The 56,987-nt window shown below is 60.4% G+C and carries 52 protein-coding genes and 2 tRNA genes (1 of these 54 running past the window's edge); 16 read left to right on the top strand and 38 right to left on the bottom strand.

Annotation, left to right across the window (positions count from 1 at the left end; genetic code table 11):
* Positions 1-279: the start of a DUF2207 family protein gene (locus tag ACTQXI_RS00270; protein WP_441548117.1), read on the bottom strand. Its footprint begins 1,665 nt before the window's first position; only the first 279 of its 1,944 coding nucleotides appear in the window; the start codon lies at positions 277-279; the stop codon falls past the left edge of the window.
* Positions 280-803: 524 nt separating this feature from the next.
* Here ACTQXI_RS00270 and gluQRS point away from each other — a divergent pair.
* A complete protein-coding gene (gene gluQRS, locus ACTQXI_RS00265; RefSeq protein ID WP_441548116.1) occupies positions 804-1,814 on the top strand; it encodes a tRNA glutamyl-Q(34) synthetase GluQRS in 1,011 nt (336 codons plus the stop codon).
* Positions 1,815-1,829: 15 nt separating this feature from the next.
* Here the strand turns inward: gluQRS and ACTQXI_RS00260 are convergent, their stop codons facing one another.
* Together ACTQXI_RS00260 and ACTQXI_RS00255 are read right to left on the bottom strand one after the other, a co-directional pair.
* Positions 1,830-2,555, bottom strand: coding sequence for a metallophosphoesterase (locus tag ACTQXI_RS00260; protein ID WP_441048715.1), 726 nt, complete (start codon positions 2,553-2,555; stop codon positions 1,830-1,832).
* A gap of 85 nt (positions 2,556-2,640) precedes the next feature.
* Positions 2,641-2,880, bottom strand: a complete 240-nt coding sequence (locus ACTQXI_RS00255) for a hypothetical protein (protein WP_441048716.1) — start codon at positions 2,878-2,880, stop codon at positions 2,641-2,643.
* Between ACTQXI_RS00255 and ACTQXI_RS00250 the strand changes: the two genes are divergently transcribed.
* Positions 2,853-5,969, top strand: a complete 3,117-nt coding sequence (locus ACTQXI_RS00250; RefSeq protein WP_441548115.1) for a DUF3427 domain-containing protein — start codon at positions 2,853-2,855, stop codon at positions 5,967-5,969. The genes ACTQXI_RS00255 and ACTQXI_RS00250 overlap by 28 nt on opposite strands.
* A 36-nt stretch (positions 5,970-6,005) precedes the next feature.
* Here ACTQXI_RS00250 and ACTQXI_RS00245 read toward each other — a convergent pair whose 3' ends face one another.
* On the bottom strand, positions 6,006-6,401 hold the full coding sequence (locus tag ACTQXI_RS00245) for a (deoxy)nucleoside triphosphate pyrophosphohydrolase (RefSeq protein ID WP_441048718.1): 396 nt from the start codon (positions 6,399-6,401) through the stop codon (positions 6,006-6,008).
* A gap of 563 nt (positions 6,402-6,964) precedes the next feature.
* On the opposite strand from ACTQXI_RS00245, the gene ACTQXI_RS00240 reads away from it, so the two are divergent.
* Genes ACTQXI_RS00240 through ACTQXI_RS00230 form a run of 3 tightly spaced genes read left to right on the top strand, consistent with a single transcriptional unit; the run spans position 6,965 to position 9,590 of the window.
* Positions 6,965-7,507 carry a DUF4342 domain-containing protein gene (locus ACTQXI_RS00240; RefSeq protein WP_441548114.1) on the top strand — a complete coding sequence of 181 codons (543 nt, stop codon included), beginning with the start codon at positions 6,965-6,967 and terminating at the stop codon, positions 7,505-7,507.
* A gap of 18 nt (positions 7,508-7,525) precedes the next feature.
* Positions 7,526-8,311 carry a response regulator transcription factor gene (locus tag ACTQXI_RS00235; protein ID WP_441548113.1) on the top strand — a complete coding sequence of 262 codons (786 nt, stop codon included), beginning with the start codon at positions 7,526-7,528 and terminating at the stop codon, positions 8,309-8,311.
* A complete protein-coding gene (locus tag ACTQXI_RS00230) occupies positions 8,295-9,590 on the top strand; it encodes a sensor histidine kinase (protein WP_441548112.1) in 1,296 nt (431 codons plus the stop codon). Before ACTQXI_RS00235 ends, ACTQXI_RS00230 begins: the two co-directional genes overlap by 17 nt.
* A 292-nt stretch (positions 9,591-9,882) precedes the next feature.
* On the opposite strand, the gene ACTQXI_RS00225 is transcribed toward ACTQXI_RS00230, so the two are convergent.
* Both ACTQXI_RS00225 and ACTQXI_RS00220 read right to left on the bottom strand, forming a co-directional pair.
* Entirely contained in the window at positions 9,883-10,257 is a 375-nt protein-coding gene (locus ACTQXI_RS00225; protein WP_427718886.1) for a VOC family protein, read from the bottom strand.
* Positions 10,258-10,268: 11 nt separating this feature from the next.
* A complete protein-coding gene (locus tag ACTQXI_RS00220; protein ID WP_055252380.1) occupies positions 10,269-10,556 on the bottom strand; it encodes a PTS sugar transporter subunit IIB in 288 nt (95 codons plus the stop codon).
* A 163-nt stretch (positions 10,557-10,719) separates the two neighbouring features.
* Here ACTQXI_RS00220 and ACTQXI_RS00215 point away from each other — a divergent pair, with 163 nt between their 5' ends.
* Together ACTQXI_RS00215 and ACTQXI_RS00210 are read left to right on the top strand one after the other, a co-directional pair.
* The gene (locus ACTQXI_RS00215; RefSeq protein WP_427718884.1) at positions 10,720-11,343 is read left to right on the top strand and encodes a hypothetical protein; all 624 of its coding nucleotides are present in this window, start codon (positions 10,720-10,722) and stop codon (positions 11,341-11,343) included.
* Between the two features lie 31 nt (positions 11,344-11,374).
* A tRNA-Leu gene (locus ACTQXI_RS00210) sits at positions 11,375-11,459 on the top strand.
* Positions 11,460-11,608: 149 nt separating this feature from the next.
* Here the strand turns inward: ACTQXI_RS00210 and ACTQXI_RS00205 are convergent.
* From ACTQXI_RS00205 to larC, 5 genes are all read right to left on the bottom strand, one after another.
* Positions 11,609-12,610: a Ppx/GppA phosphatase family protein gene (locus ACTQXI_RS00205; protein ID WP_441548111.1), complete on the bottom strand. Its 1,002-nt coding sequence runs from the start codon at positions 12,608-12,610 to the stop codon at positions 11,609-11,611.
* 19 nt (positions 12,611-12,629) lie between these two features.
* The gene (locus ACTQXI_RS00200; RefSeq protein WP_229770594.1) at positions 12,630-13,391 is read right to left on the bottom strand and encodes a hypothetical protein; all 762 of its coding nucleotides are present in this window, start codon (positions 13,389-13,391) and stop codon (positions 12,630-12,632) included.
* 168 nt (positions 13,392-13,559) lie between these two features.
* Positions 13,560-14,420 carry a nucleoside triphosphate pyrophosphohydrolase gene (mazG, locus tag ACTQXI_RS00195; RefSeq protein WP_441031361.1) on the bottom strand — a complete coding sequence of 287 codons (861 nt, stop codon included), beginning with the start codon at positions 14,418-14,420 and terminating at the stop codon, positions 13,560-13,562.
* A 2-nt stretch (positions 14,421-14,422) separates the two neighbouring features.
* A complete protein-coding gene (gene yfcE / locus ACTQXI_RS00190; protein ID WP_427728491.1) occupies positions 14,423-14,971 on the bottom strand; it encodes a phosphodiesterase in 549 nt (182 codons plus the stop codon).
* Between the two features lie 59 nt (positions 14,972-15,030).
* Complete coding sequence (larC, locus tag ACTQXI_RS00185; RefSeq protein WP_441054196.1) at positions 15,031-15,516, bottom strand: nickel insertion protein; 486 nt, start codon at positions 15,514-15,516, stop codon at positions 15,031-15,033.
* A gap of 338 nt (positions 15,517-15,854) precedes the next feature.
* On the opposite strand from larC, the gene ACTQXI_RS00180 reads away from it, so the two are divergent.
* Entirely contained in the window at positions 15,855-16,766 is a 912-nt protein-coding gene (locus ACTQXI_RS00180) for a PHP domain-containing protein (protein ID WP_441548110.1), read from the top strand.
* Between the two features lie 110 nt (positions 16,767-16,876).
* Here ACTQXI_RS00180 and hisE read toward each other — a convergent pair whose 3' ends face one another.
* The 21 genes from hisE to ACTQXI_RS00075 form a co-directional block, all read right to left on the bottom strand.
* On the bottom strand, positions 16,877-17,194 hold the full coding sequence (hisE, locus tag ACTQXI_RS00175) for a phosphoribosyl-ATP diphosphatase (RefSeq protein WP_006235893.1): 318 nt from the start codon (positions 17,192-17,194) through the stop codon (positions 16,877-16,879).
* A 46-nt stretch (positions 17,195-17,240) separates the two neighbouring features.
* On the bottom strand, positions 17,241-17,570 hold the full coding sequence (gene hisI, locus ACTQXI_RS00170) for a phosphoribosyl-AMP cyclohydrolase (RefSeq protein WP_154515095.1): 330 nt from the start codon (positions 17,568-17,570) through the stop codon (positions 17,241-17,243).
* A 142-nt stretch (positions 17,571-17,712) separates the two neighbouring features.
* The gene (gene hisF, locus ACTQXI_RS00165) at positions 17,713-18,495 is read right to left on the bottom strand and encodes an imidazole glycerol phosphate synthase subunit HisF (protein ID WP_117769949.1); all 783 of its coding nucleotides are present in this window, start codon (positions 18,493-18,495) and stop codon (positions 17,713-17,715) included.
* A gap of 3 nt (positions 18,496-18,498) precedes the next feature.
* A complete protein-coding gene (locus tag ACTQXI_RS00160) occupies positions 18,499-19,242 on the bottom strand; it encodes a HisA/HisF-related TIM barrel protein (RefSeq protein ID WP_441548109.1) in 744 nt (247 codons plus the stop codon).
* The gene (locus tag ACTQXI_RS00155; RefSeq protein WP_441548108.1) at positions 19,239-19,940 is read right to left on the bottom strand and encodes an imidazole glycerol phosphate synthase subunit HisH; all 702 of its coding nucleotides are present in this window, start codon (positions 19,938-19,940) and stop codon (positions 19,239-19,241) included. Before ACTQXI_RS00155 ends, ACTQXI_RS00160 begins: the two co-directional genes overlap by 4 nt.
* A gap of 137 nt (positions 19,941-20,077) precedes the next feature.
* Entirely contained in the window at positions 20,078-20,665 is a 588-nt protein-coding gene (hisB, locus tag ACTQXI_RS00150; protein ID WP_427795451.1) for an imidazoleglycerol-phosphate dehydratase HisB, read from the bottom strand.
* Entirely contained in the window at positions 20,666-21,781 is a 1,116-nt protein-coding gene (hisC, locus tag ACTQXI_RS00145) for a histidinol-phosphate transaminase (protein ID WP_441548107.1), read from the bottom strand.
* Position 21,782: 1 nt separating this feature from the next.
* Entirely contained in the window at positions 21,783-23,219 is a 1,437-nt protein-coding gene (gene hisD / locus ACTQXI_RS00140) for a histidinol dehydrogenase (RefSeq protein WP_441548106.1), read from the bottom strand.
* A 105-nt stretch (positions 23,220-23,324) separates the two neighbouring features.
* Positions 23,325-25,040 carry an ATP phosphoribosyltransferase gene (hisG, locus tag ACTQXI_RS00135; protein ID WP_441068747.1) on the bottom strand — a complete coding sequence of 572 codons (1,716 nt, stop codon included), beginning with the start codon at positions 25,038-25,040 and terminating at the stop codon, positions 23,325-23,327.
* Positions 25,041-25,302: 262 nt separating this feature from the next.
* Positions 25,303-26,364 (bottom strand): SIS domain-containing protein, encoded by a 1,062-nt coding sequence (locus tag ACTQXI_RS00130; protein WP_441548105.1) that lies wholly within the window; start codon positions 26,362-26,364, stop codon positions 25,303-25,305.
* Positions 26,365-26,631: 267 nt separating this feature from the next.
* Positions 26,632-27,477, bottom strand: coding sequence for a sugar phosphate isomerase/epimerase family protein (locus tag ACTQXI_RS00125; protein ID WP_215675173.1), 846 nt, complete (start codon positions 27,475-27,477; stop codon positions 26,632-26,634).
* A 111-nt stretch (positions 27,478-27,588) separates the two neighbouring features.
* Positions 27,589-28,422, bottom strand: coding sequence for a PTS system mannose/fructose/sorbose family transporter subunit IID (locus ACTQXI_RS00120; RefSeq protein WP_441547540.1), 834 nt, complete (start codon positions 28,420-28,422; stop codon positions 27,589-27,591).
* Positions 28,403-29,176, bottom strand: coding sequence for a PTS mannose/fructose/sorbose/N-acetylgalactosamine transporter subunit IIC (locus ACTQXI_RS00115; protein WP_006235882.1), 774 nt, complete (start codon positions 29,174-29,176; stop codon positions 28,403-28,405). Before ACTQXI_RS00115 ends, ACTQXI_RS00120 begins: the two co-directional genes overlap by 20 nt.
* A 293-nt stretch (positions 29,177-29,469) precedes the next feature.
* A complete protein-coding gene (locus ACTQXI_RS00110) occupies positions 29,470-29,952 on the bottom strand; it encodes a PTS sugar transporter subunit IIB (protein WP_441049353.1) in 483 nt (160 codons plus the stop codon).
* A 57-nt stretch (positions 29,953-30,009) separates the two neighbouring features.
* Positions 30,010-30,429 carry a PTS sugar transporter subunit IIA gene (locus tag ACTQXI_RS00105; protein ID WP_154515120.1) on the bottom strand — a complete coding sequence of 140 codons (420 nt, stop codon included), beginning with the start codon at positions 30,427-30,429 and terminating at the stop codon, positions 30,010-30,012.
* 21 nt (positions 30,430-30,450) lie between these two features.
* Complete coding sequence (locus ACTQXI_RS00100; protein WP_441548104.1) at positions 30,451-31,512, bottom strand: SIS domain-containing protein; 1,062 nt, start codon at positions 31,510-31,512, stop codon at positions 30,451-30,453.
* A 275-nt stretch (positions 31,513-31,787) separates the two neighbouring features.
* On the bottom strand, positions 31,788-32,501 hold the full coding sequence (locus ACTQXI_RS00095; RefSeq protein ID WP_154515122.1) for a GntR family transcriptional regulator: 714 nt from the start codon (positions 32,499-32,501) through the stop codon (positions 31,788-31,790).
* Positions 32,486-33,253: a GntR family transcriptional regulator gene (locus tag ACTQXI_RS00090; RefSeq protein ID WP_154515124.1), complete on the bottom strand. Its 768-nt coding sequence runs from the start codon at positions 33,251-33,253 to the stop codon at positions 32,486-32,488. Before ACTQXI_RS00090 ends, ACTQXI_RS00095 begins: the two co-directional genes overlap by 16 nt.
* 35 nt (positions 33,254-33,288) lie before the next feature.
* Complete coding sequence (locus ACTQXI_RS00085; RefSeq protein ID WP_441015930.1) at positions 33,289-33,780, bottom strand: hypothetical protein; 492 nt, start codon at positions 33,778-33,780, stop codon at positions 33,289-33,291.
* Positions 33,781-34,209: 429 nt separating this feature from the next.
* Complete coding sequence (locus tag ACTQXI_RS00080; protein WP_441535987.1) at positions 34,210-36,738, bottom strand: phosphoketolase family protein; 2,529 nt, start codon at positions 36,736-36,738, stop codon at positions 34,210-34,212.
* 204 nt (positions 36,739-36,942) lie between these two features.
* Complete coding sequence (locus tag ACTQXI_RS00075) at positions 36,943-37,971, bottom strand: LacI family DNA-binding transcriptional regulator (RefSeq protein WP_441049278.1); 1,029 nt, start codon at positions 37,969-37,971, stop codon at positions 36,943-36,945.
* Positions 37,972-38,154: 183 nt separating this feature from the next.
* Between ACTQXI_RS00075 and murB the strand changes: the two genes are divergently transcribed.
* Positions 38,155-39,117: a UDP-N-acetylmuramate dehydrogenase gene (gene murB, locus ACTQXI_RS00070; RefSeq protein WP_441548103.1), complete on the top strand. Its 963-nt coding sequence runs from the start codon at positions 38,155-38,157 to the stop codon at positions 39,115-39,117.
* A gap of 217 nt (positions 39,118-39,334) precedes the next feature.
* Here murB and ACTQXI_RS00065 read toward each other — a convergent pair whose 3' ends face one another.
* Positions 39,335-40,540 carry a PcsB-like coiled-coil domain-containing protein gene (locus ACTQXI_RS00065; protein ID WP_427719726.1) on the bottom strand — a complete coding sequence of 402 codons (1,206 nt, stop codon included), beginning with the start codon at positions 40,538-40,540 and terminating at the stop codon, positions 39,335-39,337.
* 266 nt (positions 40,541-40,806) lie between these two features.
* Here ACTQXI_RS00065 and galE point away from each other — a divergent pair, with 266 nt between their 5' ends.
* From galE to ACTQXI_RS00050, 3 genes are all read left to right on the top strand, one after another.
* Positions 40,807-41,868: a UDP-glucose 4-epimerase GalE gene (galE, locus tag ACTQXI_RS00060; protein ID WP_154515134.1), complete on the top strand. Its 1,062-nt coding sequence runs from the start codon at positions 40,807-40,809 to the stop codon at positions 41,866-41,868.
* A gap of 207 nt (positions 41,869-42,075) precedes the next feature.
* Positions 42,076-43,593 (top strand): 4-alpha-glucanotransferase, encoded by a 1,518-nt coding sequence (gene malQ / locus ACTQXI_RS00055; protein WP_441548102.1) that lies wholly within the window; start codon positions 42,076-42,078, stop codon positions 43,591-43,593.
* A 128-nt stretch (positions 43,594-43,721) separates the two neighbouring features.
* Positions 43,722-45,989, top strand: a complete 2,268-nt coding sequence (locus tag ACTQXI_RS00050; RefSeq protein ID WP_441548101.1) for a glycogen/starch/alpha-glucan phosphorylase — start codon at positions 43,722-43,724, stop codon at positions 45,987-45,989.
* Between the two features lie 374 nt (positions 45,990-46,363).
* Here the strand turns inward: ACTQXI_RS00050 and ACTQXI_RS00045 are convergent, their stop codons facing one another.
* The 5 genes from ACTQXI_RS00045 to ACTQXI_RS00025 form a co-directional block, all read right to left on the bottom strand.
* Complete coding sequence (locus tag ACTQXI_RS00045) at positions 46,364-47,563, bottom strand: ABC transporter ATP-binding protein (RefSeq protein WP_154515138.1); 1,200 nt, start codon at positions 47,561-47,563, stop codon at positions 46,364-46,366.
* A 68-nt stretch (positions 47,564-47,631) separates the two neighbouring features.
* On the bottom strand, positions 47,632-48,471 hold the full coding sequence (locus ACTQXI_RS00040) for a carbohydrate ABC transporter permease (protein ID WP_154515140.1): 840 nt from the start codon (positions 48,469-48,471) through the stop codon (positions 47,632-47,634).
* Positions 48,471-49,325 carry a carbohydrate ABC transporter permease gene (locus ACTQXI_RS00035; protein ID WP_441548100.1) on the bottom strand — a complete coding sequence of 285 codons (855 nt, stop codon included), beginning with the start codon at positions 49,323-49,325 and terminating at the stop codon, positions 48,471-48,473. The genes ACTQXI_RS00040 and ACTQXI_RS00035 overlap by 1 nt, the downstream gene beginning before the upstream one ends.
* An 87-nt stretch (positions 49,326-49,412) precedes the next feature.
* On the bottom strand, positions 49,413-50,729 hold the full coding sequence (locus tag ACTQXI_RS00030; RefSeq protein ID WP_441062935.1) for an ABC transporter substrate-binding protein: 1,317 nt from the start codon (positions 50,727-50,729) through the stop codon (positions 49,413-49,415).
* Between the two features lie 276 nt (positions 50,730-51,005).
* A complete protein-coding gene (locus ACTQXI_RS00025; protein ID WP_441548099.1) occupies positions 51,006-51,725 on the bottom strand; it encodes a GntR family transcriptional regulator in 720 nt (239 codons plus the stop codon).
* A gap of 210 nt (positions 51,726-51,935) precedes the next feature.
* Between ACTQXI_RS00025 and ACTQXI_RS00020 the strand changes: the two genes are divergently transcribed.
* From ACTQXI_RS00020 to ACTQXI_RS00005, 4 genes are all read left to right on the top strand, one after another.
* The gene (locus ACTQXI_RS00020; protein ID WP_441548098.1) at positions 51,936-54,407 is read left to right on the top strand and encodes a PTS transporter subunit EIIC; all 2,472 of its coding nucleotides are present in this window, start codon (positions 51,936-51,938) and stop codon (positions 54,405-54,407) included.
* A gap of 128 nt (positions 54,408-54,535) precedes the next feature.
* A complete protein-coding gene (locus ACTQXI_RS00015) occupies positions 54,536-55,549 on the top strand; it encodes a polyprenyl synthetase family protein (protein WP_441049363.1) in 1,014 nt (337 codons plus the stop codon).
* A 138-nt stretch (positions 55,550-55,687) separates the two neighbouring features.
* A complete protein-coding gene (locus tag ACTQXI_RS00010) occupies positions 55,688-56,593 on the top strand; it encodes a peptidoglycan-binding domain-containing protein (protein ID WP_441055360.1) in 906 nt (301 codons plus the stop codon).
* Between the two features lie 38 nt (positions 56,594-56,631).
* A tRNA-Gln gene (locus ACTQXI_RS00005) sits at positions 56,632-56,706 on the top strand.
* The last annotated feature ends 281 nt before the right edge of the window (positions 56,707-56,987 follow it).

The raw sequence follows: 56,987 nt of genomic DNA, 5'->3' as shown, positions 1-56,987 counted from the left end.
ATCGACACCCGCCGTACCACCCTGTTGGTTGGTGCCCGTATTGATATCCCAATACACGCCGTTGATGTCGTCGTCGAAATCAAACTGGCGTCCCTCGACAACGGTCAGCGACCCATCGGCTTCAACCGTGGCACCGATATAGGTTTGGGTCATGGAATACCCGTCGGCACGTGCAACGGCGGGCAACAGCAGCAGCACGCACGCGACGAGTGCGCAAATGGAAGCAAATCGCGCAAACGGGCAGCGCTGCCGACAAGCATTGGCAACGGGGGCGTTCATAGGCACATCCTTTGTCTGTAAAACCAACAGCGCCATTGTCCCACGTTTGCGGGTACACATGACGAACATCTAGGCGACCGGAGCGCCAAACGGGATGAAAGTCATGCCTGCCGCCAGCAGCTAATCATTGGGTAGTCATTGGGGCGTTCTTAAATGACTAGTCATGAGGGACACCCTTGGCATGGCCCGCGCCAGCAATAGATACCACTTCACAGCTCCGTCACAGGTGTAGCAGCTTTGTGTGGGCGCGGCACGCGCTGATTGAGCCGTCAGCCGAGGGGCATAAAGCAGTTGAGCGAAACTGGTTTGCCCCTTTGCCGTTCGCTCGAGGATCATGTCCCCCTTTTCCGCGGAAACCCCGGCAGTTGCGAAGAGCTGCCGGGGTTTCTGTTGTCTAAGGTACTGAGCTGATCGACAGGAATCAAAGCACCGAGCCTGCGGCCCACCATACGCAATGCGGGGCCTCGACAACTTGCGGACCACAGTGACGCCTCCCCATCGCGCCCCGCGCTATACTCGTCCGCATGGATATCAACGCACGCAACATAGCAACGCCCGCCGCGAACGCGCCAACAACGCCGCCCGCCTCCGTTCCCGTACCTGTCGTAGGCCGTTTTGCCCCGTCGCCCTCGGGCCGCATGCACCTGGGCAACGTGTTCAGCTGCCTGTGCTCGTGGCTTTCGGCCCGCAGCCAAGGCGGCAGCATCGTGTTGCGCATCGAGGACCTGGACGATCGCTGCAAGCGCCCGGAACTTGCCGCTCAATTGATTGACGACCTGGCCTGGCTAGGGCTTGAGTGGGACGAAGGGCCCTACTACCAGCACGATCGTCTGGACCTGTACGAAAGCGCCTTGCGCCAGCTGAATGACGTCGACCTCACCTATCCCTGCTTTTGTACGCGTGCCGAGCTCCACGCCGCGAGCGCGCCGCATGCCAGCGACGGCACGCCCATCTACCGCGGCGCCTGCCGAGGCCTTTCTGCCGAGGAGGTTGCCCGCCGCAGTGCCCTGCGCGCTCCCGCCACGCGCCTGCGCGTGCCCGCCGTCGACGACCTCGCCGGCGACGTGATCGAATTCGTTGACCGCACGTACGGAGCCCAATGCGAGGCACTCGCCACCGAGTGCGGCGACTTTTTGGTGCGCCGCAGCGACGGCGTTTTTGCCTACCAGCTAGCCGTGGTGGTCGACGACGCTGCCATGGGCGTCACCGAGGTCGTGCGCGGATGCGATCTGCTGGGCTCTACGCCCCGCCAAATCTATCTGCAGCATCTGCTGGGACTTCCCACGCCGCACTACGCGCACATTCCGCTGCTCGTGTCGCCAGACGGCCGCCGCCTTTCCAAGCGCGACCGCGATCTGGACCTGGGCGAGCTACGCGCACGCTTTGGCACGCCCGAGGCACTGCTGGGATGGCTCGCCGGGCAAACGGGCATCGCGCCGGACACCACGCCGCGCTCTGCCGAGCAGCTGGTCGAGCACTTTAGCTGGAATGTCATCCGCGCGCACCGCAAGAACATCGCTGTAACGGACGAGTAGCCAAATACCTCGCCCCTACGCAACGTCCCAGGGCTGGAGTTCGTCGCCCAAGCGAACGATGCAGTCGTAGAGCACGGTATGGCGCTCGGCAGGGTTGGCATCCCGATGAAAATGCCCGTAGTACCAGCGCTTGTAGTCCAAGCGGTCTTCCAGCTCATCGAAAAATGCTGTAAGTCGGTCGACGTCGGGGCAATTCCAGCCGGGCGCAGGATAGAGCGTGGGCGAAAGCATGCGCGTAGAGCAGGTATGGGTGACCACGTAGTCAACCTTCCAGCCCACGCTGTCGAGCTTTGTCCGCGCCTCCTCAAAGTTGCGCTCGTCCGGCAGCTCCTGTGGCCACCAGCTGGAATAGGGAATGCGGTATTCCTTATCCACGCTCGTGGCGCCGCCCATGGTAAAGATCGTTGAGCCGTCGAGCTCAAAAACCTCGCCGCGCGTCAGGCGCCGTATGGGAGAGGTATCCGACAGGCGTTGCGTTAGCCCACCGTGCCACAGCTCCATGGGACGCTCCGCCCAGTGATCGAAACGCTCGTGATTGCCGTCGACGAACAGCACGGTATAGGGACGCGATTCCAGCCAAGCGATGTCGGCGCACTCCTCGGCAGAGAAATCCCACGGAAAGCCAAAGTCGCCCGCGACAATCAGATGGTCGTCGCTCGTCAGACTATCCCCAAGATCCCAGTCGCGCAGCTTTTGCATGTCGACGCCGCCGTGAATATCGCCCGTCACATAGACCGTCATCGGATCACCGCTTCCCCGTAAGTAGCTAGTCCACATTCTGCACGATCACTAAGCCAACCGTTCCAGCCCTTCCATCCCTTAGGGCTTACCCCTCGTTCTTCCATCCAAACGGATCAAGCACCCAAAAAATCAGATCGAGCACGCCGCCGGTCATCATAGCGCCGGCAAGAGCCATGCAAACGTGCAGAGAGTTGGCACTTCGGAGCACGTCGAATGGTCCCAGAACAGCCAACAGCGCGACCGCTGCGCCGACCACGCACAGCGCGAGGCACGGCCCCGCGTCCTTAACGCACTTCTTTGCGAGATGCTTGGTGTTATCACTCATCAATATCGGACTCCTTAGAGGGCCGTTGTTTGGGTACATGCCGCCGCGGCAGAGCAGGGCGGCAGGGTAAGTGTCACATGCCGTGCGGACATCAATGGAGAAACCGCGCCCCTCAGACCAAAGCCGGCAATCAATACCGTCATATGCCCAAAACACGAACGATCGATCTGTTATCCTGGCGCCAACATAGTCTTTCGAAAGGTTTGGCCGGGATGACTACGCAGCAGCAGATTGATATTGAATTCGACTCGCTTGCACGCGAGAACGATTCACCCAAGCTCATCGCCAACTCGAAGGCGACAGGCGGAACACTACTATCCGTTATCAAAGAGCAGCTCTCAACCTGCAGCTCCTTTGACTTTTGCGTAGCGTTTGTTGCAGACGGCGGTCTCCAAATCCTGGTCGAGGCGTTCCAGGAGCTCAAACAGCGTGGCATTAAGGGCAGGCTGCTCACGTCCACCTATCTCAACTTCAACTCACCCGATGCGTTTCGCAAGCTCCTGGAATACGACAACATGGAAGTTCGCGTATTCCAAGGTAATTTGCATGCCAAGGGATATATTTTTGATAAGGGCGAAACCAGCACGGTCATCATCGGCAGCTCGAACATGACGCAGACCGCCCTCACCTGTAATAAAGAATGGAACGTGCTGTATCAGACTGTCGATAACAGCCGCTTACTCGGCGAACTGAGGGGCGAGTTCAATTCGTTGTGGAACGACACCTCAACTGTTTTGCTTTCCCAAGACTGGATTGAGAACTATGCCGCATATCGATCGGCACGTCCGCCAAAGCCCAAATCGAAACCGACATTCAGATCTGCGGAAACGCCGGTGCAGAATGACCTCGAAGAAATCAAGCCCAATAAAATGCAGCAGCGCGCCCTTGAGGCGCTCGGCGTAATCCACCGCAAGGGCGAGACCCGCGCCCTGCTGGTCTCGGCAACCGGCACCGGCAAGACCTTCCTTTCGGCGTTCGACGTGCTCGCAACTAAACCCCGGCGCGTCCTCTTTCTTGCGCACCGCCGGCGCATTATCGACGCCTCCCGCGCAAGCTACGAACGCCTCTTAGGTAGTACCTATACGTTCGACACCTATCAAACTGGCAAGAATATAAGCAATGCTACCTGCGTGTTTGCCATGTGTTCTTCGGTCGCCAAACATCTGAGCGATTTCCGTCCCGATGAGTTCGACTACATCGTCATCGACGAGGCCCACCGCACGGGATCCCAGGGTTACCAATCCATCATGTCGCACTTTACGCCTCGGTTTTATCTGGGCATGACCGCTACACCCAATCGCACCGACGGCTATGACGTCTTCGCTCTTTTCAATCACATCATCGCGTTCCAGATCACGCTGCAGGACGCTTTGGCCGAGGAGATGCTTGCCCCCTTCCATTATTTTGGCATTCACGATCTGGAGATTGACGACGAAACGGTCGAAGATATCGCCCTGTTCGGGCGCTTGACGTCCGACGAGCGCGTGCGTCATATCACCGAGAAGATCGAAGAATATAGCGTCACCAAAAGCAATCGCAGGGGCTTAATTTTTTGCAATCGAAACGCCGAGGCCAAGGAACTGTCACGCAAATTCAACGCTCTCGGATATCGAACGGTTGCGATTAGCGGTCAAGATCCCGATGAGGTCCGCGATGCCGCGATCAGCCGACTTGAAGCCGGCGAGCTCGAGTACATTTTCTCGGTCGATATCATGAACGAAGGCGTCGACATCCCCTCGCTCAATCAAATCATCATGCTTCGACGCACCGACTCCGCAATCATCTTTATTCAGCAGCTCGGACGAGGTTTGCGCTTGAATGATGGTAAGGAATACGCACTGGTGCTCGACTTTATTGGCAACTACCAGAGCAACTTCCTGGTGCCCATCGCGCTTTCGGGTGACAAGACATATAACAAAGACCGCCTGCGCCGTCTTGTTCAAGAGGGCGATTCGGCGATCCCCGGATGCTCGACCGTGAGCTTCGATCGTATTTCCGAGGCACGCATTTACAAGGCCATCGACGGCGGCGATTTCACCTCCGTCAGGTTTTTGAAAAACGAATATCTCGACTTGCGCCAAAAACTCGGCAAGATTCCCTCGCTGCTCGAATTTGATCGTAACGGCTCCATCGATCCGCTGCTTATCTTCAAGAATAGCGGCCTGGGCTCCTACCACGTATTTCTTTCCAAATACGAGCCGGACTACACGGTTCAATTTTCCTCTGATCAAACCAAGATTCTCAAATTTATTTCTCAAAAACTTGCCGCGGGCAAGCGATTCGAAGACCTCTATTTACTTCAAACGCTCGTCGAAGCCGGACACGAGGGCTACCGGCATATGCGCGAGGCTGCGCTTAGGAACTACCGCGCACAGCTTAAGGACAGCGCCGTTAGGTCGGCAATCGCAGTCCTTAAGGGCGACTTTGCCACTCCTAAGGATTTCGTTTCCCTGCTCATTGACGATGGAACCGGACCTCGTCTGACCGAAGTGTTTGCGACCGCTCTGCGCAACGCAGAGTTCAAACGTCAGATTCTTGAGGTGCTGGATTTTGGTATCGCGCGCAACCGACTCGACTATGCCGAGACGTACGAAAACACAAATTTCGTTCTCAACGCCAAGTACACGTACGAAGAGGTTTGCCGCTTGATGAACTGGGAAAAGAACATCAACGGCCAAAATCTTGGCGGCTATTTTTACGACGAAAAGACCAATACATTCCCTGTGTTTATTAACTATGACAAGGCGCCCGACATTAGTGAGTCAATTCAGTATGAAGATCGCTTTGTTTCGCCGAGCAAGCTTATCGCAATCTCCAAGGGCAACCGTACGCTCAACTCTCCCGAGATTCTGCGACTGCAGGTATGGCCGGAAAACGGCCTGAAAACGTATTTGTTTATGCGAAAGAATAAGGACGATAAGGGTGGCAAGGAGTTCTATTTCTTAGGCGAAATGCATCCGACCGGTGAGTTCGAAGCTATTAAAACTAAGAGCGGCGACAACGCCGTTGAAATCGAATATGAGCTCAATGTGCCTGTACGACAGGACATCTACGAGTTTATGCTCAGCGATTTGAGCGAGGCCGAGTAAAAAAGAGCGGGCCGCCATGTGGCGCCCGCCCCTTTCTTACATAAGCCCGAGTTTCTTTTCGAGCTCCTTAACGACTTTAACGTCTGCCGGAAGCCAATCGACATCCCACAGGTTATTGGTATCAAGCCATTTCATATCCTCGTGAGCATGCTCTTTGAACTCCCCCGAAAGAATGGTAGCTAGGTAGCACTGCATCGACAGGTGGAACGTCTCGTAATCGTGTTCGACCGTGCAAAGATAGTCGAGGTTACCGATCGTGACCTCGAGCTCTTCTTGAATCTCGCGCACAATTGCCTGCTCGCCGGTCTCGCCCGGCTCGAGCTTGCCGCCCGGAAATTCCCAGCCGTCTTTAAACTCGCCATAGCCGCGCTGGCAGCTCAGAATTTTTCCGTCCTTCTGAATAACCGCTGCTGCAACATTGATTGATTTCATAACTAGTTATCACCTCTCCAGTTGAGCCCAACCAGTATAGGTGATCAACCGCCCGCCATGTCCCAGTCGCCTGAAAACCACCTGCTCGACCAACCCTTAACGCCGTTTTGCACCGGCACCCCATCCCCCGCTATCGAGGTCTAATACTTTTCCGCGAAGTGAACGTCTGTTTTTGGACCCCTGAAGCATCCACATTTTTCGTCGGCAAAATCGCAGGATTCCAGCACCGAAACCCCAGGAAACGGCACCTCTAAAGTGTCGATGCTTCGGGGGTCCGATTTAGCTCGTTCACTTCTCGGAAAAGTATTAGACCTCGTCGGCAGCAGTCCAAAAGGCGAGTCGTTTCTCCCCCGCGCAACCCAATGGACACATTCCGCTCCTCCCTCACACCACCCAAAAACTCATCCAACATTAATCTTGGCTCAAGAATCGCTTAATCTATAACCTGCACTATAAAGTTCGACCAAGGGCGGGGCGGCGCCGCGCAACGCAGATCGCCGAACGCAACGCTCGCGCCCGGGCAGATCGCCTGGCGTCGTGCCCATCGAACGAAAGGACAGGTCATGGACGACCTCGAAAAAGTTGAAACCATCCGCACCAAGTGCAACGTGAGCTACACCGATGCCAAGGCCGCGCTCGACGCCACCGACGGCAACGTTCTGGATGCCATCATTTGGCTCGAGTCGCAAGGCAAGACCCAGACCACATCGGCGCACGCCGCCACCGAATCCGAGCCGGCCGATGAACCCTCGGCCGAGATGGTCGCCGCGCAGGCAGCCTACGAGAAGTCGAGCGAAAAGACTGACTTTTCCAAGAAGATGGACAGCGTGTGGGAGTACCTCAAAAAGCTCTTCCGCCTGAGCCTGGACACCAAGTTTATCGCCACGCGCCGCGACGCCATCATCCTCAACATCCCCATCCTGATCCCCATCGTCGCCCTGTTTGCCTGGGGCGCCACGATATGGCTCATGCTGATTGGCCTGTTCTTTGGCATGCGCTACCGCATCGATAGCGACGGCGACGTGCCCGGCAGCATCAACAACCTTATGAATCACGCCGCCAACGCCGCGGACGACATCAAGCAAAACCTGAACGACGACAAGTAATCGCAGACGGGGGCACGCATGGCACGGATCCTGATCGTAGAGGACGAGGAGAAAATCGCCCGCTTTGTGACGCTCGAGCTGGAGCACGAGGGCTACCAGGTGGAGCACGCCGCCGACGGCCGCACCGCCGTGGACCTGGCGCTGGAGCACGACTACGATCTGATTCTGCTCGATGTGCTGTTACCGCAGCTCAACGGCATGGAGGTCCTGCGGCGTGTCCGCAAGCACAAGGATGTGCCGGTGATTATGGTCACCGCGCGCGATACCGTGATGGACAAGGTGGCCGGGCTCGATGCCGGTGCCGACGATTACCTGACCAAGCCGTTTGCGATTGAGGAGCTGTTCGCACGGATTCGCGTGGCGCTGAAGCGCGCGGAGGCCGTGAGGGCGGCTTCGGGCGTTGGCGGCGCCGGCGCTGGGGCGGGCATGGCGGGCGGCGCGGGCGGCGACGCCGCTGCGGTGCCCCTGGTCAGCGAGTCGACCAAGGCTTCCGTCGCGCCCTCCCCCGCCGCGCTCACCGTGGGCTCTGTCGTGCTCGACCCCGACCGCCGCGAAGTCGCGGTCGGCGGCTCGCCCATCGCGCTCACGGCCCGCGAGTTCGACGTTCTCGCCCTGCTTATGACACATGCCGAAACCGTGCTCACACGCGAGCGCATCGCGCACGAGGCGCTGGGCTACGAATACGTGGGCGACACCAACAACGTCGACGTGCACATCGCGCACCTGCGTGCCAAGATCGAGGACGCCGGCGGCGTCCGCATCATCCAGACCGTGCGCGGGGTGGGCTATGTCTGCCGTGCGTAACGCCGAGGCCAAGCGTGTCACCTCCATCGCCCGCGCCATCAACTGGAGCTATATATGGCGCCGCCTGATGAGCTACGTCTGGCTCGATCTGCTGCTGATGGTGATTGCGGCGGCGATCCTCGTCTATGGATACAACCAGACGCTGCCCGAAGGCGCGTTTACCGCAGGATGGATCCCCAGCGCCGCCGTTCACGGCATGTCGCTGAAGCCCGCGCGCGACTGGGACCTGACAACGCTCACCTATACCGTCGAACTTGCGCGTACCACCAAGACCTTCCCCCTCGCGCAGGACCTCGTCGCGCTATGGCCTCTCTACCTTGTCGTTGTGGGTTGGCAGGTCATCAGCGTGCTCAACATGCTCGGCGGCGCGAGGCACGTGCGTCGCACCATGGCACCGCTCAACGACTTGGCCCTGCGCGTGGACGAACTCGGCCGCATGCAACTCTCCGGCGGCAAGATGGAAACACTGGAGCAGGCCATCGAGCGCGCGAGTGTCGACTCGCCGAGCGTCACCACCGGCGACGCCGACCTGGCAAGCATCGAGGTCGCGCTCAACCGGCTGCTGCGCCAGATGCAAGAGGCCAAGCTGCAGCAGATGCGCTTTGTCAACGATGCAAGCCACGAGCTGCGAACGCCCATCGCGGTGATTCAGGGCTACGTAAACATGCTCGACCGCTGGGGCAAAGACGACCCGGACGTGCTGGCGGAATCCATCGCGTCCCTCAAGGCCGAAAGCGAGCATATGCAGGAACTCGTGGAGCAGCTGCTGTTTTTGGCACGCGGCGATGCCGGGCGCACGGTCCTGCGGCGTGCGCATACCAACCTGGCCGCACTGGTCGGCGAGGTGTGCGAGGAATCGCAGATGATCGACGCCGCGCACACGTATCGGCTGGCTTTTGACGCTGCATTTGCCAACGATCCGCGCTGCGACGCACCTGTCGACGTGGCGCTTGTGAAGCAGGCTCTGCGCGTGATCGTGCAGAACGCAGCCAAGTATTCGAACGCGGGAACGACCGTCACGTTTGCCATAACTCCCGATACGGGCACGGACGCGATCGACATAAGTGTTGAGGACGAGGGTATCGGTATGAACCAGGAGTCCGCAGCTCACGCGTTTGAACGGTTCTACCGCGCCGACAACGCACGCGATGCCGGCGCGCAGGGCTCGGGCCTGGGGCTTGCCATTGCTAAGTGGATTGTCGATAGCCATGGCGGCGCCATTGGCGTGACCTCGGTCGAGGGCGTCGGTAGCCGCTTTACGATTCGCCTGCCACGGTAGGAAGCCCCCTCGTGAATCGAGGTCTAATACTTTTCCAGAGAAGTGAACGAGCGTATTTGGACCCCTGAAGCATCCACATTTTTCGACGGGATAATCGCAGGATTCCAGCATCAAAACCGCAGGAAACGGTACCCTCAAAGTGTCGATGCTTCGGGGGTCCAATTCTGCTCGTTCACTTCTCGGGAAAAGTATTAGACCCCGATTTCATGTCCCCTCAAAAGGTCGCCCCCTCGGCAAAAAAGGGATAGGGCCATGCGGCCCTATCCCTTTTTTCGTTATAGCAGCTTGCGCGCTACTCGCGACACAGGTGCACGGCGAAGCCGGCGAACTCGCGCTTAAAGTACACAAGCTTGGTGCCGCCGTCGGGCAGCAGCACGCGCGACTCCTCGTTGACCTCGAGCCCGTGCTCGGCAAACCACTTCTCGGCAGCATCGATGTCGTTGACGGCAAAGCCTATGTGGCCCTTGGCGCCACGACCGTTCTGCTTCATGATCTCGACCAGCGAGTCGTTAAAGTACGAAATCGGGGTCTCGCTGACGGGCAGGCCCATCATCGTCGAGAACAGCTCCGCGATCTCCAGGGCGTCTGCCGGGTCGGTGGCGTTAATGCCCACATGGGCAACGCGCATGCCAAAGAGCTCGACCGGGTTGGCGTTCTGCTCGTTCATACAGGCAGCGCCTACTGAGCCATGACGTCGAGAACGGCCTTCTCGGCAGCGACGCGGTTCATGCCGGTCATAAAGGGCACGCCGCTCACGTACGGGCAGGTGAGGCCCTCGGGGGCAACGGTGGTGGCGATCAGCAGGTCGGCGCCCTCGTCGCAAGCGTCCTTGGCCTCGGAAATGGCGCACTGCACGATCTCATACTTGCCGGCGTAACCGTTGGCGTCGAGCATGGTGGCGACCTTCTGGGCAACGAGCGTGGAAGTAGCAGCGCCAGCACCGCAAGCCAAAACGATCTTCTTCATAGGTAATGTCTCCCTTCATGGTTTACTTTAGGTAAGTGTACCGCAGCGAGCGATGGCGCTCGGCCTCGATGCACTTTTGCGCCAGTTTGCTTGCACGCTGCGTATAATACATCTAGTACGTTTTGTCATACCGCTTGTTTTACGAGCGACCGAGGAGCTCAATATGCCCGATTCCCGCACACTCTGGACCGTCGTCGTTGTCATCTGTATCGCCGTGTCGTTGCTCTTTAGCATCAAAAAACGCACCACGTTTAAACGCCTGCAGCGGCTCATGGCCGCCAAACAGTGGGACGAGTTCGATCGTTTGCTCGACGGCAAACTCACCAGCATGCTGTACCCGCGCTACAACCGCGACTACCTGCGCCTGAACTCCTATCTGCTGCGCGAGGACCACGAGCGCGCCGACGAGATGTTTGACCTGCTGCTGGGGCTCAACCTGCCCAAGATGCAGCGCGTCGATCTAGTGATCAAGGCCTTTAACTACTACGTTGGCCAGGAGGACCGCAAAAAGTCCAAGGAGCTGCTGCACGAGATCAAGGGCTTTGAGGGTGGCCAAGCCGAGGCAGTCGCGCACGAATGCCAGCTGATGTACGACACGATGATCCTCAAGCGCCACAACGACATTCCCGAGCTGGAGCGCATGCTCGAGGATGTCGGCAACGACCCGGTCAAGCGCTGCCGACTGGAGTACCTGCTGGCCCTGCAGTACCAAAACAAGGGCGACGAGGCAAAGTTCCAAGAGTTCCTCGAAAAGTCGGGCCAACACTCGATGGCCGTCAACGCGTAACGGACGGCTTGTGCTAGACTTCTAGTCTTACGGGGGCGTGGCGGAATTGGCATACGCAGGAGACTTAAAATCTCTCGCCGCAAGGATTGTGGGTTCGAGTCCCACCGCCCCTACCACGTATTGTTTACGAGCCCGTGTCCCTTTGGAATGCGGGCTCGTTTCTTTTGGACACCGTCAAGCCTCTAAGTTGCGGTGGAATAGTTCCTGTTTTGGCAGTTTATCAGCCCATTTAGGAACTATTTCACCGCAACTTATGAGGGGATAGTTAAAGGACGCTGAGGCTGGGGGTCCAGGCGATGGTGGGGGTCGCGCCGTCGAGAACCTCGTTGATGGTGGCGGCCATTCCGGCGAGCAGGCTGTTCTCGCTTACAGTGAGCGCGTCGTAGCCGCCGGCTCGCATGAGCTCGCGAATCACCACAGCACCAGCCAGGATCACGCCCGCACGCTTGGGTTGCACGCCTGGCAACGCGGCGATGCCCGCGACATCCAGCGAGGACATGCGCTCGATAGCGGCCGAAACCTGGTCCAGCGAAAGCTCACGAAGGTGCACAAAACTCGAATCATACGGCTCCAGCTCGTGAACGAGCGCAACGAGCGTGGTGACGGTGCCACCCACCGCGACCAGGCGCTCGGCTCGCTCAAAGTCGACAGGCAAGCTCTTAAAGTAGCCCGCAAACTGCTCGTTTGCCCACGCGCCAGCGGCGGCAAGCTCGCTGCCCGTTGGCGGCAGCGCCGAGAAAAACCGCTCCGTCACGCGGCGACAACCGATGTCCAGCGAACGCGTTCCCTCCAGCGCAAAGACCCCACGCTCCGGCGCATAGACGCCCGTCGCGAGCTCCGTGGATCCGCCACCCGAATCGGTAACAATGATGCGCTCGCCGGTAAAGTCGTGCGCCACGCCAAAAAACGTCAGGCGTGCCTCGACCTCGCCCGGAATCACCTGAGGCTCGAGCCCCAGCTCGCGCAGGCCGTCCAGCAGCAGCGCGGCATTGGACGCATCGCGCGCGGCGCTCGTGCACGTGGTGCAGATGCACGCGGCCCCAAAGGCACGGGCCTCGTCCACAAACATTCGGCACGCAGCGAGCACGCGCCCAACGGCCGCCTCGCAAAAGCGCCCCGTTGCGTCCACGCCCTCGCCCAAGTCGGTAATCTCGGTATGCTTGGACGATTCCACGATCGCCCCGTCCTCGACCTGGGCCAGCACCAGTCGCGACGACACCGTTCCCAGGTCAATCGCCGCCACCTTATATCGTTTGCAATTCGTCATTGCGGCCCCCCTCCGGGCGCTACTCGCCATTGGACACGACTGCCTGGCCCTCGACGCCGTTAAATCCAAACAGCATGTCGAGCGTCTGGATGTACCACGGCGCGTCCTTGCCGACCTCTTCGATTTCCTTGGCAACTTCGCTGGCCTTCTTGGCGTTCGACGACTTCTGGCTCGACGAGGTATCGGAATCGTCGTCTAGGCCCTGCACTTCAATCCTCTTCTCGCCGGGCATCACCAGACCCAGGTCCTCGGTCGCCGCGTCCTTAATGCCCTCCTCCGAGAGCAGCTTGTCGACGCTTTTTTGCAGGTCGTCATTATATTGCTCGCGAATCTCGACCTGCTTGGCCAAGATGTCGCTCGAGCGTTTTGCCACATACAGGTCGCGCACCGGGAAGTACAGGCTCACGAGCGCCAGGGCGACGACAATGCCAACAAACAGCCCTCGCTGGGGACCGTGGGTAAAATCATAGATTGCCTTGACCACCGCGTTATCGTTGGCGTAGTGCATAAAGTCCGAGCCCGAAAGACGGCTTGAGGGACGGCGCGGCTTGTCGGACGCCTGGGTCGAAGGGCGCGACGCATGCTTGGAACGCGATGGGCGCACCGGACTGTCCGAGGAACTATTTGGCTGAGCATTGGGATGCGAAGTCGCCGGCGAGCTATACCTGGAGCGATCAGCGCCAGCATAACCAGACCCGCCAAGCTGCACCGAATGCGCACGGCGAGGTGACGGTTCGCGCGAACCGGCGGAATAGTGCCTGTTGTCGTAAATCTGATCCATGTGCGCCTTGTGCGGTTGAGGTTTGTTTGCGCTAAGTCCTTTAGTTATAGCACGCGGGCGGACCAGCCGGACGAGCCGTAGGACAAATCCATTACTCGAGCGCGCGTGGTCGCCAACGGGCAAGTCGACGGGGCGCCGCCCTTACGCCCCGCCGACCAACACCGCGTCCTACTCCTCTGCCTTTGCGGCATCCCACAGGTCGTTGAGCCCGTGGGTCGAAAGCTCGGCAAGATCAACATGGGCATCGGCCGCCATCTGCTCCATTGCGGCCCAACGGCGGCGGAACTTGGCCGTGCTGGCACGAAGGGCGCTCTCGGCGTCGATGCCCTCCTTGCGCGCAACGTTGACCAGGGCAAAGAGCAGGTCGCCAAACTCCATCTCGCGCTCGGGCGAGCCGGGTTCCTCGGCCTCAAACTCGGCACGTTCCTCGGCGACCTCGTCCCACACGTCCTGGACCGTATCCCACTCAAAGCCCACGGCAGCCGCCTTGCGCGAAACCTTCTGAGCCTGCATCAGCGCCGGCAGATGCGTGGGCACGCCGTCGAGCAGGCCCTCGGGCGCAGCCTCGCCCGCCGCCACGGCCTGGTCCTTGGCGGCCTTCTCGGCAAGCTTGACCTCGTCCCAAATCTTGAGCACCTCGTCGGAGCTGCCGGCATCCACATCGCCAAACACGTGCGGATGGCGGCGAATGAGCTTGGCGTCGATATCGCGCGCCACGTCGGCCAGCGTAAACTCGCCGGCGTCCGCCGCAATCTGTGCATGCAGCACGACTTGCATGAGCACATCACCCAGCTCCTCGCGAAGATGGGCCGCGTCATCCGCCTCGATGCAGTCGAGTGCCTCGTAGGCCTCCTCGATCATGTTCTTGCCAATGCTCTGGTGCGTCTGCTCGCGGTCCCACGGGCAGCCGTCGGGCTGACGCAGGCGCCAGATAGTCTGTACCAGATGTTGTAACTCGGCCGATGCATCGACCAGCGTGGACAGGTCGCGCGAACCTTCGGCATTTTGCTGAGCCATGTGCTCGGCCATGGTTAGTCCTCCTCCATGATCACATGGCGGAACGCGCCGCCCTCGTAGATACCATAGCTGTGCGTGCCGTCCTTGGGGATGCTCACGCTGCCGGGATTGAAGAGCCACAGACCCGGGTGCGCGGTGCTTTCCTCGTTGACCTTGACGTGCGTGTGGCCGTAGACGAGCGCGGAGCCCTCGGGCAGCGCGGGCGCGTGATCGACGCTGTTGTGCATGCCGGCGCCAAAGACGTGGCCGTGCGTCAGGAACAGCTCGCGGCCGACCTCGTCGAACAGTGCGGAGTAGTCGGCCATGACGGGAAAGTCGAGAACCATCTGGTCGACCTCGGCGTCGCAGTTGCCGCGCACCGCGATAATGCGGTCGGCCAGGGCGTTGAGCAGCGGAATCACGCGCTTGGGAGCGTAGTCGCGCGGCAGGTCGTTGCGCGGACCATGATAAAGCAGGTCGCCCAGCAGGACGATGCGGTCGGGCTGCTCGGCTTCGATGGCGGCGCAGAGGCGCTCGGTCCAATATGCCGAGCCGTGGATGTCAGAAGCGATGAGGTATTTCATGGAGGTCCTTTCGGGGTGGGGTTGACGTGGCCGGGCGCGGAATGTCGCCACCAGCCGCGTTATTCAAATCGCAGTGCCGCGCTCTGGGCCGCCTGCATCACGCGTTGGAGCGGCACATTGTGCTCACGGGCAAGGCGGGCGCAGTCTTCGTACTCGGGCGCCGCGCGCTCACTGCCGTCGGGCAAGGTGGCCACCTTGACGGACACCTCGCCCCACGGCGTCGTTACGCGCTCAAAGTAGCGCGGCAGGCAAACGCGCTCCATAACCTGGCGGCGGATGCCATTGGTCGTGGTTTCCAAAAAGATGATCGTCTGCAGGCGCTCGATATCCTCGTGGGTGCAGATTACCTGCAACTGCCAGCCAGGGCGGCCTTTCTTGCAATAGAGGGGCAGCCAGTGCACCTCGCGCGCGCCGGCCTCGCGCAGGCGGTCGGCGGCGTAGGCGAGCACCTCGGGCGACGCGTCGTCGATGTCGCACTCCAGCTTGACGATGGTTTCGGGCGCATCGGTCTCGCGGGACAGCGGAGATGTAGTTCCACGTTGCATACGGTCCGGCTCCTTTCCGCACGGGCTCGTTTTATTCACCCAAACGCTAGCACATCGCGAGCGGCGCAAGTGTGGCGGCGCGCGATGAGCGCGATTTTCCTTGTCTGCAAGAACCGACACTCCACCGCCTCGGCCAAACATGTACATCAGCCTCCAAACATGTCATTTTTTGTCAGTTTTGGAAGCTGAGGTACATGATTCGAAGCAAGGCCGATGTCGCGAGCCCGCCCTTATGCGCCGCCCGTCCTTTCCAGTCGATTTCGGCCCCCGGCGCGTACATCGCACTGGGGGCCGCGCCGTTACAATGGAGCAGATTCGCTTGACGTAAAGGAGCCACCATGCCTGCCTGCCCGCTGGTCGATTGCCATACTCACACCTCGTTTTCGGACGGACGCGCCTCGTTTGAAGACAACGTCCGCGCCGCTGCTGCAGCCGGTTGCCGCACCATGGTCTCGACCGATCACCTTACCCTGCCTGCCAGTATGGATGCCACCTGCGAGGTGCAGGTTGTCGAGGGCGACCTGCCGACGCATCGTCTGGCTTTTGAGGATGCCCGCAAGCTTGCCGCGCAGATTGCGCCGGAGCTCGAGCTTGTCTATGGCTTTGAGTGCGATTGGTACGAAGGCTGCGAGCCTTTGGTTGAGCGCTGGTCCCGGGGCGCCGTCGTACGCCTGGGCAGCGTGCATTGGATTGGTAACCCGGGCAATATCATGGCAGGCGCTGCGGGCGCGACGGGGACAGAGGGCGTCGCACGCCCCGATACGCCTGACTCACGCTGCGGCTGGATCGACGACGACATCAACCTGCACGTTTGGGAAAACCTGGGCGTGCGCGGCGTGTGGGAGTGCTATGTCGATGACTGGTGCCGCGCCTGCGAAAGCTCGCTCAACTTTGATGTGATGGCTCACCCCGACCTGGTCATGCGCTTTTCGAAGGAAGGCTTTGCGCCCGACTTTGACCCCGCGCCGTTTTGGCGGCAGATGGCCGAGTGTGCGCACGATACGGACCGCCGCGTTGAGGTCTCGACCGCCGCACCGCGCAAGGGGCTCGACGACTACTATCCCGCGACCGGCCTTTTGCGCTGCTTTGCCCATGCCGAGGCGCCCATTACCTTTGGCTCGGATGCGCACCGCGCCTGTGATATTTGCTGGAATATCCGCGAGGCCCAAGCCCATGCCTACGACTGCGGCTACCGAACCTTCGACATCCCCCACCCCACCGGCGAATGGGAGTCCACACCCCTCGCCTAGCCATCCCTTCATAAGTTGCGGTGAAATAGCTCCTGTTTATAGCCCTAAGACCGTCAAACAAGAACTATTCCACCGCAACTTCTATGGTCATCGGGGACGTTCTTTAACGACTAGTGGCGGCGGGCGTTGAGTTCGCCGGCCAGCTCGTCGAGGGTAATGCCGTAGCGCTCAAGCGTCACGAGCAGGTGGTAGACCAGGTCGCCAGCCTCGTAGCGAATGTGATCGTGGTCGTTATCCTTGCAGGCCATGATCACCTCACTCGCCTCCTCGGCAAGCTTCTTGAGCAGCTCGTCCTCCACATCGGTCAGCAGTCGAGCGGTATAGCTTTCCTGCGGCGACGCATCGCGACGACCGTGAATCACCTCGGCCAGTCCCGTTAGCGTCTCGCCGATATTTCCATCCTGAACATTTGCGGTACGCACACCCATGGTTCAATCCTTTCTGGTCGGCCAAGCGCCTGGTCGAGCGCCCGCCCTACGCGAGTTTCTTAAAGAAGCAGGTACGGTTGCCGGTATGGCAGGCCGGACCCGGCGAGTCGACCTTGACCAGCAGCGTGTCGCTATCGCAGTCGGCCCAGAGTTCGCGAACCTCCTGCATGTTGCCGCTCGTCGCGCCCTTGTTCCAGAGCTCCTGGCGACTGCGGCTCCAAAACCACGTGGTGCCGGTCTTGAGCGTCAGCCCCACCGACTCCTCGTTCATCCAGGCAACCATGAGCACCTCGCCGGTGTCATACTGCTGAACCACACAAGGAATCAGCCCGCGGGCGTCGTACGCAAGCTTTGAAGGATCGGTTATCTCTTCCATTTCTCTCCCCAAATTCAAACTTCGCAGGTCGGCGAGGGTTGTCCAGGTGCCCGAGATTCCGAGCGACAAGCCCGACGACGCGTACTTAAGTACGCGAGGAGGGTTGGAGCCGGAAGGTCGGGTGCCTGGGCAAGCCGCAGCGCTAGAAGTCCAACCTGACAGGGATGCCTTGAGAGGCCATATACTCCTTCACCTGGCGAATGCTGAAGGTTCCAAAGTGAAAGACGCTCGCCGCCAGCACGGCGTCGGCCTCGCCCTCGATCACGCCCTCGGCAAAATGCTCGAGCGTGCCCACGCCGCCGCTCGCGATGACGGGGATTGGCACCGCGCGGGCCACGGCGCGGGTGAGCGCCAAATCAAAACCGGCCTTGGTGCCGTCGCGGTCCATGCTGGTGAGCAAGATCTCGCCGGCGCCGCGACGAGCCGCCTCCTCGGCCCACGCCACCGCGTCGATGCCCGTGGCGTTGCGACCTCCTGCGGTAAAGACCTCCCACTTGTCGGCACCGGATGCGCCGGGCAAGCCGACGCGCTTGGCATCGATCGCCACGACCACGGCCTGGCTGCCAAACGCCGCGGCAGCCTGGCTAATCAGCGACGGATCGCGCACGGCCGCCGAGTTGAGCGACACCTTGTCGGCACCGGCGGCAACCATGGTGCGCATGCCCGCCAGGTCGCGAAAGCCGCCGCCCACGGTATAGGGAATGGCGAGCTCCTCGGCCGCATGTGCCGCCATCTCGATGGTCGTCGCGCGGTTGTCGCTCGTCGCGGTAATGTCCAGGAAGACGACCTCGTCTGCACCCTCGCGGTCGTAGGCGCGGGCCAGTTCTACCGGATCGCCCGCATCGCGCAAGCTCACAAAGTTAACTCCCTTGACCACGCGGCCGTCCTTGACGTCCAGACAGGGAATTACGCGCTTGGTAAGCATGGGCTACTCCTCCCCTCGGGCGGCGGCCAGCGCCTGGGCCAGCGTAAAGTTGCCCTCGTAGAGCGCACGGCCGGTAATGGCGCCTTCAATCTCGCCCTCACCCACCGCGGCCAGTGCGCGGATGTCGTCGAGCGTCGAGATGCCGCCCGAAGCCACGACGGGAAAGCCCGCGACCTCGGCCACATGGCGATACGCCGCCACATCGATACCCGTCTGCATGCCATCGCGCGCGATGTCGGTATACACCAGATGCTTAAAGCCCAGCTCGGAAAGCTGCGCCACGGCATCGTCGAGCGCCACACCTGCGCCGTCGCGCCAGCCGTTCACCTTGACCTGACCGTCGCGCGCGGCGATGTCTGCTACCAGTAACTCGCCAAAGCCTTGGGCTGCCACTTCGGCAAAACCTGGCTCGGTCACCAGCACGGTGCCCAGCGCGATACGGCATGCGCCGTAGCCTGCCAACTCGTCGATGCGCGCAAGCGAGCGGACGCCGCCGCCCACGTCCACGGACAGACCGTCGACGCCGCAGATGGCCTTAATCGCCGCCGAGTTGGCAGCGCGTGCGCCCTCGTCCTCGCCAAAGGCAGCGGACAGGTCGACGACGTGCACCCAGCTCGCGCCCTGTTCGGCAAACGAGCGGGCAACGGCCACGGGATCGTCGGAATATACCTTGCAGCGGCTGCGGTCACCGCGCTCCAGGCGCACGACCTTGCCGCCGATCAGATCGATTGCGGGAAACAGGATCATCGGCCAACCTCCTCGACGATGCTCACAAAGTTCTTAAGGATGCGCTGACCCAGCGCGGAGGATTTCTCGGGATGGAACTGGCAGCCCCACACGTTGCCATGGCGCACGATGCACGGGAAGCTCCGCGTATAGTGTGTGCGCGCCAGCACATCGGCGGCATCGGCGTCGTCAGCCACCGCGTAGCTGTGGGTGAAGTACATGTTGGCACCCTCGGCAAAACCGGCAAGCAGCGGATCGGCCGCACCGGCGGGCGTCATGTGCACCTGGTCCCAGCCCACGTGCGGCACCTTCAGGCGGCTCGACTCCAAGCGCGTGCACGAACCGCGCATAATGCCCAGGCCATCGACCCAGGGACCGCCAGCCTGCTCGGGGGCGCTGCCGTCGGCGACCGCGCCCTCGTCCGCAGGCACGCCCTCGTTGCCGCGCTCAAAAAATAGCTGAAGGCCCAGGCAGATGCCGAGCAGCGGAGTTCCGGCGGCAACGGCGTCGAGTACCGCGTCCGCCTCGCCGCTCTGGCGCATAAAGGCGATCGCGTCATAGAACGCACCCACGCCCGGGATGACCAGGCCGTCGGCGCGGCGGATCTGCTCCGGATCGTCCGACGTGCAGGCGGCGGCACCGGCGCGCACAAGCCCGCGCACGACGCTCGACAAGTTGCCCTTGTGGTAGTCGACCACCACGATCTTCGGTTCGCCCACGCGACCCTCCTTTTTCCCATTCAAAACCTGCCAAAAAGGGACAGGTTTATTTTGGTCGGTTAAACGTTCACCCACCGTATGAGACAGCATTTCCGCAGATAAAACCTGCCAAAATAAACCTGTCCCTTTTTGGCAGGCTACAGCGAGCCCTTGGTGCTGGGGATGCCCTGCACGCGGGGATCGAGCTCGCAGGCGTGGCGCATCGTGCGGCCCACGGCCTTAAAGGCGGCCTCGATAATGTGATGCGAGTTGCCGCCTGCGAGCTCGCGCACGTGCAGCGTGAGCTTGGCATCGCGCGCAAAGGCATAGAAGAACTCGACGGCCAGCTCGGTATCGAAGCTGCCCACACGTTCGGTCGGCACGGGCAGCTCGCAGTAGGCCTGGCCGCGACCCGAAATGTCCACGGCGGCCATCACGAGCGTCTCGTCCATGGCAATCGCCGCGTCTGCAAAGCGCGTAATACCCGCCTTGTCGCCCAGCGCTTGGCAAAACGCCTCACCCAGCACAATGCCCGTGTCCTCGACGGTATGGTGCGCGTCGACCTCCACGTCGCCTACTGCATGCACCGTCAAATCAAACAGGCCATGGCGGCCAAAGGCGTTGAGCATGTGGTCGAAAAACGGCACGCCGGTCGAGATATCGCACACGCCGCATCCGTCTAGGTCGAGTTTGACAACAATGTCGGTCTCCCCCGTCTTGCGGGTCACCTCGGCATAACGGCTCATCTACATCTCCTCCTTCACCAGCGCGGCAAACGCAGCCAGCACCTCATCGTTTTCCTGCGGGGTGCCCACGGTAATGCGCAGACAGTCCGCAAGCCCCGGCGCGTAGCTAAAGTCGCGCACCAAAATCGAATACTCGTCGCGCAGGCGCTCACGCACGCGCGTAGCATGCGGCGTGCGCACGAGCACAAAGTTCGCCGCACTCGGCCATGCCTCCACGGGCAGACCCCCGGCAGCCATTGCGCGCAGGGCACACAGTTCGCGCTCGCGCTCGGATGCGACCTGTGCCACCACGGGAGCATACGCATCGCGGGCGCGCACGCAGGCAAGCGCCGCCGCCTGGCTCAGCACGTTGACCGAATAGATCTGGCGAATCGCCGCGAACACGTCGATGACCTCGGGCGCCGCAATCACATAGCCCAGACGCGTGCCGGCGGCGCCAAACGCCTTGGACAGCGTATGCAGGATCACCAGGTTGGGATGCTCGGCGATAAGTCCCTGCGCTGTGGTGGCCGCGCCAAACGAAGCGTCGGCGAACTCCACGTAGGCCTCGTCGACCATCACCATGCCGGGGCACGCATCGCACAGGGCCGCGACAAAGTCGAGCGGTGCCACGTCACCCGTGGGGTTATTGGGCGAGGTCACTATGGCCAGGTTGCACTCGGGCGCCGCCGCGAGCACGGCAGCCTGGTCGAGCTCAAAGGTCGCCGGGTCGCGCCACACGTCGCGCACCTCGGTCTGACAGAGCGACGCAAAGAACGCATACTCGCTAAAACACGGCGGGCAGTTGAGCAGGGTCCGCCCCGCACCGCCAAACGCCAGCAGGTAGTTATAGAGCAGCTCGTCGCCGCCGTTGCCCACGCAGACATTCTCGCGCGCCACACCATGCCAGGCAGCAAGCTCGTCGCGCAGATCGTTGGACATGGGGTCGGGGTAGCGGTTGAGCGGCGTGGCAGCCAGGGCGGCGTCGACCGCCTCGCGCACGCCAGCCGGCACGGGATAGGTGTTCTCGTTGGCCGAAAGGTTGATGCGCGTGGGCGTAAAGTTGGGATTGTAGGGCTCAATGCCAGCCAAGTAGGGCTGGACGAGTTCCTTCATGCGAGACGTCAGCTCGGCCATATTAGGCCTCCTCGCCGGTCGCGCCAGCGCCATCCGCACTTGCAGCCGCTAGGTCCACACCCTCGGCGACCGTCGCCACGGCGTCGCCCGGCCAGGCGACCTTGGTCAGGTCGGCCGCGGCCAGAGACTCAGCACTCACGGCACCCTCGCCCTGCTCCAGCACACGGCGACGCAGTGCGGCCGAAAGCGCGTGTGCCCACAGGCCCTCGGCCTCGGCTAGACGTTGTGTGGCGGGAGCGTCGGAGAGCAGGCCCTCGGGCGTATAGCAAATGACGCTCGAGCGCTTGACGAATTCTTCGACCGAAAGCGGGTTGGAGAACATGGCCGTGCCGCCGGTCGGCAGCGTGTGGTTGGGGCCGGCAACATAATCGCCAAGCGGCTCGGAGCTCCAAGCGCCCACAAAGATGGCGCCGGCGTTGCGAATGCCGCCGAGCAGGCCCATCGCATCCTTGCAGTGCAGCTCCAGGTGCTCGGGCGCCACGGTGTTCACCGCCTCGACGGCAGCAGCCATATCGGCGGCCACCACGATGGTGCCCTCGTTGTCGAGCGAGGCGCGCGTGATCTCGGCACGCGGGGACCGTGCCACTAAAATGTCGATACCCGCCTCGACCTCGCGCGCAAACTGCTCGTCGCAGGTCACCAGATAGCAGGCTGCTAGCGGATCGTGCTCGGCCTGGGCCATCAGGTCGGCCGCGACCACCATGGGCTTGGCCGTGGCATCTGCAAGCACGCAGACCTCGGAGGGGCCGGCGACCATATCGATACCCACGTCGCCCGAGACAATCTGCTTGGCCGCGGCAACAAAGGCGTTGCCCGGACCGGTGATTTTGTCGACGCGAGGAATGGTCTCGGTACCGTACGCCAGCGCGGCCACGGCCTGAGCGCCGCCCACCATATAGATCTCGTCCACGCCGCCAAGCTTTGCCGCCGCGAGCGTGTAGGGACTGATCAGGCCGTCCTTTTGCGGCGGGGTCACCATGACCACGCGCTCAACGCCGGCCACCTTGGCGGGAATGGCATTCATGAGCACCGTGGAGGGATACTGCGCGCGACCGCCCGGCACGTAGATGCCGGCCGCCGCAAGCGGGGTCACCTTAACGCCGAGCATGGTGCCATCTGCACGCGTGGTAAACCAGCTCTGCTCGACCTCGCGCTGGTGGAACTCGCGAATCTGGCGCGCAGCCTTCTCGAGCGCCGCGACAAAGGCCGGGTCGAGGCCCTCGAGCGCGGCATCGATCTGCTCTTGCGGCAGACGGAAGCTCTGCAGCTCAACACCGTCAAAACGCCGACAGTAGTCGCGCACCGCGGCATCGCCGTTGGCACGCACGTTGGCCACGATATCGCGGGCGGCGTCGACGATGTTTTGCGGCAGCACGCCCTTACGGTTGAGCTGGTTGGTAACGAGACGCTCACCGGGAGCAAGCTTGATAGTCTTCATATCGGTATCCCCTATCGGTCGAGGTTGTGTTCGAAAAACGAGAGGCCGGGCGGCGGCGCCCATCGGCCCGCAGCCCAGACGTTGGGGCGCCCGTGCGTGCTCGCGCTATTGTGCCGAGCCCGCAACGGGCTCAAAATGCTTGTCCTTAACGGCCGCCGCCAAGCGATCTGCCAGATTGCGTACGCGCGGATCTAAGCGAGCGGCACCCGGGTTGACAAAAAAGCGCGCCGTGCAGTCCATAATGCGGCCGGTGATGACCAAATCGTTGTCGCGCAGCGTGGCACCCGTGGCGGTAATATCCACGATGCGATCGGTCATGCCGACAATGGGGCCCAGCTCGATGTTGCCGTGCAGCGAAACGATATCGGCGTTCACACCGCGCTCGGCATACCAGGCACTCGCGATGCGCGGATATTTGGTAGCCACGCGAAGCGAACCGCGGCGGGCATAGTTGCGCTCGGCCTGACCGGCGCGCCACGCGGGCTCCGCCTCGATAAAGGTGCACAGGCCGTAGCCCAAATCGACCAGCTGCAGCAGGTTGAGGTCGGCCTCGATGAGCGAGTCCCAGCCGCAGATGCCGCAATCGGCGCCACCGCAGCCCACAAAGGCGGGCGCATCGCTGGGTCGCACGATAACAAACTCGATATCGCCGACCGTGCCCTCACCGGCACGCGTGTCGCGACCGCGCACAATCAGGTGACGGCCGGGGTCACGCAACTCAGAGACGTCCAGGCCCGCGGCCTCGAGCACGTCGAGCGTGTCTGCCTTAAGCGAGCCCTTGGGCACGGCAATGCGCAGCGGACCCTCGGCGCCACGGCCCGCGGCGTGATCGCCGTCGGAAGCGGTGTCCTCTGCCGAGGTACGAGCGGCCTCCAAACGCTCGAGCGAAAAGGCGAAGCCCGCCGCCGGCACCTCGATGCCGTCGCCAAATGCGCCGGTAAAGATGGAGTCGTAGCGTCCGCCCGAACCGACCGGATCGGGCAAGCCACCGGCATAGGCCTTAAAGACCAGGCCCGTGTAGTAATCGAAAGAGTTCATGATGGAGAAATCGAACGACAGCACCTGGGCGTCCTCGGGAGCCAAGCCCTCGACCAAGGCACGCAGCTCGCGCGTCGGCGGCGCGGCGATACCGGCGGCCTCCAGCAGCGCGTCCACGCGGTCGAGCACCTCGGCACCACCGTGCAGGCGCGGCAGTTCGCTAATGGCGGCCTTGACGGCATCAGACTCGGTGCTGGCAGCCACGCGGGCATCTAGGCCCACAAAGTCGTTGGCATGCACGCAGCGCAGGGCCTCGGCTGCCAGCTCGCGATCCTCGCACGCCGCGAGCAGCTCCTTAAAAGGACGCACGCTACCTGCGATAATACGAGCATCGGGAAGCGCCAGCTTACGCACGGCCTCGGCCACCAGCGAAACAATCTCTACATCGCCCGCGGTATCGCCCGCACCGATAAGCTCAAAGCCCAGCTGCGTAAACTGACGCGAGCCACCGGCATTGCGCTGGCACTCGCGAACCACCGGCGCCTCGTAGCGAAGGCGCAGGGGTAGATCGGCCGCACGCATGCGGGTCGAAACCAGGCGCACGATCGGCAGCGTGTTGTCGGGACGGACCACCAGCAGGCGGCCGTCGTCATCAAAGAGCTTAAACGGCGTGTCCGCAATGCGGCCGCCCTCCTCGAGCGAACCCTTGTCCTCGAGCAGCGGCGTCTCGACCGGAAGGTAATGATGCTCCCTTAAGCAGCCCTTCACCGTATACGCGATCTCCTCGCGTGCCTGAGCCTCCTCGGGCAATATGTCCCGGAATCCCCACGGTGTGGCCGTCATCTGGTGAGCCTCCTCATACTGCGTTTCATATAGAACGAAAGACCGGCATAGCTCCGCCGGTCTTCTGGGTACTTTAGCATACTAGAGTGCTTGCGGGGAGAACCGTCCCCCTCGGCTCACAGCGTATTCATTTGGAAACATAGGGCAAGCGATTAGCAGCGGTCTCTTGTTACAACGCAAAAAGGGCGCCCGTGCAATTGCGGACGCCCTTGTGCAGGGTTGAGATATCAACCAGCCAAGATATCGGACCCGTGACCAGCTCTTAGTAGTCGAACTGGTGGTAGTAGCGGCGGTACTTGAGGTTGTGCTTGGTGACCAGCTCGTAGTTGCGCGAGAGGCGGTCGGTGGTCAGCACGGACAGGATCCACGGCGACACGATGACGCGGAAGTCGTCGTCCAGGCCCGGGATCGCGTACTCGGCGGTGTCGATGATGACGTAGTCCTCGTCGCCGGTCACGCCGCTGGTGAGGAAGGCGCGGACGCGCTCGTCGAGGGCGCGGCACTCGTCCTCGCCCATGAACAGGAACACCGGGACGCCGGGCTCGAGCAGCTCGAGCGTGCCGTGGAAGAAGTCGTGCGAGGTGATGTGGCGGATGCGCTTCCACTGCATCTCCTCGAGCAGGCACATGGAGTACAGGATGGTCTCGCCCCAGAGGGCCCCCGAGCCGATGAACATGGTGTAGTCGGCCAGCGCGTACTTCCTGGCGATCTCCTCGGCGCGCGGCTCGAAGCGCTTGCGGATGTCGAGCAAGTCCTTCCAGACGTCCTTCGTCTGCTCGATGAACAGGTCGAACTTGGGGAAGCAGCCGCGGCGGTTGAGCAGGCGCAGGCCGAAGCAGTCGGCGAGGTAGTAGCCCTTCTCGCAGCCGCCGGAGCCATGGTCGGAGGCCATCATGACGCAGTTCTCGGCGCCCACGGCCTGCCCGATCTTGCCCTCGGGGTTGGTCATGGCGAAGACGCGCACGCCCATATCCTTCATCTTGCCGATGGCCTCGAGCACCTCGGGGGTGGTGCCGGACTCGGAGGCGGTCAGCACGACGGACTTGTCGGTCATGCGCTTGTGGCCCATGACGTTCCACTCGGCGGCGTGGATCAGGTAGACCTCGAGGTCGCGGTCGCCGAACTTGTTCATGAGGTACTCGAGCTGCATGAACTCGTCCCAGGTGCCGCCGACGCCCATCAGGAAGACGGCGTCGTAGCCCTCCTCGTGCACGCGGTCGGCCAGGGCGGTCATCCGCTTGCCGGCCTCGTAGACGTTCCTGCCGTCCTCGAGGTAGCCCTCCTGGTCGAAGTGCATGATCTCGATCTTCTCGGTCTCCTTCATGTGTGTCCTCCCATCACATGTGCGCAATTCTATACATCGCGCTTCTTGCTGATACCAATTATAGCCATACGATTGCTTGTTATTTAATACCAATCCAAACTCACGGAGATTTGCGGCGAACGGTCGGTTTCCTCGCCCGAGTGGTATTACAACGCCAATAGTTGTCTATTTCGAGCGCTACTGCCAACGGGCTCCCCACAACTCGCCAGCTATAAAAGCGTTGCGCCAGACCCGCCCAAGCGTTTCCAGCGCAACCGCGCAGTTTAGTTATTCGGCTTCCATCTCCGCTGTCACACGGCGATACATCTCGATAACCTGAGTCGTCGCCTTGGACGGATCCTGATAGTAGCGGCCATCACACGTCTCGGCCGAGACATAGCCCGTATAGCCGTGGCGCATGAGTGCCTCGAGGTCGGCACGCATATCACGCTCGCCGTCGCCCCAGGCAAGATGCGTCGTGCCGCCGCCCACATCTACAAAGTGGGTGTGAACGATCTTTTCGCCCAAAACCTCAAAGTAGCCGTCGATCGTGTCGCCGGCAACTTCCATGGCGCCAAAGTCGATACAGGCCTTCAGGTTGGGACGATCGACCGCCTCGAGGATGCGCACGACATCCTGTGCGGTGTTGACCAACACGGACTCCGACGGCTGCAGGGCCTCGAGCGCGACGCGAATACCGCGCGTATCGGCGTAGTCGCACACCGAGCGCAGCATGGCAACGCTGCGGGCCCAGGCGTCCTCAGCCGGCTCGTCCAGATAGGCCCAACCACTCGTCACCAGAATCTGCGGCGCGCCTAATTCAACGGCTACGTCGATCACATTCTTAAAGTACGAGAGGATGCGTTTTTGGCCCGCCTCACCGCGCACCGCGACGTTCCACGGCTTGGGGTTGTTCTGCTCGGGGCACACGCACACGATCTTGATACCGTATTGGGCGGCAAGATCGCGAATCTTATCCACCGAATCGTGCTCATGGCAATCCACATACAGGTGCATCGAGCCGGTCCACAGCTCGATATTGCGATAGCCGGCCTCACCTGCAGCCTTAAAAAACGTCTCGATGCTGTAGTAACGATGGTTGATGTTCATGAGCGAAAGCTCGGGTACGACCATAGCCCTCCCCTTTCGTACGGAGTTTTAAAAAACAGGGGGCCGCCGCAGATGCGACAAGCCCCCAAAGATCGACGCAACCGTTAGACGCGATGGAAGCGCGATTCGAACATATTAGGCAAGCACGCCAAAGTAAGCGCCGATGATGCCCACGACCATGGTGCAGAGGATCAGGACCATCGGGTTGATCTTCTTGGAGAGCAGCCAATAGTAGAGCCAGAAGGCGGCCATGCCGAGCATACCGGGCATGATACCGTCCAGGATGTCCTGGAGAGTCTGGGCGGTGTCGCCCTGACCGATAGCGACAGGCAACGAAGCCCAGAACATGTCCTTGCTCATGGCGCCGACGACCATGACGCCGACAATGCCGACGCAGGCCATGATCTTTTGCATCAGGCCGGTCTTCTGAGCCTCGTCGAGGAAGCCAATGCCTAGCTCATAACCCTTGATAGCGCCAAAGATACGAATCAGGAACGCCGGGATGTTGTAGACGAGCAGGAAGGCGATGGGGCCAAAAACGTTGCCGGCCTGGCACAGGCTGATGCCCACGGCAGCGGCGACGACGCGCAGGGTGGACAGGAAGAAGGAGTCACCCAGGCCGGAAAGCGGACCCATGAGGGCGGCCTTGATGTCGTTGACGCTCTCGGGCTCAACCTCGCCACGAGCGACTTTCTCCTCCATGGCCATCGCGATGCCACCCACGAAGGGAGCGAGCTGCGGGGTGATGTTGAAGAATGCGCTGTGACGGTGCAAGGCCTCGGCGTAATCATCGGGACGGCCGGCATAGATCTTCTTGAGCATGTTGGCGACCATCAGGCAGAAGGCAATGTTCATCTGCTTGTAGTAGGTCCAGGAGAATTCCATGCCCAGGGCGCCGGTGTTCACGGCGCTCTTAATGAGGTCGGAGCGAGTAATCTGGTTCTCGGAATTAGAAGTCATCGTCCTCATCCCCTTCCACAGAAAGCTGGGACTGGGCGCCACCAAGGCCCAGCAGGTCGTACTTGTCGATGCCGATGATGATTGCGATCAGGGCGACGCCGAGGACGGGCACGTTGGCATAGGAGCACAGCAGGAAGCCCAGGAAGTAGAACGGCACGAGCTGCTTGGTAAGCACCAGACGGCCGAGCATGGCGAAGCCCATGGCAGGCAGGATGTTGGCTGCGACGCCAAAGCCATCGAGGACGAACGTCGGGATGAAGTCGAGCAGGCCCTGAACGGCGTCGGCACCCAGATAGAAGGAGACCGAGCACAGGATAAAGGCCAGGACGACAATCACGAGACCGATAATCCAGTGCATAGCGTAGATACCCTTGAGGTTACCCTTGCTGGCAAAGACGTCGGCACGGTCGACCAGAAGGGGCATACCGGCGTTGACGACGTTCTTAATGGCCAGGCACAGAGTGGCGATGGGCATCGCGAGCGCGATAGCGGCCTCGGTGCTCTGACCCAGCTGAATAGCGAAGGCGCAGGCGAGCACACCGCCAATACACTCATCGGGCGGCACGTAAGCGCCGATGGAGATTGAGCCCATGAAGAGCAGCTCGAGGCTCGCACCGATGGCGAGGCCGGACTGCAGGTCCCCGAGGACTATGCCGACGAGCGGGCACAGAACGATCGGGCGGAACGCATAGAGCGTACCGAGCTGATAATCGAGCTTACCGAAGGCAGCGATAAGTCCGATAAGGATCGCTTGAACAAGCATTGTTCCTCCCTTTGATCCCTCTTGGATCCGCGCGGCGATTCCCGACTTGTCAGCGCGCCCTTTCCCATGCCGACAATCGTCCAGACAGATCCAGCTTGTACCGGTGTGCTGTTAACACCTAAACCGGTGCAAATGATTTAATACCAATTATATAGTCATGCGAAAACTATTTAATACCAATCGCTCAACGGGCAGGTACTCCCGGTGAACGGTAGATGGGGTACCGGGTAAAGCGTTTATCCGGTACGCCCACGGGCAGGGCGGCGCCGTACGCGCCGCCCCGTAGTTCCCAATTAGAGGGCGCTTAGAGCATCGACCTTGGGGTCGTCGGCCAGAGCGCGAATCTCGACCTCGATTCCGCGGCCGACGAGCTCGCGAATGTCCTCTTCCTCGGCAGCGGTCACAAAGATCTGACGGGAGATCTTACGGGCATCGGGACGCTGCTCATCCTTGGACTTGGTGTTGCCCAGGTTGATGGAGGTAATCTGCGGGCAGCCTTCGACAAGCTGCTTGGCCTCGGCGATGCTGGCGACGCAGATGATCATCTTGTACTTATCGGTGACACCGGAGTTGATAGCCTCGATGGCGTGCTCCATGTCCTTGATGACGAGCTTGGCGTTGGCCGGCTTTCCCATCTTGAGCGTGGTCTTCCAGACGGGATCGTTGGCAACCTTGTCGCCAACGCAGAAGATGCAGTCGGCGCCCAGGCCCTGGACCCAAGAGACGGCCACCTGGCCATGAAGCAGACGATGGTCGACGCGAACCAATTGAATCATGATTGACCCCCAAAGGTCTCATGCCGGAAACCCGGCCCCATTATTAGCAGGCGGTGACTAGAACTCTTCCTCGTCATCCGCATCGGTCAGCAGGTCGTTGACAAACTTGACGCGCGTGTCGTCAGCCGCGAGGATCTCGCGGATAACCTGGTCGGCGGGAGCCTCCTGGTCCGAGAAGAGCAGCTGGATCAGCAGCGGCAGATTCATGTTGGCAATCAGGTAGGTGTTGGGGCGCGTCTGGACGATCTTGGTGAACTCGTTGTTGACGCTGCCGCCAAACAGGTCGGTGCACACGATCACATCGTCGGCGGGATCGATAGTCGCCAGGAGCTTGGCGGCCTCCTCGGCGACGTCGGTGCGGCCGTCGACAAACATCGACAGATCGTGGACGTTATCGCGCGCGCCCGAGAGTAGCTCGGTGCTCTCCTTGATGCCGGTCGCAAAATGCGCGTGGCTGGCAAAGATGTATTGCCTCATTGCGGTTTCCCCCAAATAGAATTAGTAGTCGAACTGGTGGTAGTAGCGGCGGTACTTGAGGTTGTGCTTGGTGACCAGCTCGTAGTTGCGCGCGAGGCGGTCGGTGGTCAGCACGGACAGGATCCACGGCGACACGATGACGCGGAAGTCGTCGTCCAGGCCCGGGATCGCGTACTCGGCGGTGTCGATGATGACGTAGTCCTCGTCGCCGGTCACGCCGCTGGTGAGGAAGGCGCGGACGCGCTCGTCGAGGGCGCGGCACTCGTCCTCGCCCATGAACAGGAACACCGGGACGCCGGGCTCGAGCAGCTCGAGCGTGCCGTGGAAGAAGTCGTGCGAGGTGATGTGGCGGATGCGCTTCCACTGCATCTCCTCGAGCAGGCACATGGAGTACAGGATGGTCTCGCCCCAGAGGGCCCCCGAGCCGATGAACATGGTGTAGTCGGCCAGCGCGTACTTCCTGGCGATCTCTTCGGCGCGCGGCTCGAAGCGCTTGCGGATGTCGAGCAAGTCCTTCCAGACGTCCTTCGTCTGCTCGATGAACAGGTCGAACTTGGGGAAGCAGCCGCGGCGGTTGAGCAGGCGCAGGCCGAAGCAGTCGGCGAGGTAGTAGCCCTTCTCGCAGCCGCCGGAGCCATGGTCGGAGGCCATCATGACGCAGTTCTCGGCGCCCACGGCCTGCCCGATCTTGCCCTCGGGGTTGGTCATGGCGAAGACGCGCACGCCCATCTCCCTCATCTTGCCGACGGCCTCGAGCACCTCGGGGGTGGTGCCGGACTCGGAGGCGGTCAGCACAACGGATTTGTCGGTCATGCGCTTGTGGCCCATGACGTTCCACTCGGCGGCGTGGATCAGGTAGACCTCGAGGTCGCGGTCGCCGAACTTGTTCATGAGGTACTCGAGCTGCATGAACTCGTCCCAGGTGCCGCCGACGCCCATCAGGAAGACGGCGTCGTAGCCCTCCTCGTGCACGCGGTCGGCCAGGGCGGTCATCTTCTTGCCGGCCTCGTAGACGTTCCTGCCGTCCTCGAGGTAGCCCTCCTGGTCGAAGTGCATGATCTCGATCTTCTCGGTCTCCTTCATTCCCGCTCCTTTCACGAGCAGTTCGAATTGTCGCACGGACTGGCCGGGCTTGCCGCCCCGTCGCGCCGCTTAACCTTGTGGACATCTTGGCCCCAAGCTCAACAATTCAAAGGTTCTTAATACCAGTGAACGATTACAGGTTAGCCGTTTTTAATACCGATTTTTTGATTTCGTCCTCCCATCTCGGTAGACGGTCAGTTTTTGCCGCTCATCGGTCATGCGACACATGTCCGTAAAAAATGAGCACCCCGCCGTGCACGAGGATGCTCTAGACGCTAATAGTTGTAGGTATATCCGCCGGCATCGCCGCGGTTAAAAGACTTGGCATGCTCAATCGGCTGCCCACTCGAGTCATAGGTCAGGCATTCCAGTACGAGCGCCAGATCGCCCGGCTCAAGATTGAGCAAACTCGCATCGCGTGCGCCCAGCGCTTCAATATCGAGTTTCTCAATCGACTTGTCCGGCTTGCGCCCCAACATGTCATAGGTCTCGAACAGGCTGAAGACCGAAATGTCCACGTCTTCGATGCCCGGAAACAGCAGACACGGAATCAGCGTCATCTCGATCGATACGGGCTCACCATCAATGCAGTTGAGACGGCGCACCGAGTAAAGCAGATCGTCCTCGGCGATGTCAAACAGGTCGGCGTAATACGGGCCGGCGTAGCGTTTGGAGCGCGCCAGGATACGCACCGACGGCGTCGCACCCGACGCCAGAACCGACTGACGGAAGCCGCCCTTGCGTTCGTGCTCGTCAAACCACTTGTGTCCTACAAAGGCGCCCTTGCCCTGTACCCGACGAATCTGGCCACTTTTGACCAGCTCGTCCATGGCGCTTCGGATTGTCAGGCGCGTCGTGCCAAACTCCTCGGCCAGCTCGTTTTCGGACGGAATCATCGAGCCCGTCGGGTAGTCGCCGCGCTCAATTCGCTCCGCAATGCAGCGGCGAATTTGCTTGTAAACCGGCAAGTCTTCTACTGCATCAGCCATTCGACACCCACCTTCGTCGCAACGCCGTCCGCCTCCCCGTTATCGGCAAAACGATACTTGGTCGGCAGAATCACGGACTTGCAATACTCGACAAAGCCATCGTTCTCGTCACGCTCGTGCGAAGCTTTGTAAAACACCGGCGTGCCCTCCTGGGCACCCAGCAACTTGGCCTCGTCGGCGTTCAGACGGCTGATGGAAATATACTCCTTGCCGTGCGCCACATGGACATTCCCCTCTTTAAGCAAAACGTCGTAGAGGCTTTCCTGCTCAAAATCGTGATCGGGAAGCGAGGGGCACAAAGACAGGTTGACGTGAGCCGTCTCAATCGACGCCGGGGAACCATTAACCACGCGCACACGTCGAATGCAGAAGAGCGGCGTGCCCAGGTCGATCTGGGCTTTTTGGGCCAAATCGATATCGGCGTACACGACCTTGGACCAAACCAGGCGCGCGGTCGACTTTGAGCCAACCCTCTCCACCGCCTGCGTATAGTTCCATGTTTCCTGAAAGATGTTCAGCGGTTTGGGAGGACACACATAGGTGCCCGAACCGCGGCGGCTTTCCAAAGTTCCGCACGAAATCAGACGCGTGATCGCAGCGCGCAACGCCGTGCGTGACACGCCCAGCTCTTCACAGAGCACACGCTCGGCGGGCAGCCGGTCACCACCCTGCAGGTCATAATGTTTGATATACCAAAGAATGCCCTCAAAGGCGCGATCTTTGGGCGGAATCGCATATGGTTCACTCGACATGGGCAAGGCTCCTCAACCGCTTGATGCTGCGGGCATCATTGCTCCGGACGCCCCATGGCGTCGAAGGCTTCTTTGATCTGCTCCGCAACGTTCCGATACGACCGATATAGGCCGGAGTCTCGCTTGACTTCGCCCGCGGTCACCGGAATCTCAAGCTTCGAAATCTCATCCTCGCCGGTTTGCACGGCAACGATGACACCCATACCAAGGCACATATTACGCTTGGCAGCGTTGTTTTTGGTAGCCTGAGCTGGATTAATCAAAATCTGCTGAGCTAGTTCGCGATTGCTAAGCTCCGGCACATCCTCGGGATTTCCGGTCTCGACAATCTCGCACTGCAGCACGTCCGCATAGTCAAAAATCTTCGGCTCGCCGCCGCGCTGATGCACGGCCCACTTGCGGCGCGTGGCGTCCTGGTAGATAGCCGGCAAAAGTGTAAACCGCGGTGGGTCCAAAATCGTATCCGTGATGGTAAACACATCGGGATCAAAGGCATCCTGCGGGTTTTTCTTCTTGAACAGCCCCATATCAGCCTCCCGTACTAGTATTAAACAACTCAAGTTGAATATAGCACCAATTTCAAGCCGCCGCTTTACCGCATCGGTGCGTGGTGTCTATGGCTCGCCCAGCGGAAAAGTTCACGGACGAGGACGGGGCCGGGGGGGGGGGGGGGGTGGGGGGCGCCCCCCCCCCCCCCCCCCCCCCCCCCCCCCCCCCCCCCCCCCCCCCCCCCCCGCCCCGGCAATGCAATCTTGGCTGACCATAGTTAGATGCACGGCTTCTAAGGCAGCGTAAGCAAGGTCCCCATTACATAAAAAAGAATCAGCCCCCGCATATCGAAACGGTCGAGAGGGCCGCCTCCGGGCGGGTGCCTTCCTCTGAGAAGTTCGCGAAGCCCACTTCTCAGAGGAAGACACCCGCCCGGAGGCGGCCCCAGCGCGAGACCGTCCCGGATGCTATTCGTTGTCGCCGGCAGTTAGCTGCGTTGCGGAGAGTACGCCGTCGGCAGCGGTTGCGGCTGCGGCGTCGGGCCAGACCCAGTCGGTAAAGGCCGGGTGATCGAAGCCCTCGTCGCACGCGAACTCAAAGGCCTCGGTGCGGAAGGCCTCCCACTCATCAATCTGCTCGGCAAACTTATCGGCGTCAACCATGCGCAGCACGTCGGCGGCCAGGGCCCAGCGGTCCATGTTGTTCAGGCGCAGCATGTCAAACGGCGTGGTCGTGGAGCCCTTCTCCTCGTAGCCGTGAACGCGGAAGGCATCGTGACCGGGACGGTTCCAGATCAGACGGCGAATCGTGCCGGCATAGGCGTGGAATGCGAAGAGCACGGGCTTCTCGCCGCGGCCAAACAACTCAGCCCAGCGCTCATCGCTGATGGCTTGGTCGTTCTCGCAGACGTTCTGGATCTTGAGCAGATCGACTACGTTGACAAACCAGACCTTGATGCCCAGCCCGCGCAGCATATCAGTTGCGGCCAGTGCCTCGAGCGTCGGCACGTCACCGCAAGTAGCGACCACGACGTCGGCCTCGGCGAGCGAGTCGGCAGTCGATGCCCACTCCCAAGTCGCTACGCCCTCGGCGAGCTCAGACTTGGCCTCGTCGACCGTCTGGAAGGTGGGGGCGGGCTGTTTGCCACAGAAGATGGCATTGACGCAGTCGGTGGACTGGTAGACGCGCTCGGCCACAGCAAGGGCCATGTTGGCATCCGCCGGATAATAAGCATTCACGACATGCGTGTCGTTGGCCTTGTTGAGCAGCAGGTCGATAAAGCCGGGGTCCTGGTGCGAAAAGCCGTTGTGGTCCTGGCGCCAGACATGGCTCGACAGCAAAATGTTGAGGCCGCTGATAGGAGCACGCCACGGAATCTCGCGCTTGGTCGCTTCGAGCCATTTGCAGTGCTGGTTGACCATGGAATCGACCACGTGGACAAAGCTCTCGTAGGAGCTCCACACACCGGAACGGCCGGTGAGCACGTAGGCCTCGAGGAAGCCCTCGCACTGGTGCTCGGACAGCTGCTCTACAACCTTACCGGAACCGGCCAGCAGCTCGTCGTTGGCATCGTCCTCGTAGAAACCGGCATCCCACTGCTTCTTGGTCACCTTATAGGCAGCCTGCAGGCGGTTGGACGCGGTCTCGTCGGGACCGAAGATGCGGAAATCATCCATGTTCTTGGCCAAAACATCGGCAGTGTACTCACCAAAGACGCGGGCGGCCTCGGTGGAGCCCCAGCCGTGGCCCTTACTTGCGACGGGGATCTCGTGAGCGTGAATATCGGGAAGCTCGAGCTCGCGGCGTACCTTGCCGCCGTTCGCGTTGGGATTGGCGCCGATACGCAGCTCGCCGGTCGGCATAAAGGCCGTCACCTCGGGGCGCACCTGGCCTTCGGGCGTAAAGAGCTCCTCGGGCTTGTAGGAGCGCAGCCACTCGCGCAGCACGCGGAAGTGCTCGTGGGTGTCCTTGGCACTCGCGAGCGGCACCTGATGGGCGCGCCAGGAGTCCTCGGTCTTCTTGCCATCAATCTGCTTGGGGCAGGTCCAGCCCTTGGGCGTACGGAACACGATCATGGGATAGGCCGGACGGACCACGGTCTCGCCCGCAGTGGCCTGAGCCATAGCGGTGGCCTTGATGTCGCAGATCTCATCGAAGACCTGCTCGAACAGGGCGGCGAAACGCGCATGAATGCTCGCGTGGCTCTCGTCGTCAAAGCCGGCGACAAAGAAATGCGGCTTATAGCCCATGCCCTCAAAGAACTTGGCGAGCTCCTCGTCGGACACGCGGGCAAGAATGGTGGGGTTGGCGATCTTGTAGCCGTTGAGGTGCAGGATCGGCAGGACGATACCATCGGTTGCCGGGTTCACGAGCTTATTAGACTGCCAAGAGGTCGCGAGCGGACCGGTCTCGGACTCGCCGTCGCCCACCACAGCCACGGCCAGCAGGCTCGGGTTATCCATGACGGCACCGTAAGCGTGGCTGAGCGTGTAGCCGAGCTCGCCGCCCTCGTGGATGGAGCCAGGCGTCTCGGGCGCAAAATGGCTCGGAATACCGCCGGGGTAGGAAAACTGGCGGAAGAACTTCTGCAGGCCGGCCTCGTCATTGGTAATGTCGGGGCGAATCTCGCGGTAGGTACCATCGAGCAACGACTGGGCGGTGCCAGCGGGGCCACCGTGACCCGGGCCCATCAAGAAGATCGCGTTCTGGTTGTGATCGGCGATGAGGCGGTTGACATGACCGAACAGGAAGTTGATGCCGGGCGTGGTGCCCCAGTGACCGACCAGGCGGTGCTTAACGTCCGGGCGACCAAAGTCGCGCACCTCGCCGGTTTTCTCATCGACAAAGTCGGGGCGCATGAGCGGGTTAGAGCGAAGGTAGATCTGACCGACGGACAGATAATTCGATGCACGCCAATACAGGTCGACGCCCTCGAGCTCGGAAGCCGGCACCTCGTGGCCCAGCTTTTGCCACGGCGTCCCCAGTGTTTTAGCCATTGTTTATGTCCCTCCGCTGTGCGGTCGCCCTCCAATACGGCAACCATTCGTTGGGACTAGTATATTTGCTAAAACGTTTTATCATGGTGAAAAAACGTTTTATCACCCTTATCAATCACATCGATCAACAAAACGCGACATTCACCTGCGGCATTGTCTGCCACAGGTGCTCCACATTCGGTCTCTGCAAATTGATAAACGTGTTTAGTTATGTTTAGTAAGCTCGAGCACGCTGCCCTTAACGATAAGCGCCGGCTCCAGGACGACCTCTTCGGCACGCCTACCGCCCCTACCGGCAAGACGCTTGGACATGCAGCCAAAAGCATGTTCCGCGAGGACACCAGGATCCTGATCAATGGCGGTCAGCGCCGGCTCAAAGAGAACGTCGGCCGCCGAGTTGTCATAGCTCACCACCGAAATATCGCCTGGGATGCTCTTCCCCATCTCGTGCAAACGCTTGAGCAAACCGAGGGCAATGTTGTCCGAGCTCGCGAATACGGCAGTGGCGTCGGTTGCGAGCACCGCCTCCGAGGCCTCGTAGGCGCTCGGAATGTAGTACTCGCTTTCAAACTCCAAACGCGCGTCGATAGGCAGGCCAACCTCGCGCAGCGCGCGCTCATAGCCGGCAAGTCGCTTGCGACCCGTATTGGAACGACGCGCATTAACCAAGCAGGCAATGCGACGGTGGCCCTGCTCAATCAGATAGCGGGTAGCCATATAGCCACCCATCTCGTGGTCGAACATCACCTTGTCGCACTCGAGCCCCTCAATGGCGCGGTCGACCATCACGGCAGGGATGGGTAGATGGCTGACCTCTTCGCGCAGGGCACGGTCGTCCGAGAACTCGTCGCCTACCACCAGGAAGACACCATCGACGCCGCGCGTCACCAGCTGGCGCAGCAGTTCCAAGTCATCGTCGGCGCTTCCGCCCGAGCTGGTAATAAAGAGCGCATAGCCGTCCTCGCGGCAGCGCTTTTCCAAGCTACCGGCAAGTGAGGCAAAAAATCGGCTCTCGATGTTGGGGACGATAAGACCCAGGGTGCGTGACTCGCGCATGACCAGGCTGCGCGCAATCTGGTTGGGAACATAGTGGTTGCGCGCCGCGACCTCCTTGATGAGCTTGCGGTTTTCTTCCGAGATGCGACAAGGCCGATTGTTGAGAACAAGCGAGACCGACGAGGGGGAAAGCCCCACCTCCTGGGCGATCTGCTTGAGGGTGACTTTGTTGGCCATCTCGCTCCTTCCGGGTTTACGCGCAATCTCTTGAAAGTATAGCGACTGCCCCTCTACCTCGATGATAAACACTTTACCAATCCGGTAGACGGCTGTTTTATCGCCGCCAGCGCACCAAATACGTCCAGGTGGGGTATATTGCAATCGATTGATGACAACGACCACCAAAAGGCGGATATTCGGATGCACGAGAACGACTTTTTTAACGAGGACCTGCTGTGCGCGCTCGCTGGCGTTGCCGGCGAGGACAACGTGTTGATGAGCGAGCCCATGCGCGAGCACACCACGTTTAAGATTGGCGGCCCGGCCGACGTCTTTGTCACGCCCGACACCGAGCAGGGCCTCGTCGCCACGCTCGATACCTGCTATCGCTGCGATCTGCCACTCACCATCGTGGGCAACGGCTCCGACCTACTCGTCGGCGACAAGGGCATACGCGGCGTCGTCGTAGCGCTAGGCGAGGGCCTCTCCGACATTACCGTCGACGGCACGCACGTTACGGCAGCAGCCGGTGCGCTGCTTTCGGATGTTGCGGCCGCGGCAGCCGAGGCCGGTCTCACCGGCATGGAGCCCATCTCGGGCATCCCCGGATCGGTCGGCGGCGCCTGCTACATGAACGCCGGCGCCTACGGTGCCTGCATGGCCGACGTGCTGGAGTCTGTACGCGTCTACAAGCCCGCCCGCATGCTCGACGACGGCACCCGCGGTAGCGGCAGCATCATCGAGTTCGATGTCGACGAGCTCAATCTGGGCTATCGCAAGAGCCGCATCGCCGACGACGGCTTCATCGTGCTTTCGGCCACCTTCAATCTCGCCCCGGGTAACGCCGCGATGATCAAGGCCGACATGGACGACTACCGCCAACGCCGCGAGGACAAGCAGCCGCTCGACATGCCGAGCGCCGGCTCCACGTTCAAGCGCCCCGAGGGCCACTTTGCCGGTAAGCTCATCATGGATGCCGGCCTGCGCGGCCATGCCGTCGGCGGCGCCCAGGTGAGCGAAAAACACTGCGGCTTCATCGTCAACGCCGACCACGCCACCGCCGCCGACGTCGACGAACTCATCCGCCACATCCAAGCAACCGTCAAAGACCAATTCGGCGTAGACCTAGAACCCGAAGTCCACCGAGTAGGCGAATTTTTATAAAAAGAAGGCCCCGAAAGGGGCCTTCACCATATTTATTCAGATAACCCAGTCCGGTGTGTCGTGCTCAGGACCCGTGAGGGCCGGGACAGTCCGAGAGGCATAAGGTTGATCGCGAGTTCCGCACGAGCCGGAGAGCACTTAATGTGCTCTCCGCGCGAGCAGGACTGCCCGAGCAGGCAACCTTATGCCTCTCGGACTGTCCCGGACCAAGCCGCAGCTACGACAGCGCAATACCGCCGAGCCAGCCCCAGCGCACACCAGAGCCAGTGCCGTAAAAGCTAATGAACGAGTCAAGCGACCTCGACGTGATGGCGCCCTCGTTACTCATAACGATGCCGCCGCCAACATAGATGCCCACGTGTCCGTACAGCAGACCCGGCATACCGGTGCCACTGTGCGACGAGTCGGCCACGATCATGCCCACCTGCAGCGCCGAACGATCGGAGCTGTAGCACCAGGCGTTAAACATGTCGCACGCGTTGCCGCCAAAGTAGCCCACGCCGGCGTTGCGGAAGACGTTGGTGACCCAGGCGGCGCACCAGTTTAGGCCAGGCGAAGGCGTGGAGTAGCATGCGTTGACGACAGCCTGCTGCTTGCCCGAGCCGGCATTCTGTTGCGGATTTCCGGGCGCATACGATCCGCCACCCGAGTTTGAACCACCCGAGTAGGAATTGTTCTTGTTTGCGGCAGCCGCAGCAGCGGCAGCCTTCTTGGCAGCCTCCTCAGCCTGGGCGGCAGCGAGAATCTCGGAATCGCGCTGAGCCATGAGCTCCTTGACGTCGTCGGAGAGGCCGTTCAGAACCGTCTGGACCTCTTGCTGCTTGGCCTGCATGTCCTGCATCTGGGCAGTCTGCTGGTCCTTAAGCTTCTCCAAGTCGGCTTTTTGCGACTCGAGCTCGGACTTCTGCGTATCGAGCTCTTTCTGGATGGTCTGGATATCCTCGATGGCGTCGCGGTCGCTCTTGTTGATCTTCTCAACATAGTGCGCATTGGCGACGAGCTCCTCAAACGAGCCCGAGGCGAGCAGCAGCGACAGGATGTTGGTGCCGCCCGACTTATAGTTGGCGGAAACGCGATCGGAAAGATCGCCGCGCTTCTTTTTGAGCTCGGCCTTCTTTTCGTCAATCTGCGCCTGCGTGCTGTCAATCTGGCCCTGTACGCTCTCGATATCGTTGAGGGTCTGGGCGTTCTTGTTGGCCAGCGCCGCGTATTCATTTGCGATGCTGTCGAGCTGGGCCTGGACCTCGTCAAGCTGAGCCTGGGCCGCATTGAGCTTGTCGGTGGTTTCCTTGGTGGCCTCCGCAGCATGGGCGCGAGCGGGCAGACCAAAAAGAACGGCTGCAGAAGCGGCGCCGAACAAGGCCTTGAGGGCAGTGCGACGCGAAAGCTCCTGGGAAAGGATGGAATCGCTGTTTGGTGACATATCTACTCCGTTACATGTTTATTTATATGTCGCTCAACTCATACATATTAGCGTACATCCGACGCGTCCCAACGATTTCCACGAACGGCAGCAAACCCCATGGTCGGCGACTCGTATGCAAACGTCAAAGTCAAGGTTATGCCCACGCCAAACTTTTCCATGAGTACGTTAGCATGTTCGTCTGCTTTTCCTGCCCTGCACGTTTTGGGTGCCCCTGCCTGCGCTATACTCCCTCAGGAAGTGTTCCTGATTCGATAGGAGACTACATGTCCAAAGCACTCGACCCCAAAGACACCTGCGTCCTCGTAACCGGTGGCGCCGGCTTTATCGGCTCGCACACCGTCGTTCAGCTGCTCGAGGGTGGCTACCAGGTCGTCATCGTCGACGACCTCTCCAACTCCAGCGCCGTCGCCGTCGACCGTGTCAAGACCATCGTGGGCGACAAGGCCGCCAAGAACCTCACCTTCTACGAGGCCAACGTGCTCGACCGCGATGCCATGAACAAGATCTTCGATACCCATCAGATCGACCGCGTCATCCACTTCGCCGGCTTTAAGGCCGTCGGCGAGTCGGTGAGCAAGCCCGTCGAATACTATCACAACAACATCGAGAACACCCTGGTGCTCGTCGACGTTATGCGCAACCATGGCTGCAAGTCCATCATCTTCTCGAGCTCCTCGACCGTCTACGGCGATCCGGATAACCCGCCCGTCACCGAGGAAGACCCCAAGAAGCCCGCGACCAACCCCTATGGCTGGACCAAGTGGATGATTGAGCAGATCCTTATGGACGTTCACACCGCCGACCCCGAGTGGAACGTTGTGCTGCTCCGCTACTTCAACCCCATCGGCGCACATCCGTCGGGCCTGATCGGCGAGGACCCCAAGGGCATCCCCAACAACCTGGTGCCTTATGTCGCGCAGGTTGCCGTGGGCAAGCTCGAGGCCGTTCAGGTCTTTGGCAACGACTACCCCACCCCCGACGGCACCGGTGTGCGCGACTACATCCACGTGTGTGACCTGGCATCGGGCCATGTGGCCGCCCTCAACTGGATGAACGGCAAGACCGGCGTCGAGATCTTTAACCTAGGCACCGGCACCGGCACCTCGGTGCTCGAGGTCGTCGCCGCCTTCTCCAAGGCCTGTGGCAAAGAGCTGCCCTACGTGATTCGCGAGCGCCGCGCCGGCGACATCGCCGCCAACTGGTGCGACGCTTCCAAGGCCGAGCGCATGATGGGTTGGAAGGCACAGTACGACATCGCGGACATGTGCCGCGACAGCTGGAACTGGCAGAGCCACAACCCCAACGGCTTCGCCGACGCCGAGTAGCAAAAACCTACACACCGTTCTTGCCCCGATCTCACGATGTGAGACCGGGGCTTTTTCATGGCATGTAACCATTCGCCGAAAATCGACCAACTTTTTTATCTTGCCTATACATGTTTAAACAACATGTATACAATAGGTGTATCGAATCAGAACATCGGAGGCGGACTGCACACCCATCGGCAGGCCGACCCCACAACAAGAAGGTTGGTGAGCGCATTCATGGAGCGTGCAAGCGGCGTCCTCATGCCCGTCTCATCTCTGCCCGGACCATACGGAATCGGCGGCTTTGGCTGGAATGCCTACGACTTCGTCGATTTTCTCGCCTCGTGCAAACAACATTACTGGCAAATCCTGCCCCTTACGACGACCAGCTATGGCGATTCGCCCTATCAGTCGTTCTCGGCCCGCGCAGGCAACCCCAACTTGATCGACTTTGCCGAGCTTATCGAAGCCGGCTATCTGGAGCAGCGTGACATCGACGGCGTCTTCCTTGGTTCCGACCCCAGCAACGTCGACTACGGCGCCATCTTTGTTGGCCGCCGTCAGATTCTCGATCGAGCCGCTGAGCGCTTTGCTGCCGACAAGCCGGCCGATTTCGACGACTTTATCCAGGCAAACGAGGACTGGCTCCTTCCCTACTGCGAGTTTATGACCGTGAAGGAGGAGTGCGGACTCAAAGCCTTTTGGGAGTGGCCCGAGGAGCTCCGCCGCCGCGGCGAGGCATCCAGCAAGGTCTGCGCCACCCATCCCGAGCGCATGCTCTACCACCAGATGACGCAGTATTTCTTCGATCGCCAGTGGAGCCGCCTCAAGGCCTATGCCAACGAGCACGACATCCTGATCATCGGCGACCTGCCCATCTATGTCTCGCGCGACTCCGTCGAGATGTGGGCCATGCCCGAGCTCTTTAAGATCGACGCCGCCGGCAATCCCGTCAGCGTCGCGGGAACGCCGCCTGATCAGTTCTCGGCCACCGGCCAGTACTGGGGCAACCCCATCTATGACTGGGATGCTATGGAAGCAGACGGCTTCTCCTGGTGGGAAGACCGCGTCCGAGCCGCCCTCGACATGTACGACATCATCCGTCTGGACCACTTCCGCGGCTTTGAAGCCTTTTGGGAGGTGCCGTTCTCCTCTCCCGATTCGTCATATGGTTCATGGACGCAGGGACCCGGCCTCAAGCTCTTCAAGGTGCTCAAGGAAAAGCTCGGCACGCTTCCCATCATTGCCGAAGACCTGGGCTTTCTTACCCCCGGCGTCATCGACATGCGCGACACCACGGGCTTCCCCGGCATGAAGATCCTGCAGTTTGCCTTTGAGGGCAGCAACTCCTACTATCTGCCGCACAACTACATTGCCAACACCGTCGCCTACGTCGGAACGCATGACAACGAAACGGCACGCGGCTGGTATGAGGGAACGGCCACCCCGCGTCAGCGCGAGCAGGCGGCCCTGTATACCCACCAGCAGGCAGGCGAGTCCATGGCCGACGCGCTCAACCGCACCATCGCCGCCAGCGTGAGTGACACCTGTATCTACACCATGCAGGACCTGCTCAATCTGGGCAACGAGGCGCGCATTAACACCCCCGCCACCCTGGGCGGTAACTGGACGTGGCGCATGCTTGATGGCGCCATCACCCGCGAACTCGAGCGCAAGCTCACCGACTGGACCGAGACCTACTTCCGCATCCCGTCGGAAGCCGAAATCGAGCTTCCCCAATAGGAGCCACCGCGCCCGACCCCACCCCACCGTGTGGACGCGACCGCTTTTCCCGCGCGAGGCCATCCCAATCCCTCGCGCGGGCTTCTTTTGAATTTCTGACATGTAGTCGACTCACCACAGGAGGAAACATGCCCCGTATAAGCCTCGCAGAACTCGCCGAGCAGTCCTTTGGCACCTCGCTCGAGCAGCTCGATGACCGTCGTATTTATAAGCTGCTGGTCAAGCTCGTGCAGGAGCGCTCTGCCGCCTGTCCGCTCAACAACGGCAAGAAAAAGCTCTACTACATCTCTGCCGAGTTTTTGATCGGCAAGCTGCTCATCAACAATATGATCGACCTCGGCATCTATGACGAGGTTAAGGACCAGCTCGTCGCCGCCGGCCACGACCTCAACAAGATCGAGGAGTTTGAGGTCGAGCCTTCGCTCGGCAACGGCGGCCTGGGCCGCCTGGCCGCATGCTTCCTGGATTCCATTGCCACGCTGGGCCTTACCGGCGACGGCGTGGGCCTCAACTACCATTACGGCCTGTTCCGCCAGCGCTTTGCCGACAACCAGCAGAAGGCCGTCCCCGACGAGTGGCTCGGCGAGCAGGACATCCTGATCGATGAGGACCGCTCCTACACCGTCGAGTTTGGTGATTTTGCCGTCACCTCCAAGCTCGTCAACATCGATGTGCCCGGTTATGGCCAGCCCACCAAGAACCGCCTGCGCCTGTTTGACCTGGCAAGTGTCGACGAGGGCCTGGTCCCCGGCAGCTCCATCGACTTCGACAAGACCAAGATCGCCAAGAACCTCACCCTGTTCCTCTATCCGGATGATTCCGATGAGCAGGGCCGCCTGCTTCGCATCTACCAGGAGTACTTCATGGTGAGCAATGCCGCCCAGCTCCTGATCGACGAGGCCGTAGAGCGCGGCAGCAACCTGCACGATCTGGCCGACTACGCCGTGGTCCAGATTAACGATACGCACCCCACCATGGTCATTCCCGAGCTCATCCGGCTGCTCACCACCGAGCACGACATCGAGTTTGACAAAGCCGTTACCATCGTGCGATCCATGGTCGCCTACACCAACCACACGATCCTTGCCGAGGCGCTCGAGAAATGGCCGCTCACCAGCCTGCAGAAGGTCTCCCCCGCCATCGCCGACATCATCGTCAAACTCGATGAGATTGCCAAGGCCGAGCATGGCGACCCGCGTGTCGCCATCATCGACGAGTACGGCACCGTCCACATGGCCCACATGGACATTCACTTTGGCTTCTCCATCAATGGCGTCGCCGCCCTCCACACCAAGATCCTGGAGGACACCGAGCTTCACCCGTTCTACGAGATCTATCCCGAAAAGTTCTCCAACAAGACCAACGGCATCACCTTCCGCCGCTGGATCCAGGGAGCCAACCCCGCACTTGCCAGCCTGCTCGACGATGCAATCGGTACCGATTGGCGCAGCACCGGCGACCTGAGCAAGCTCGCCGAATTCGCCGACGACAAGGACGTTCTTGAGCGCCTGGCCGCCACCAAGGCCGAGGCCAAGGCCATCATGCGCCAGTTCATGGCGCTCGAGCAGGGCGTGACCATTCCCTCCAACGCGATCATCGATGTTCAGGTCAAGCGTATCCACGAGTACAAGCGCCAGCAGATGCTCGCGCTCTACATCATCTGGAAGTACCTCGACATCAAGAACGGCAATAGACCTAAGCACCCCGTCACCATCATCTTTGGCGGCAAGGCGGCACCTGCCTACACTATCGCCCAGGACATCATCCATCTGATCCTGACGTTGTCGCAGTGGATCGCAAACGATCCCGACGTGGCTCCCTACCTGCAAGTTGTCATGATCGAGAACTATAACGTCACCGCTGCCGAGCGCGTGATTCCCGCCGCCGACATCTCCGAGCAGATCAGCCTGGCCTCCAAGGAGGCGAGCGGCACCTCCAACATGAAGTTCATGCTCAACGGTGCTTTGACCCTGTGCACGCTCGACGGCGCCAATGTCGAGATCGCCGAACTCGTGGGCGACGAGAACATCTACACCTTTGGCGCCTCGTCCAAACAGGTCGAGCAGCTCTACGCCGACGGCAGCTATAACGCCGGCGCGCTCTACCGCAAGCCCGGTATTAAGCTACTGGTGGACTTTATTACCAACCCCGCCTTTATGGCAACGGGCAATGCCGAGCGTTTGCAGCGTCTGCACGACGACATTAAGGGCAAGGACTGGTTTATGGCCCTGCTCGACATTGAGGAGTACATCCAGACTAAGGAGCGCGTGCTGGCAGACTACGAGGACCAGGACGCTTGGATGCGCAAGGCGCTGATCAACATCGCCAACGCCGGCACTTTCTCGTCCGACCGCACAATCTCCCAGTACAACGACGAGATCTGGCACCTAAGCTAATTTCGCTTCCATTACCCATCCTTTTGAAAGCGGAGTCGCGGCAACGCGGCTCCGCTTTTTGTGCCCTCGTGTTACCCGCGACCTGCCTCGACCAAAAAATCTCGGCCTGTAACAACTAGCCGGCATAATTGGGTCAACCTGTTACAGAATGAGACAAACAGAATTGTTCCGGGAAACCGTCTCAATCTGTAACATCTAGGCCCAATTTGGCCCTCCTCCTGTTACAGATCGAGACAAACGACCGGCCAGACAGCCCCAGCACAAAGAAAGGCTCCCCTCTCGCTCAGCGGACGAGAGGGGAGCCTTATATGTGACTGCGGCAAAAGGATGGCAAAACCGCAGTCGCCCAAAAGGAGGGCCTGATTGAATCGGGCCTAGATAAGGTTCTTGCCAGAGACCTTATCGAAGAGGTGGGTCGCATTCTTCTCGAACTTGAACCAGATGGGGTCGCCGGCCTTGAGCGAACCCCTGGCCTCGAGGTCGACGACCGGGATGATCAGGACAAACTGGCCGTCGGGAGACGTCACATGAACGTGCTCGGTCGAACCCATGAGCTCGGTGACCTCGATGGTGCCCTGAAGCGCACCCTCCTCGCCCTTGTCGGCAAGCAGAATCTGCTCGGGACGAACGCCGGCCGTGATCTCCTTCATGTCCTCGCCGTCCCAGTTAAGCGCAAGCTGAGCGCAGGTCTCGGGGGCCAGCGCGACATTCATGTCGTCGGTCTTGACGGTAAAGCCCTCGCCCGAGCGCACCAGCTGGGCATCGAAGAAGTTCATCTGCGGCACGCCGATGAAGCCGGCGACAAAGATGTTCGCGGGATGGTTGAAGACCTCCTGCGGCGTGGCGATCTGCTGAACAACGCCGTCCTTCATGACCACGATGCGGTCGCCGAGGGTCATAGCCTCGGTCTGGTCGTGGGTAACATAGATGAATGTACCTTTGATCTCGTGGCGAAGCTTAATGAGCTCGGCACGCATCTGGTTACGAAGCTTGGCGTCCAGGTTGGACAGCGGCTCGTCCATCAGGAATACCTTGGGGTCACGCACGATGGCGCGGCCGATGGCAACGCGCTGACGCTGGCCGCCCGAAAGCGCCTTAGGCTTACGGTCGAGGTACTCGGTGATACCCAAAATCTCGGCAGCGGAGCGAACCTTGCGGTCAATCTCGTCTTTGGGGACCTTCTTGAGCTCAAGCGTAAACGCCATGTTCTCGTACACCGTCATGTTGGGGTACAGAGCGTAGCTCTGGAACACCATGGCAATGTCACGGTCCTTGGGTGCCACGTCGTTGACGCGCTTGCCGTCGATGAGCACGTCGCCCGAGGTAATGTCCTCCAGGCCGGCAACCATGCGCATCGTCGTGGACTTACCGCAGCCAGAGGGACCAACGAGGACGATAAACTCCTGGTCGTGAACAGTGAGGTTGAAGTCCTCTACAGCGAGCACGCCATCCTCGGTAACCTTGAGGTTGTGCTTCTTCTCCTCGGTCTTCTTCTTTTTGCCAAAGAAGCCCTTCTTTTTGGACTCGTTGTTGGGATACACCTTCTGAACATGTTTGAGAACGATCTCGGCCATGTCTCTACCTTTCGATACGCGGCGCCACGCTGAGGGGCGCCGCAGAAACTTGCAAAACAGTTACGGCATCAGCCCTTGACGGCACCTGCCACCACGCCGTCGATGATGTACTTCTGGCAGAGGATGTACATGAGGACGATGGGGACAACGACCATCATGATGCAGGCCATCATGGGGCCGAGCTCGACGTGACCGTAGCCGCCGCGGAAGTACTGGATCAAAATAGGAATGGTCTTGTACTTGGTGGAGTCGAGGGTGAGGTAGGGCAGCAGATAGTCGTTCCAGACCCACATGGTCTCGAGAATGCCGACCGAAAGATAGGTGGGCTTCATGATGGGAAGGACGATCTTAAAGAACACCTGGACCGGGTTGCAGCCGTCGATCATGGCCGCCTCCTCGATCTCGAGCGGGATGTTCTTAACAAAGCCGGCGAACATAAAGACCGCCAGGCCCGCGCCAAAGCCAAGGTAAATAAAGCAGATGTTGAACGGCGTGTTGAAGCCGATGCGGTCCGCCAAATTGGACAGCGTGAACATGAGCATCTGGAACGGTACGACCATCGAGAACACGAACAGGTAATAGAAGAAGTTCGAGATCTTGCTGTTGACGCGCACCACATACCAAGCGCACATGGAGCAGCACACCAAGATCAGCACGACCGACGTGACCGTGATGATGAGCGAGTACATAAACGCCGAGGCAAAGCCCTGCTCGTTAAGGGCGTGCACGTAGTTTGCAAGGCCGTTGAACGTCTCGGGCGTGAGCAGATCGAATGCCGTGGTGGTGCTGATTGCGGTCCCTTTCTTAAAGGAATTGAGCGCAATCATGAACACGGGGTAAATCCATGCGAGCGACAGGATCGTAAAGAAAATCGAGAGCGCACGGTTGATAGCCTTATCGCGTTTCATTACTGCTGCACCTCCTTGGACCTCGTGGCCTTAAGCTGGATCATGGAGATTGCTACGACCAGGATGCAGAAGATAACCGCCTTGGCCTGACCGATGCCCTGCCATGCGATGCCAGCACGCGAATAGAACGTGTTGTAGATGTTCAGGGCGAGCATCTCGGTGGAGTGCGCCGGGGCGCCACCGGTAAGGGCGAGGTTCTGGTCGAACAGCTTAAAGCCGTTGGTGATGGACAGGAACAGGCAGATGGTGATCGTCGGCATCAGGTTGGGGATCTTAACCTTCCAAAACGTCTGCCATGCCGTAGCGCCATCGACCTTGGCGGCCTCGATGTAGTCTGACGGAATGGACTGCAGACCGGCGATGTAGATGATCATCATGTAGCCGACCTGCTGCCACAGGGTCAGGATGACAAGGCCCCAGAAGCCAGCAGCAGAGTTAAGGGCGATAAGGTCGGCACCGATGTTGGAGAGCAGGCAGTTGATCAGAATCTGCCAAATGTAGCCCAGCACGATGCCGCCGATCAGGTTAGGCATGAAGAAGATCGTACGGAAGATGTTGGTGCCCTTGAGCGCCTTGCGGGTGAGCGCCTGCGCGATGGCGAGGGCGATCACGTTGATGAGCACCGTCGACAGGAAAGCAAACGCCACCGTAAAGAAGAACGACGTGGCAAACTGCGGATCGGACAGTGCACGCACGTAGTTCTCGATACCGACGAAGTGCGTGTTGTTAATGGTAATAAACTGGCAGAACGAGAGATAGAAACCCTGGATAAAGGGGATCACGAACCCGATCATAAACGCCAGGCACGTGGGCAGCATAAAGAGCGGCCACCAGCGCTTGAGTGCTTTGCCCATAGAAGGGTCCTTTCAATATGCAGGGGGCGGGCAAACCGACGTCTGCCCGCCCCCTGTCGCTAATCAGATAGCTTGGGCAGCAACTGCTTACTCGGAAGCAGCCTTCTCGGTCTTCCAGCCATCGACGAAGGCGTTCTTGACGCCGTCCCACTTGGTGTTATCGGCAGCATAGGCAATCAGAGCCTGCTTGAGGTTCTTCTTCCACTCCTCAGAGGGGATGTAAACGAAGTCCCAAGCGACGGTCTTCTTGCCGTCCTTAGCCATGGCAACAGCCTGCTGCGAGAAGACGTTGGTGGTGTCCTTGGCGCTCTTGAACGGGGCAGTCAGACCCATCTTGTCAGCGATGATGCTGGTGGCAGTGTCAGAAGTGACGCACCAATACATGAAGTCCTCGGTAGCCTTCTGGGCATCCTCGGAAGCCTGGGAGCTCACGCACCAGTAGTTCTCGCCGCCGGAGCACAGGCCCTGGTTCTCCTCGCCGTCGACACCGATGTAGATGGGCATCATGCCAATCTGATCGTCGGTCATACCGGCCTTGATGAGGTCGGCGTAGGCCCAAGAGCCGTTCTGATAGAAGACGGCCTTGCCGGTTGCGAACTCGTTGGAGGCGTCGTCGCCGGTCTTGGAGGCAAGCTGCGAAGGATCGCAGGTGGAGTCGGTGATGTACAGGTCGAAGATCTGCTTAAAGTTGTCGAGATACTCGCCCTTAATCTCGTCATCCTCCTGGTTGTGCTCCTTCTCGAACTCGTAGTAAAGCGGGAGGTTGGCGAGGTGGGTGGTGTAGCGCCAGCTGGAGGAGTCATCCATGCCGGCGGAAGTGAAGGCACCGTCAACGCCAAGCTCGTCCTTGCGGGCCTGAATGTCATCGGCGCAAGCCTTCAGCTTGTCGAAGGAGTTGATGTCCTCGGCCTTGTAGCCAGCCTTCTCGAGGAGCTCCTTGTTGTAAATGATGCCGTAGCTCTCCTGGACCCAGTCGATACCTAGATCCTTGCCGTCGGACTGCAGAGCCAGGGAGTCGTCGACGAGCTCACCGCGGACCTTGGTATCGGACAGGTCGGCGCAGTAGTCCTTCCAGTTCTTAAGACCGGTGGGGCCGTTGACCTGGAACAGGGTCGGAGCGGAGCTCTTGGACATCTCGGACTTGAGCTTCTCCTCGTAGGTGTTAGAGGCGGCGGTCACGATCTTGACCTCGACGCCCTTCTCCTCCTTGTATGCCTTGGCGATCTCCTTCCACTCCTTGTCGACCTCGGGCTTGAATTGGAGGAAGTAGACCTCGGCAGCGTCACCAGAAGCAGAGGAGCCGGAGCCGGCGGAGCCACCGCAGCCCACGAGACCCAGGCCAAAGACCGTGGCCGCGGAGCCAGCGAAGCCCAGGAACTGCCTTCTGCTCATTTCGTTCTTCATTACAATCCACCCTTTCACACCGTGGCGGCACCCTTTGCCGCCGCCTTCGGAGATTGGTTCGGGGACTTTGCCCCTTTTTCTGATTTGTACAATACGCTATTTGGCTAGTTGTTTGAACAAGTATTGTTAGAGCGGTAGAAAAACTTCGGTGAACGGTTTTTAATACATTCGTACTTGACAAATATTGTCTAAACAATTAAAGCGCCCCGTGCGGCCGATATCCCATCGACCGCACGGGGCGCTTCATATCGAAACGCAAGCTTATACGTCTGTTACCTATCGCTTGGAATTGATGCGGTAATGGAAGATCTCGGGGTGTGTGCGAGCATGCGTCACCTCAAACAAGATGCCGTCCGAGGTGTACGACTGACTCTCCATGACGGCAACGCAGTTGTATTTGCCGAGGTCAAGATAGCTGCAGTCTTCATCGTTGGCGAGCTCGACACTCACCGTACGGCGACTCGCCATCACTTTGATGCCGCGCTTGTGCTCCAGATAGTCGTAGATAGATTCTGCCGCGATCTCGGGGGTCAGACCCTTGGCAATCGACTCCAAAAAGTAGCCATGGTCCACTTGGCGCGCGCTGCCGTTGAGGCTTCGGACACGCACTACGCGAATCAGCTCCTCGCCCACCTTAAAGCCCAGGCGACGAGAGAGCTGCTCGGTGCAGACCAGATGTTCAAAGGACTTAACGTCCGTCGATGCAACGGCATTGTTGCGCTTTGCAAATTCGCCAAACGACTCGACTTCCTCGAGTGCGCCCAACATGTCGGTATCGCCCTTGAGCCAAATGACGCGTACGCCCTTGCCGTGTATGGGCTGCACAAACATCTCGTCGGCCAGCATGCTCAAGGCGCGGCGGACGGTATTGCGCGTGCAGCCAAATTCCGCAGTCAGCTCGGCTTCGGTTGGCAGCATCTCCTGAAACGCATAGGTCCCGTTAATGATGCGCGAACGGATCTCGCGGTAGATTCCTTCGTAAATCGCTTTTGGCATGGCTTCACCTCTACATCTTCTTGCTGGCTAGGCACGATAGCATTTCTTGGGGTTGTTTAAACCGATTATCGGTAAAGCGACAGTATTGTAACCGTTGGCGGCTTCTGTCGTGCCCAAATCGGTCTCGTTCAAAACTGCCGACACGACAATCGTCTGGTCCTCTACAATGAATCCATTGTTTAAACGTTTCACCACCTGCAACGCACCTCGATGTTCGGGAGGCAGAACATGCTGCAGAAAATCCAACGCTTTGGCGGGGCAATGTTCGCGCCCGCCATGCTGTTTTCCATATCGGGCCTTATGGTCGGCGTCTCCGCCCTCGCAACGTCTGCGGACATCGTCGGCGACCTCGCCGTATACGGAACCCCTTGGTATATTTTTTGGGCTATCATCCAGCGCGGCTCGTGGACGGTCTTTAAACGCCTCCCACTGCTTTTTGCCGTAGCGCTGCCCATCGGCCTTGCCCAAAAGCAACCGGCGCGCTGCTGCTTCGAGGCACTCGTGGCCTATTTTGCCTATTGCTTCTTTTTGAGCGAGATCATTAAGCTGAGCGGCGACAACCTTGGACTTAAGTACCCGTCGTCTTTGACCTCCGCCAGCGGCATCACCGTCATCGACGGCATCAAGACGCTCGACACCGGCATTATCGGCCCGCTGGCGGTATCGGCCACCGTCGTCGCCATCCATGACCGCTTCTACGATGCCAAGGTTCCCGATTGGCTCGGTACTTTCTCGGGCTCCTCGTTGGTCTACCTCATTAGCTTTTTTGCCGTATTCGCCCTTGCCGCTATCTCGGCCGCCATCGTGCCCATCGTATACGCAATGACCGAAACACTGCGCCATGCACTTACGGGCGTCGGTCCCTTCGGCGTGGGCGCCTTTGTGTTTTTAGAGCGAGCACTCGAGCCCGTGGGGCTGCATCACCTGCTCTACATGCCAATCTACTACGACAATTTGGTTATTACCGATGGCATCTACGCCACGTGGACCAACTTGCTTCCCATCCTCTCGCACAGCACGCGCCCCCTCAACGAGCTAGCGCCCTGGGCTGGTTTCACCGCCACCGGTTGGGTCAAGCTTTTTGGTCTTCCCGCCATCGCCGTAGCGTTCTACACCACGGCCAAGCCCGAACGCCGTGCCAGCCTCAAGGCCATCCTTCTGCCCGCCATCGTCGCCTCGATGGTCTGCGGCGTCACCGAGCCGCTCGAGTTTCTCTTTATGTTCACCTATCCCGGACTCTTTTTGCTCTACGCCGTCCTATCCTCCTGCCTTGCCATGGCCATGAACTTCTTTGGCGTCGTCGGCATCTTCTCGGGTGGCCTTATGGAGATGGCTGCCTTCAACTTTATCCCGCTCATGCGGACGCATGCCGGCTCCTACCTTTTGGCACTCGGAATCGGACTCGTCTTTAGCGTCATCTTCTTTCTGAGCTTTCGAGGTCTTATCCTGGCCTTTGACCTTAAAACCCCGGGACGCGAGGACTACATTGCCAGCAACACGGCGCTCTCGCGCTTGACGGGAAACGACGTTGACGAAAAGCGCTTATCCGAAGCCGGCGCTTCCGACTGCCAGGCATCACAAGATCGTCTGCTCGCCGAGCAGGTTGTGGCGCTTCTGGGCGGCGTCTCCAACATTGTGGGCGCAACCAACTGCGCCACGCGGCTGCGCGTCGAAGTCGCGGACCCTTCTATCGTCGCGGACAACGCAACCTTTGTCGCAGCGGGCGCCAAAGGCCTCATCGTCACCGGCAAGACCGCCCAGGTAATCATCGGCGTCTCGGTCCCCCGCGTCAAAGAGCACTTTGATCAGATTATGGGACTCGAACCGGGTTTTGCATTTGCCACCCCGCTTTCTCATGCCGCCGATGACGCCAAAAAGCATGGCAATATCTGCTTCTTCGACATCGACGGTACGCTTGCCTGGCAAGATCCCAAACTTGCCCAAGAGCTCCCCGAGGGCGAGCGAGACCTTTCCCCCTATCCCAACGAAACGGTTGCACAGGCAATTCGCACGTTTGTCGCCAACGGCAACAAAGCCTTTATCTGCACGGGGCGCACCCTCAGCTGCATCCATCCCAAGCTGCTCGAGCTGCCGTGGGCGGGCATCGTATGTCTCGCGGGCGGCTACGCCGAACTCGAGGGGCGCATCGTACGAAATGCGGCCATAAACCCCGGTCTGCTACAGCGCCTCGCCCCCTATCTCGAACAATCGGGTGAGGTCATTCGCTTTGAGGGCATCGATCGCGTCGTGCGCATGAGCGCAGATGCCCCCGAGACGTACGGATACGCGCGCACCGTGGGCGACGCCGTCACGCAACTCAAGCACTACAACGCTTATAAAATTCTTATGTCCACACCGCTCGCCAACCGCATCGCCCAAGATGGAGAGCTTGGGCCTCTGCTCTGCCTCAACGAGCTCGAACTCGAGGTCACGGAAATCTCGCCTCGCGAGTGCACCAAACGGGCCGGAATCAAGGCCGTGCTTGACGCCCTGGGGCCAGATCACGGCACTGTGTACGGCATCGGCGACGCAAGCAACGACATCGCCCTCATGGAGGCGGTCGATGTTGGCGTCGCCATGGGCAACGCGCCGGACTTCCTCAAGGAAAAGGCCGACTACGTCACCGACAGCTTCGACCACGACGGCGTCGTCACCGCGCTCGAGCACTTTGGACTTATCTAGCCGCGCCTCTTGCCGCATTTGCGACAACATGGCTCAATCGTCTTCAACCGCCGCGCTCGATGCCCTAATGTGGCAATATGTTGTCTGCATAACGCAACGATGCAACCTAAGAAAGAATGCGAGAACCCGTGTCCAGTCCGTTTACCAGCTTTTTAGCCCAGCATTTTGACCAGATTAACGACTATCTGGCCACGTTCTTTGACGGACAGGCGACCTCTGCCGATATCGAGCGCTACCTGTATGGCCCGCTCTCGGCATTTACGGCCAATGCCGGCAAGCGCCACCGGCCGCTCATCTGCATGCTCGCCGCCACCGCAGTAGGCGGCAGCTTTGAGAGCGCCCGAAGCGCGGCGGCGGCCATCGAGCACTTTCAGTCGGGAGCGCTTATCCATGACGACATCGCCGACAACGGCCAGCTGCGCCGCGGCAAGCCCTGTATGCACCTTACCGAGGGTACGGGACTTGCCATCAACTGCGGCGACCTAGCGCTCACCATGGTTACCAAGACGGTTCTCGACGACCCCACGCTCGAGGCAGACGTGAAGCTCCGCGTGCTCCACGAGCTCACCGAGATGATCGTTCGCACCATCGAGGGTCAGGCGCTCGACCTGGGCTGGGTCCGCGATGGGCGCTTTGACATCTCGGTCGACGATTATCTGGACATGGCGACGCACAAGACCGCGTACTACAGCGGAGCCACGCCACTTGCCGCCGGAGCCATTATCGGTGGCGGCAGCGAAGACCAGATTGAGGCGCTGCGTGCCTTTGGCCTGCACACGGGCCTTGCCTTTCAGATCCAAGATGATCTGCTCAACCTTATTGGCACCAAGGAGGCCGCCAACAAGGACTTCCGCACCGATATCACAGAGGGCAAGCGCACGCTCGTCGCCGTGCATGCCCTGTCAGACGAGCGTTATCACGACGAAGTCGAGGCGATCCTTTCCTCGGGCACCGAGGACCCCGTGCAACTCGCACGCGCCGTGGAGATCTTCCAGCAGACCGGCTCTGTCGATTTCGCCCACACTTACGCACTCAACCTGACTGCCAAGGCCAAGGCCGCTATCGAAGGTGTCGAGCTCGACCCGCATGCACGCGAGCTGTTCGACTCCATGGCAGATTTCTTTGTGGAGCGCCTTAACTAGCGGGGGTTATAAAACCTGTCAGCAGCGCATTTGGGTACAACTTGCTACACTGTTGAGTGCATGTTTATGCAACCCTTTGCGTTGTCTATCCGACACACGCTCAAATAGTACGAATGGTACGCCGAAAGGGGTTCGTTCATGGAACCTATCACAACGGGCATGCAGGGAGCAGCCGTCGAGGACGTCCAGTCCCGCCTTCTGCAGCTCGGCTATACAATCGATGACGCCGAGGTCGCCGACAAGCGCTTTGGCACCACCACCGAGCAGGCTGTTGGCACCTTTAGGCTCGACAGCGGCCTTGCCGCTGGCTACGCCGTCGATATCCCCTGTTGGAGCGCCCTGGTAGACGCCTCGTATAAGCTGGGCGACCGCACGCTTTATCTGCGCATGCCCAATTTCCATGGTGCCGACGTTCGGGCCCTGCAGAGGGCACTCAACGTTTTGGGTTTTGCCTGCGGTGAGGACGACGGCTACTTTGGCCCGCACACCGAGGCGGCCTTGCAGCAGTTCCAAGAAAATGTCGGCCTGTTTGCCGACGGCATGGCATTCCAGGATACCTACGCCTATATCAACCGTCTGCATCACGTGTGGGAGGGCAAACCCTCGGTTACCGAGGCCGAGTCGCGCATCGGCTTTGCCCGCGCCGCCAACGTGCTCGAGCGCTTCCAGATTGCCGTCATTGGTGAGGACCCCATTGCACGCAGCGTTGCATCGCGCATGTGGAACATCGCCACGGCGACGACCGACAACAGCGGCATGATGCTTTGCGATTCCGAGGTCCCGACCGACGTGGACCTGGTACTCGAGATCGCAAGCGATGAGCTGCCCGCAGATGCAGCGCCGCGCGCCACGATCGCCCTTGCCGAATGTCACAACCTGGCGCAGCGCATCCGCACTGCCAATGTCGCCGCGCAACAAAAGCCTGCACGTATCCGCATTGAGCTCACGGGCATGACGCGCTACAACGGAACCTTCACCGCAAGCGACGCCCAGACACTCGCCGTACGCCTGCTCGATGGCGTTTGCGATGCCCTCGCAGATTAGGTAAACTAGACGAGCTGCTTTTGGGCAGCACCACACATTGGGACGTAGTTCAACGGTAGAACTCCGGTTTTTGGTGCCGGCTGTTGGGGGTTCGAATCCCTCCGTCCCAGCCAAGGTAACTGAGCGCCCCGGGCTTTCATCAGCCCGGGGCGCTTTCTTGTGGGCATGCGGAGGGATCCGAACCCGCAAGGGTGCGGAGCTGAGGAAACGCGAAGCGTTTTCCAGCGCAGCACGCAAGGAGCGGAGCGACGCAGCGGGGCGCGGCCGCCGGAAGGCGGACGCGGAATCCCTCCGTCCCAGCCAAGGTAACTGAGCGCCCCGGGCTTTCATCAGCCCGGGGCGCTTTCTTGTGGGCATGCGGAGGGATCCGAACCCGCAAGGGTGCGGAGCTGAG

Source organism: Collinsella sp. LCP19S3_C9 (assembly GCF_052121575.1).
GTDB lineage: Bacteria > Actinomycetota > Coriobacteriia > Coriobacteriales > Coriobacteriaceae > Collinsella.
This window is presented reverse-complemented; position numbering and strand designations above follow the sequence as displayed.

Bases quoted from the DNA above. Each gene is read 5' to 3' on its own strand.
- ACTQXI_RS00230 (WP_441548112.1), top strand. From the start codon at position 8,295: ATGTCTGCCGTGCGTAACGCCGAGGCCAAGCGTGTCACCTCCATCGCC.
- ACTQXI_RS00205 (WP_441548111.1), bottom strand. From the start codon at position 12,610: ATGACGAATTGCAAACGATATAAGGTGGCGGCGATTGACCTGGGAACG.
- murB (WP_441548103.1), top strand. From the start codon at position 38,155: ATGCACGAGAACGACTTTTTTAACGAGGACCTGCTGTGCGCGCTCGCT.
- hisG (WP_441068747.1), bottom strand. From the start codon at position 25,040: ATGACGGCCACACCGTGGGGATTCCGGGACATATTGCCCGAGGAGGCT.
- mazG (WP_441031361.1), bottom strand. From the start codon at position 14,420: ATGGCCGAGCACATGGCTCAGCAAAATGCCGAAGGTTCGCGCGACCTG.
- ACTQXI_RS00020 (WP_441548098.1), top strand. From the start codon at position 51,936: ATGTTCGGGAGGCAGAACATGCTGCAGAAAATCCAACGCTTTGGCGGG.
- ACTQXI_RS00040 (WP_154515140.1), bottom strand. From the start codon at position 48,471: ATGAAACGCGATAAGGCTATCAACCGTGCGCTCTCGATTTTCTTTACG.
- ACTQXI_RS00200 (WP_229770594.1), bottom strand. From the start codon at position 13,391: ATGGATCAGATTTACGACAACAGGCACTATTCCGCCGGTTCGCGCGAA.
- larC (WP_441054196.1), bottom strand. From the start codon at position 15,516: ATGCAACGTGGAACTACATCTCCGCTGTCCCGCGAGACCGATGCGCCC.
- hisB (WP_427795451.1), bottom strand. From the start codon at position 20,665: ATGAGCCGTTATGCCGAGGTGACCCGCAAGACGGGGGAGACCGACATT.
- ACTQXI_RS00010 (WP_441055360.1), top strand. From the start codon at position 55,688: ATGGAACCTATCACAACGGGCATGCAGGGAGCAGCCGTCGAGGACGTC.
- ACTQXI_RS00090 (WP_154515124.1), bottom strand. From the start codon at position 33,253: ATGTCGAGTGAACCATATGCGATTCCGCCCAAAGATCGCGCCTTTGAG.
- ACTQXI_RS00095 (WP_154515122.1), bottom strand. From the start codon at position 32,501: ATGGCTGATGCAGTAGAAGACTTGCCGGTTTACAAGCAAATTCGCCGC.
- hisC (WP_441548107.1), bottom strand. From the start codon at position 21,781: ATGGCCGAGCTGACGTCTCGCATGAAGGAACTCGTCCAGCCCTACTTG.
- hisE (WP_006235893.1), bottom strand. From the start codon at position 17,194: ATGGGTGTGCGTACCGCAAATGTTCAGGATGGAAATATCGGCGAGACG.
- ACTQXI_RS00125 (WP_215675173.1), bottom strand. From the start codon at position 27,477: ATGGTCGTACCCGAGCTTTCGCTCATGAACATCAACCATCGTTACTAC.
- ACTQXI_RS00245 (WP_441048718.1), bottom strand. From the start codon at position 6,401: ATGAAATCAATCAATGTTGCAGCAGCGGTTATTCAGAAGGACGGAAAA.
- hisF (WP_117769949.1), bottom strand. From the start codon at position 18,495: ATGCTTACCAAGCGCGTAATTCCCTGTCTGGACGTCAAGGACGGCCGC.
- ACTQXI_RS00255 (WP_441048716.1), bottom strand. From the start codon at position 2,880: ATGAGTGATAACACCAAGCATCTCGCAAAGAAGTGCGTTAAGGACGCG.
- ACTQXI_RS00120 (WP_441547540.1), bottom strand. From the start codon at position 28,422: ATGAGGACGATGACTTCTAATTCCGAGAACCAGATTACTCGCTCCGAC.
- ACTQXI_RS00235 (WP_441548113.1), top strand. From the start codon at position 7,526: ATGGCACGGATCCTGATCGTAGAGGACGAGGAGAAAATCGCCCGCTTT.
- ACTQXI_RS00075 (WP_441049278.1), bottom strand. From the start codon at position 37,971: ATGGCCAACAAAGTCACCCTCAAGCAGATCGCCCAGGAGGTGGGGCTT.
- ACTQXI_RS00130 (WP_441548105.1), bottom strand. From the start codon at position 26,364: ATGAAGGAGACCGAGAAGATCGAGATCATGCACTTCGACCAGGAGGGC.
- ACTQXI_RS00260 (WP_441048715.1), bottom strand. From the start codon at position 2,555: ATGACGGTCTATGTGACGGGCGATATTCACGGCGGCGTCGACATGCAA.
- ACTQXI_RS00045 (WP_154515138.1), bottom strand. From the start codon at position 47,563: ATGGCCGAGATCGTTCTCAAACATGTTCAGAAGGTGTATCCCAACAAC.
- yfcE (WP_427728491.1), bottom strand. From the start codon at position 14,971: ATGAAATACCTCATCGCTTCTGACATCCACGGCTCGGCATATTGGACC.
- ACTQXI_RS00160 (WP_441548109.1), bottom strand. From the start codon at position 19,242: ATGATCCTGTTTCCCGCAATCGATCTGATCGGCGGCAAGGTCGTGCGC.
- ACTQXI_RS00220 (WP_055252380.1), bottom strand. From the start codon at position 10,556: ATGAAGAAGATCGTTTTGGCTTGCGGTGCTGGCGCTGCTACTTCCACG.
- ACTQXI_RS00105 (WP_154515120.1), bottom strand. From the start codon at position 30,429: ATGAGGCAATACATCTTTGCCAGCCACGCGCATTTTGCGACCGGCATC.
- ACTQXI_RS00085 (WP_441015930.1), bottom strand. From the start codon at position 33,780: ATGGGGCTGTTCAAGAAGAAAAACCCGCAGGATGCCTTTGATCCCGAT.
- ACTQXI_RS00180 (WP_441548110.1), top strand. From the start codon at position 15,855: ATGCCTGCCTGCCCGCTGGTCGATTGCCATACTCACACCTCGTTTTCG.
- ACTQXI_RS00080 (WP_441535987.1), bottom strand. From the start codon at position 36,738: ATGGCTAAAACACTGGGGACGCCGTGGCAAAAGCTGGGCCACGAGGTG.
- ACTQXI_RS00110 (WP_441049353.1), bottom strand. From the start codon at position 29,952: ATGATTCAATTGGTTCGCGTCGACCATCGTCTGCTTCATGGCCAGGTG.
- ACTQXI_RS00035 (WP_441548100.1), bottom strand. From the start codon at position 49,325: ATGGGCAAAGCACTCAAGCGCTGGTGGCCGCTCTTTATGCTGCCCACG.
- ACTQXI_RS00100 (WP_441548104.1), bottom strand. From the start codon at position 31,512: ATGAAGGAGACCGAGAAGATCGAGATCATGCACTTCGACCAGGAGGGC.
- ACTQXI_RS00115 (WP_006235882.1), bottom strand. From the start codon at position 29,176: ATGCTTGTTCAAGCGATCCTTATCGGACTTATCGCTGCCTTCGGTAAG.
- ACTQXI_RS00225 (WP_427718886.1), bottom strand. From the start codon at position 10,257: ATGAACGAGCAGAACGCCAACCCGGTCGAGCTCTTTGGCATGCGCGTT.
- ACTQXI_RS00240 (WP_441548114.1), top strand. From the start codon at position 6,965: ATGGACGACCTCGAAAAAGTTGAAACCATCCGCACCAAGTGCAACGTG.
- ACTQXI_RS00065 (WP_427719726.1), bottom strand. From the start codon at position 40,540: ATGTCACCAAACAGCGATTCCATCCTTTCCCAGGAGCTTTCGCGTCGC.
- hisI (WP_154515095.1), bottom strand. From the start codon at position 17,570: ATGGAAGAGATAACCGATCCTTCAAAGCTTGCGTACGACGCCCGCGGG.
- ACTQXI_RS00030 (WP_441062935.1), bottom strand. From the start codon at position 50,729: ATGAAGAACGAAATGAGCAGAAGGCAGTTCCTGGGCTTCGCTGGCTCC.
- galE (WP_154515134.1), top strand. From the start codon at position 40,807: ATGTCCAAAGCACTCGACCCCAAAGACACCTGCGTCCTCGTAACCGGT.
- ACTQXI_RS00215 (WP_427718884.1), top strand. From the start codon at position 10,720: ATGCCCGATTCCCGCACACTCTGGACCGTCGTCGTTGTCATCTGTATC.
- hisD (WP_441548106.1), bottom strand. From the start codon at position 23,219: ATGAAGACTATCAAGCTTGCTCCCGGTGAGCGTCTCGTTACCAACCAG.
- ACTQXI_RS00050 (WP_441548101.1), top strand. From the start codon at position 43,722: ATGCCCCGTATAAGCCTCGCAGAACTCGCCGAGCAGTCCTTTGGCACC.
- gluQRS (WP_441548116.1), top strand. From the start codon at position 804: ATGGATATCAACGCACGCAACATAGCAACGCCCGCCGCGAACGCGCCA.
- ACTQXI_RS00025 (WP_441548099.1), bottom strand. From the start codon at position 51,725: ATGCCAAAAGCGATTTACGAAGGAATCTACCGCGAGATCCGTTCGCGC.